Source organism: Undibacterium sp. 5I2 (assembly GCF_035019605.1).
GTDB lineage: Bacteria > Pseudomonadota > Gammaproteobacteria > Burkholderiales > Burkholderiaceae_D > Undibacterium.
This window is the reverse complement of the sequence record NZ_JASJVS010000029.1, coordinates 1-50,553: the sequence shown is the minus strand read 5'-3', so window position 1 is coordinate 50,553 and position 50,553 is coordinate 1. Positions and strand designations below refer to the sequence as shown.

The window sequence follows — 50,553 nt, the reverse complement described above, 5'->3', positions numbered from 1 at the left end:
CCGGGGTAAGACGCTTGCCTTGTTGCTATCTCGCTGCACTCGTCAGCGGGAGTCGGACTATAGCAAGCGCAGGCGGGCAGCGCAAGGGGGTGATGTAAATAATTTATCCTCGGCCTATCGTGGGAGTGCGTGCTTAACGGGTAAAATACGCTATTTACGCAGCAAGCAGCGGCTTTTCGGATAGACCTATATATATGTTACGCATTACTGATTTACAGTTACCACTTAATCACTCTGAGTCGGCGATTCAAGACGCCATCCTTTCACAGTTGTCGATGGACGCACAGGAGCTGGTGAGCTTTTCTGTTTTTCGCCGCAGCTATGATGCGCGCAAGAAAACCGCAATCGTGATGATTTATACCGTCGATTTAAGTACGACCGATGATGAAAAATTCCTGACCCGCTTCAAAGACAGAGCCAATCTGACGGTGACGCCCGATACCAGCTATCACTTTGTCGCCCACGCCGATAGCCGCGCCTTCGAACGTCCGGTGGTGGTCGGCTTCGGACCTTGCGGTCTGTTCGCTGCCCTGCTGCTGGCAGAAATGGGCTATTGCCCTATCGTGCTTGAGCGCGGTAAGAATGTACGGGAGCGGACTAAGGATACCTGGGGCCTGTGGCGTAATCGCGCCCTCAAGCCGGAATCGAATGTGCAATTCGGTGAAGGTGGTGCCGGCACTTTTTCCGACGGTAAGTTATACAGCCAAATTAAAGATCCCAAGCATTACGGCCGCAAGGTATTGACTGAGTTTGTGAAGGCTGGCGCGCCGGAAGAAATTCTGTATGTCAATAAACCACATATCGGCACTTTCCGTCTGGTTAAAATGATCGAACAGATGCGCCATCAGATCGAAGCCTTGGGTGGTGAAATTCGCTTTGAACAAAAAGTAAATGACATCGATATTCGCCATGGACAGGTACACGGTTTGCATGTCAATGAGGGCGAGTACATCGCCAGCCGCCATGTCGTGCTGGCGATCGGCCACAGTGCACGCGATACCTTCGAAATGCTGCATGCGCGTGGCGTGTATATAGAAGCGAAGCCATTTTCGGTGGGCTTTCGCATCGAGCACCCGCAATCGGTGATTGATCAGGCGCGTTTCGGCCCCAATGCCGGCAATGCTTTACTTGGTGCGGCAGACTATAAGCTGGTACATCATGCCAGCAATGGTCGTTCGGTTTACAGTTTTTGTATGTGCCCGGGCGGTACGGTGGTGGCGGCAGCCTCGGAGCCCGGTCGCCTGGTCACGAATGGCATGAGTCAGTATTCGCGCAATGAGCGCAATGCAAACAGTGCGATTGTGGTCGGTATCACGCCCGAGGATTATCCTGGCCATCCGCTGGCTGGTATCGCGTTTCAACGTGCGCTGGAAGAACGCGCGTATGCGATGGGCGGTGAAAATTACAATGCGCCGGGACAGTTGATTGGCGACTTCCTCAAAGGGCGCACATCGACCGAGCTCGGCGCGGTGACTCCTTCGTATCAGCCGGGCGTGACGCTGGTCGACTTGGCGGCGGCCTTGCCCGATTTTGCGATTGCCGCGATTCGCGAAGCCATCGTGGCTTTCGATAGAAAAATCAAAGGCTTTTCGATGAACGATGGGATGTTGACTGGCGTGGAAACGCGCACGTCTTCACCGATACGTATCAAACGCAAGGACGATGACCTGCAAAGCCTCAATACCAAAGGCCTCTACCCTGCCGGCGAAGGCGCCGGGTATGCCGGTGGGATTTTGTCAGCCGGCGTGGATGGCATTCGGGTGGCCGAAGCGGTGGCGCTCGATCTGGCGCGCGCGTAAGACTGCGCCGTCGTTGGCGCAGCAGGTTTAAAAAAAGCCGCGATGCAGATCGCGGCTTTTTTTGCGCCGGCAGTCTCAGTTAAGCAAGTCTTCCAAACCGGCGCTGAGTTCACTCAAGGGAGGCATCTGTTCCAGCATCAATTCAGGTTTGATACCTATTTTTTGCGCGACTTCGGTCGGAAAGGTTGCGGCGCATTCTTCCGGGGTGTAAGCACTTTCTTCGGCACGGGCACGCCAAGCTGCCAAATGGACGATGGCAGCGGGAATATCCAGACTGGCATGCTGCAAAGGTTCGGCGCAGGCTTCGATGGCAACCGAAAACGCTTCCGGAAAACGCCAGCGCTTGGCCAGCTCGGCACCGACATCGTAGAAATCGTATCCGAAGGAAGTTTTTTCCACATCACTGCGGCGGGCATCGAGCGGCCCGGCGATTTTATCTATCTGCAGCATCTGCTCCGGCATTCCGGCATGCATGACGAGTTGGCCAATCGCATGCATCAGACCAACGGTAAAGGCAAAATCTGAATTGCCGCGCACTTGTTTGGCCAGCCATTTGGAGACGACCGCAGTGTATAAGCTGTAACGCCAGAACCGTTTCAAATCGACCCCGGGCATGGATTTAAAACCACCAGTTAAACCGCTGCTGATGACCAGCGTGCGTACGGTCATAAAACCGAGCATGAGCACCGCATCATCGACCGTGCCGATACTGCGTGAAGCGTGATAATAGGAGGAGTTTGCCAGTCGCAGCAGTTTGGCGCTCAAGACTAAATCGGCCGAGAGCTTACGTGCGACTTCGTCAATCGAGACGCTGTCATTATTAAAGCTATCAATGACTTCTTGAACCACTTTGGGTATCGATGGCAAAGCATTTTGCTGCTGAAACAAAGTATCTATCTTCATGGGAAGCATCTCCGATAGGAAGGGGACAGCAAAAATGGATATGATAGAAGCACATCCGGCGCCAAGCTGCTCCGGAATCACAGGCATACCTGCTGTTAATGATGATACTCTGTTACGACTACGCGCCAGCTTTTTTCTGCAAAAAATCGTTAAAATTTGATTTATACGCAACTGTGCGGAGCGCAAGCTCCGCACAGTTGGCTGGTTCAACAACTAAATGGATCGTCGCAAAAGCCTGGCAGACGCTATTTACACCTAAAACACCGCATACCGCGTCTTTCCCGCATGCTTTTGGCGGGAACCCAGTGTCGTTTTTAACACTGAAAACATCATCATTTCTGGCATTTTCAGTTAAGCACGAACGCCGCTGGGTTCCTGCCAAAAGCGCGCAGGAATGACGTGGCCACCAGTTGGGGTAATGATACCGACTCAATACCCTTTTGCGACAGCCTCTGAAGGCCGGGGTTTCAAGCCCTAGTCAGATTTTTGATGATACGTTCAATCGTCTTTGACGCCGTCTATACCCAGCTCTTGAATTTTTCTCGTGATGGTATTGCGCCCGATTCCCAGACGGATCGCCGCATCATTTTTACGGCCATGCGTGAATTTCAGCGCCGCCTTGATCACGACAGCTTCGAAACTGCGCTCCAGTTGGACAATGACATCGGCTTGTCCATCAACCAACATGGCACTGGCGGTTTCTTCTAAGAGCGCGAGCCAGTTAGCGGCAGCTGGCAGCTTGCTTTGCACGGCTTGGGCTGGTGCCAGCACCTGCTCAGGCGCGCCAACGCTGCTTCTGATTTCGGCGTAAGCGTTGCCGGACACGGCCACCGGCAGCAAGTCGGGCGGTAAATCGAGAATTTCGACGGTTTGACCGGGTGCCATGACGGTAATCCAGTTACACAGGTTTTCGAGCTGCCTGACATTGCCGGGAAAATCCAGCCCGGCCAAAAACTGCAGGGCCGATTCCGACAGGCGCTTGGCATCGACACCGAGTTGCTTGGCACTTTGCGCCAGGAAAAATTTCGCCAGTAAAGGAATATCTTCGCGCCGCTCACGCAAGCTGGGCAAACGCAGGCGAATGACATTGAGACGGTGATACAAATCTTCGCGGAACAAGCCTTCGCGCACACGCGATTCGAGGTTTTGGTGGGTGGCCGCGATGACACGGACATTGGCTTTCATCGGCTGGTGACCGCCGACGCGGTAGAAGTGTCCGTCCGACAGCACGCGCAGTAAGCGGGTTTGTAAGTCAAACGGCATATCGCCGATTTCATCGAGAAACAGAGTACCGCCTTCGGCTTGCTCAAAGCGGCCACGTCGGGTGGTCTGGGCACCGGTAAAGGCACCACGCTCGTGACCGAACAGTTCGGATTCGAGCAAGTCTTTCGGAATCGCCGCGGTATTCAGCGCGATGAACGGTTGTGCCGTGCGCGGACTGTGCTTATGCAGGGCACGGGCAACCAATTCTTTACCACTGCCGGATTCGCCGGTGATGAGTACGGTGACATTCGATTGCGACAAGCGGCCGATGGCGCGAAACACATCCTGCATCGCCGGGGCCTGACCGAGTATTTCGGGGGTTTCGGAAATGGTTTGCTCGACACTCGATTCGCGCAAGCTTTCATCGAGCGCACGCCGTATCAGTTCGACCGCTTTATCGAGATCAAAGGGTTTGGCCAAGTATTCGAAGGCACCGCCCTGAAATGCAGCAACTGCCGAATCGAGATCGGAAAATGCGGTCATGATGATGACCGGCAGGCCAGGATGCTTGGCTTTGACGGTCTGTAGCAATTCCAAACCGGAAGCACCATGCATGCGTATATCGGAAACCAAGACTTGCGGCGTATCGGTTTGCAAGGCATTCATGGCGTCGCGTGCATTGGTAAAGCTTTTGGTGACGAGGTTTTCACGCGCCAAGGCTTTTTCAATTACCCAGCGTATTGAATCATCGTCGTCGACTATCCAGATTGGTTTCATAGTGTCTTATCTTCTGTTTTTACATCATTCATTCAATGACGGCGCTTGTGGCACCCTCCACTTTCCCACGCTTCTTTTAAGGCAGCGGGATCAGGATTCTGAAATCGGTCAAGCCGGGCCGGCTTTCGCATTCGATCACACCCATATGCTGGTCAACAAAGGTCTGCGCCAAAGTGAGGCCCAGTCCACTGCCACCATCGCGCCCCGAAACTAAAGGATAAAAAATGCGGTTGCGAATCTCAGGCGGAATTCCAGGTCCGTTATCAATGATATGCAAGTCTAATGCCAGCCTGTAACGCACCTTGGCCAGCGTGATCTGGCGCAGCACGCGCGTCTTGAAGGTGAGCGTGGCGTCGCCGTCGCGGATACGCTCAGCCAAGGCTTGCGCCGCATTGTGGGCGATATTGAGTACGGATTGGATCAATTGCTCTTTATCGCCGCGAAATTCCGGAATCGATAAGTCGTAATCGCGTTCGATTCTCAGGCCCTGCGGGAATTCTGCCACGATCAAGCTGCGCACCCGCTCGCATACTTCATGGATATTGACATCACCAACGATGTGCGGGCGCCGGTGCGGTGCCAACAAACGGTCGACCAAGGTTTGCAGGCGATCGGCTTCTTTGATGATGACTTGGGTATATTCGCGTAACTCTTTGAGCTGCCGCTCAGGCAATTCCATTTCCAACAATTGCGCCGCACCGCGTATGCCACCGAGTGGGTTTTTGATTTCATGCGCGAGATTACGGATCAATTCTTTATTGGCCTTGCTTTGATCGAGCATGCGTTCTTCACGATCAAGCTTCAATTGCTGTACATTTTCGCGTAACTCTATGAGTACTGGCACTTCTTCGCTGTCGAGCGCGGTGACGATGCTGTGCACGTGTAAGGCATCGCGACCGGGACGCTCGAGCGTCAGATCTTGGCGTTTATCGGCAAATTGGTGTTCACGAGCTTGCTGAAACACTTGCAAGAACTCTTCACAATTGGGGAATAAGTCAGTCAATTTTTGTTGGCTCAGGGCTTTGAGCGAGCTGTCGAGCAAGCTTTCGGCAGCGGCGTTGGCAAAGACTATTCCGCCTTCGGCATTGAGCACGAGGACGGCGGAGGTCAGCAGGTCGAGACCACTGAAGGAGGAATCAAGATTTTTCAATGTCATCACAAAAAAAAAGGAACCGCCTATGAAAAAAGGCCGCATACAGCGACCTTACGCAAACATCATGCCCACTAACAGCGCATGGCTATGCGCGCGGGACTGGTATTTCCTTACTACCTCAGTACTATTTTAAATTATTCAATTCACGCTGCAGCGCTTCGACGTTCTTTTCGGTGCGACTGACATTATCTTTCATCATAATGGTGCGTTCTTGGTATTTGGCGAAGTTACGTTCACTGCCGAGACGCTCGGGTTCGCCATTGTTGTAGTCTTTTTTGAGCCCTGTCAGCTTGAGCTGTTCAGCTTTAAGCTCGTCTTGCAGTATCTGTTTACGGTCTGAGTCGCGGGCTTTTTGCGTGCCTTCATCCACTTTAGGGAAGTCAGCCGGGCTGGAAGCCGATTTGGCCTGACTCTTTTTAATTGGCGGCGGTGCCGGCACGACGGTAATGCCAGGCAGATCGATACGACGACAGCCTTTAGTGGTACCGGTGTTTTTATATTCTTTCTTACCCGTATCGTCTACGCACAGAAACACTTCGGTCTGCGCATGTGCGATGCCTTCCATGGTGAGCAAAACAATAATGCCGGTCAATAATCGCTTCATATTCAATCAATAGTCAGAAACAGACTGCTAGTGTATGTCAAGCGGCGTCCGCACACAATTCAAGCTTACCAGCGGTAACAATTGCCGGGGTGTGTAGACGTAAAAAAAGCGGGGTTGCCCCCGCTTTTTTTAATTTCCTACTCTTACAGAGAGTAGTACATGTCGAATTCAACCGGATGGGTTGTCATGCGCATGCGTTGTACGTCTTGCATTTTCAATTCGATGTAAGCATCGATCATGCTGTCGCTGAAAACACCACCACGCGTCAAGAATTCGCGGTCATTGTTGAGCGATTCGAGCGCTTCTTCGAGGGAAGAACACACGGTCGGGATCAAGGCGTCTTCTTCTGGTGGCAAATGGTAAAGATCTTTCGTGGCAGCTTCGCCTGGATGGATCTTGTTTTGAACACCGTCAAGACCCGCCATCATCAGTGCGGAGAAGCACAGGTATGGGTTAGCCAGTGGATCTGGGAAGCGCGCTTCGACGCGACGACCTTTAGGGTTGGCAACGTAAGGAATACGGATGGAAGCCGAACGGTTACGTGCCGAGTAAGCCAATTTAACCGGTGCTTCATAGCCTGGAACCAAACGTTTGTACGAGTTGGTACCTGGATTGGTGATCGCATTGAGTGCTTTGGCATGCTTGATGATGCCGCCGATGTAATACAGTGCGAAGTCGGACAGACCGGCATAGCCGTCGCCAGCGAACAGATTTTTACCGTCTTTCCAGATCGATTGATGCACATGCATACCCGAACCGTTGTCGCCAACGATAGGCTTAGGCATGAACGTCGCTGTTTTACCATAGGTGTGAGCGACATTCCAGACTACATATTTCAGATTTTGTGTCCAGTCGGCGCGTTCTACCAGGGTCGAAAATTTAGTACCGATTTCATTTTGACCGGCACCAGCGACTTCATGGTGATGCACTTCGACAGGGATGCCGAGCGATTCGAGGATCAGGCACATTTCCGAACGCATGTCTTGGAAGCTGTCGACTGGTGGAACTGGGAAGTAACCGCCTTTGACCACCGGACGATGACCGGTGTTGCCGCCTTCGATTTTTTCGCCACTGCTCCACGATGCTTCATTGGAATCAATCTTGACGAAACAGCCAGACATATCGACTTTCCAACGGACGCCGTCGAAAATGAAGAATTCTGGTTCTGGACCGAAGTAAGCAGTGTCACCGATACCGGAGGATTTCAAATACGCTTCAGCGCGTTTGGCGATGGAACGTGGATCACGGTCGTAACCTTTGCCATCGGATGGCTCGATCACGTCACATTGCATGAACAATGTGGTTTCTTCCATGAATGGATCGATGTTGGCGGTATTCGGATCCGGCATCAACAACATATCGGAAGCTTCAATGCCTTTCCAGCCAGCGATGGAGGAACCGTCGAATGCGTGACCGGATTCGAATTTATCCATATCGAACTGAGAAACTGGAACAGTTACGTGCTGTTCTTTGCCTCGTGTATCAGCAAAGCGAAAATCAACGAATTTTACTTCGTTGTCTTTCGCCATTTTCAAGACTTCTGCGGCTGTCATTGCCATGTGAAACTCCTCAAGTAGCGCTAAAAATAAATTCGGAAATAAGTCATACCAAGGTAGGCGCAATAAACTACGCACCTGATAGGAAAAAAAGCCGAGCCCGGCCTCTGGCATCACGGTACCGCAAGCGCGCAGGAGAAAACCTGCGCTGCAGCACCGGCATGGATCTGAGGGCTGAACTCAATTAAGGATGATAGCAGAAACTATGCCACCTTCCGGTCTGCGCATAAACAAATACAGTTTTTGCTAAATCCTTGTTTTGCATACTGTTTCATGCAAGGATGATTGCACCACTGCATATTGGCAAGCACCACAGCAGAGCACCAAGATAGTGCAACTTTGCTCTTTGCGCATTTATTTGGTGCGAAAACAAATTTTATCTGGAAAAACTCCTTTTTTTGGTGCGCACCAATAAATCGATAGCCCATCCTCGAATTGGACATCTAAGTTTCCCCAAAGATACATAATTATATTAAAATTAATTTTTATGTGTTCATTGATCCACATCAGCTACTGTCTGAATAGGGTAATAATGAGATTGACTCGCATTTAGCTGTTAGCTATCGTTGAGACACTGTTCTGCATTGCCCTCAAAGATACACTGCCATGCGGTTTTATTGCAAATAGAACCATAAAAAACGTGGATTAAGTTCGTGTGACTTTCATCATTTCGCTTTCCCTACTCTTATCATGCCGCGATTCTTTCGTCAGTTTGTCACCAACCCGCTGTTTTGCGCCGCACTGGTTTTTTGCGGCGCATCGGCAGTTGGTCTGCACCTGATCGAGCAATTAAACCAAGCACGACAGAACGAAGCGCTGGCAAGCACCAATGAATTGGCCACCCTGCAGGCGCGCGCACTGGAACATAAGATCATGCAAGCCCTGTCGGCCACCTATGCGGTCGCGGCGCTGGTGCATGAACAACATGGTATGGTGACGAATTTCGAGAGCTTCGCCAGCCGGATCTTGGTTTATCAACCCGATATTTTGGCATTTTATCTGGCACCCGATGGCATTACGCGCGAAGTCGTACCGAGCGCTTGGCGCACGATCGGCTTGGGCATTAACCTGTTGACCGATCCGCTACGTGGAGCAGAAGCCCAACTGGCAAAAAATACCGGTCAATTGAGCCTGGCCGGCCCGTTCACGCTGTCACGCGGCGATGTCGGTGTGGTCGGACGCTTACCAGTGTTTTTGAACCTCGAACATGGCGAGAGAAAATTCTGGGGCCTGGTAACGGTGGTGATTTCAGTGCCTGAATTGTTGAAAAAAACCGGACTGGCTGCGCTCGCTGCGCGTGGTCATGAATATCAATTGTGGCGCAATAATCCCGGCACCGGCCTGCCTCAGATAATCGATCAAAGCAAAGCCTACCAAGCACAGTATATTGCGCGGCAAACCTTGAACCTGCCGAACAGTATCTGGACCTTGGATGTGATGAGTGCCGGCAGCAAGGCTGAGGGATGGGTACAGGCTGGGCAAATCGGCGCGGCACTGTTGTTCGCCTTGCTGCTGGCGGCCTTGGTAAGACTGGTGTTAGAGGCGCGCATACAGCAGCGCCGCATGGAAAAAACGATTACCGACCGCACCGCCGAGCTGGCGCTGCGCGAATCCGATCTGTGCCGGGCGCAAATGATTTCGCGTACCGGTAGCTGGATCAATTACGCCGGCAGTTTGGACATGGAATGTTCGGACGAAGCCCGTCGCATCTGGGGTATCACCGCCGGCACACGGATAAACCGCGATTTGGTGATCGATCAAATTCACCCACTGGACCGCGAACGCATCCTGCAGCTGTGGCAAGAAAGTTTGGCGGGCGAACGCTATGAGGTGGAATACAGACTGCTGATTGATGGTGAAATTCGCTGGGTCTTGTCGCAAGTAGAGCTGGACAGGGGTCGTGATGGTCTCATCGTGCGGCGCATCGGTGTATTGCAAGATATGACAGAACGTAAGCGTATCGAAGCCGATTTGCAAATTGCCGCCATTGCCTTCGAAGGCCAAGAGGGTATGGTGATTACCGACGAACATCGTACTATCTTACGCGTCAACCAGGCGTTTTCGCGCATGACCGGTTACTCACGCGAGGAAGCGCTGGGCCAGAGCACGCGCTTATTGAAGTCGGGAATGCATGGCAGCAGTTACTACCAAGACATGTCGACACAGCTGGACGAATACGGTTACTGGCAGGGAGAAATCTGGAACCGCCGTAAAAACGGTGAAATTTATCCGGAGTGGCTGACGATTACGGCAGTCAAAGCCAAGGATGGCAAGCCGATTCATTACGTCGCGGCGATGCAAGATATTACCCAGCGCAAAGCGACCGAAGCCAAGCTTGAACATCTGGCCTATCATGATCCATTAACTGGCCTGGCCAATCGACGCCTATTGCTCGATCGTTTACAGCATGGTTTGGCCAGCAATTCACGCAATCTGCGACATGGCGCGGTCTTGTTTCTCGATCTCGATAATTTCAAGACGATAAACGATATTCACGGTCATGCTACCGGCGACCTACTGCTGCAGCAGGTTGCTCTACGACTGGCGCAAAACATCAGCAAGGGTGATACGCTGGCGCGCATCGGTGGCGATGAGTTCGCCTTGATTCTGGAAAACCTCAGCGATCAAATCGGGCCGACCGCAATCATGGCCAAAACCAACGCCACCAATATACTCGAACAATTAAAACTGCCCTACTGGATTGATGGGCATGACTATCACACCAGCGCCAGCATAGGAATACAATTATTCAACGGCGACAGTAGCTCGGCTGAGGAATTACTCAAGCAAGTAGAAGTGGCGATGTATCAAGCCAAAGCCGAAGATGGCAGTCATGTGCGCTTCTTCGATCCGCACATGCTCAGCATGGTGACGGCGCGCGCGACCATGGAAGCGGATATGCGTTGCGGTTTGAGTGAGAACCAATTTATTTTGTATTATCAACCGCAAGTTAATAGCGCCGGCCATACCATCGGTGCTGAAGCACTGGTACGCTGGCAGCATCCGCACAAGGGCATGATTGCACCGGCCGATTTCATTCCCTTAGCGGAAGAATCGGGCTTGATCATCCCGCTTGGTACTTGGGTGTTGCAGGCGGCATGTAAAAAATTGCGGCTGTGGGAGAATGATCCGGCCACCGCTGAGCTGACGATGGCGGTCAATGTCAGCGCGCGCCAGTTCCGGCAAGCCGATTTTGTCGCGATCGTGCTGACGACGATACAGCAGACTGCGATCTCCGCTTGCAAGCTGAAACTCGAATTGACAGAAAGTTTATTGGTAGAAAATATAGAAGAGACGATACAGAAGATGAATCAGTTGAAATCGCACGGAGTGTGTTTTTCGCTCGACGATTTTGGTACCGGCTATTCTTCACTCAGTTATCTGAAACGTTTGCCGCTCGATCAATTGAAGATAGACCAGTCTTTCGTGCGCGATATCTTGCTTGACCCGAATGATGCAGCCATTACGCGTACTATCATCGGCTTGGGCAAGAGCCTGGGCTTGGCGGTGATTGCCGAGGGGGTCGAAACCGAAGCACAACGCGCATTCTTGCAAAGTCAGGATTGCCATGCTTTTCAGGGGTATTTATTTGGTCGACCAGCACCGGAACTGCCCGCTCAATCTAACACTGCGCCGTTTCAGGCATAATTTTTCAGTCTTGTTCTATTTTTTGCTTTGAAAGGAAGATCCCATGTCTGAAGCCTTACGAATACAATTAGCCCGCACCGAGGGCTTGCAACAAGCCCTGCCCTATGCCGGCGCCCTCACTCCAGCCGACGCTTGGAGCGTTTTGCGCGAAGATCCGCGCATCTTGCTGATTGACGTACGTACCGCCGCCGAACGTGATTGGGTAGGACGGGTAGACATCGAGCCGACGCAGCATTTTTCGGTGCAGTGGTCCTTATATCCAGGCGGTATGCCAAATCCTGATTTCATGCAGCAATTACAAGCAATTAGCGCGCAACGCGACACCGTGCTGTTATTCCTATGCCGCTCCGGCGTTCGTTCGCGCCATGCGGCGAAATTAGCTCACGAACATGGTTACAGCGCTTGTTTTGATATTCTGCAGGGCTTTGAGGGTGACAAAGATGCTGCCGGCCATAGAAAAACCATCGGTGGCTGGTGCGCGCACGACTTACCATGGTTGGGCGCATGATTTCACTGGCAGCAACGCAAACACTTCCCTCAGCGCGAATAATTTGCTAGAATAGCGAGCTTCGTCGCCGTTGCAGTAATGCGGTTATGAAAAAGGAGAGATGGATGAGTGGTTTAAGTCACACGCCTGGAAAGCGTGCGTAGGTTCATAGCCTACCCGGGGTTCGAATCCCCGTTTCTCCGCCAAGAATATAAAAATACCCGCTTTAGCGGGTATTTTTTTGTTCGGAGAAAAGGGAGCCAAGAGTTTGGCTCCCGCCGGGGATTCGAAGGGGCGCGCTTACCAGCGCGCCAGCGGCCCGCGCCAGTGTGGGCGAATCCCCGTTTCTCCGCCAAGAATATAAAAATACCCGCTTTAGCGGGTATTTTTTTGTTCGGAGAAAAGGGAGCCAAGAGTTTGGCTCCCGCCGGGGATTCGAAGGGGCGCGCTTACCAGCGCGCCAGCGGCCCGCGCCGGTGTGGGCGAATCCCCGTTTCTCCGCCAGTATTTATAAGGCTCTCCACGTGAGAGCCTTATTTTTTGCGCTATTCGAACCGATTGCGCCTTCAACAACATTGACGAGATCCTGCATCAGTAAATTGCAATGCTCTGTCTTCAACTATCGTCTTGCAGCAGCCTGATAGACCGCATTTCGCTCTCGTTTGCCGACCGCGACCACAATCACAATGAGTTCACTATCACGTACTTCATAAACAAGCCTATAGCCAACACTCCGCAATTTAATTTTATATCGATCTTTGTGACCGCTTAGTTTAGCGGACGGCATACGAGGATTTGCCAGGCGTTCGGTTAACTTTGCTTTAAACTGCTCTCGTGTGCTGCTATCGAGTTTGCGCCACTCTTTTAGTGCATCCTCTAGAAAACCAAGTTCAAAGGTCATCGAGCGTGACTTTAACGATAGATTGACCCTCACGAGCATCAGCAATGGCGTTTAGCTCCAAGTCTTCAAGCTTGTCCATTAATGCTTCATAGGCTTTCGCCGGCACGCAATAAAAAGCTGGTTCATTCCGATTAAGAATAGCCACCGGAAAACCATCACCGGCAGCAACCGTGCCCATGGGGTTTTTCTTGAGTTCTGAAACACTTGCTGATGTTTCGGCTAGTATAAGATGTGTCATACACTACCAATCGAGTCATTTAAAGCACCAATAATAGCACCAATAATAGCACCAATAACAGCTCTTTACAAACAATGACTAAGCACACAATTATTAAAAAAACTTGCGCTAATAAGCGATCGTCAAGCCAATCAAATCAAGCACTTACAAGCCTTCAAATGTTGATTCAATAGCGCATGGAAGAAGATGCAAGTCCTTTATTCATGCGACTTTCCCAAGGATTGGCGCACAGGTTCATAGCCTACCCGGTATGGGCGAATCCCCGTTTCTCCGCCAAGAATAGTTTCAGAACGCCCCGCACAGACCCTGAAAGTCTCTGCGGGGCTTTTGTTTGTGGGGTGTTTGCCTCTCCTTGCGTCTCTGCGCGAACCAATCTGTTTCGCCCTGTATCATCAAAAATCTGACTAGGTTTGGAAATCCCGGCCCTCAGAGGCTGTCGCAAAAGCCTGATGGACGCTTTTTATATCTGAAACACCGCATACCTCGTCATTCCCGCATGCTTTTGGCGGGAACCCAGTGTCGTTTTCAGCGCTGAAAACACGATCATATCTGGCATTTTCAGTTAACCGCGAACGCCGCTGGGTTCCCGCCAAAAGCGCGCGGGAATGACGTGGCCACCAGTTAGGGTAATGATACCAACTGAAAACCCTTTTTGCGACAACCTCTGAAGGCCGGGATTTCCAACCCTAGTCAGATTTTTGATGATCCGCCGAAAGCGCGCGGGAACAACGTATCTGCCGGTTCAGGTAGTGATGCTGAATAAATAGCCGTTAAAATACTCATCCGGTCTGGCTTATCGCCTCAATTGCCAATAAAGCAGCCGAATAGGAACTCAATTCCACCATGGAAGAATCGAACGCGGTCTGCGCTGCCGTCAGCTGTGTTGTCACGATAGTGACATCATTGAGAGCCAGTTGATACTGGTGAGAGGCGTGGGCATAAGCTTGCTGCGACAAGGCGACAATACCGCGACTGTTTTGCGCTCGGCTGACGAGCTGTGTTACGTGTCCGTTTTCCAGCTCGCTGAAGCTGTGCGCTTGCTGCAAATTTACTTGCGCTGCATAAGTCGTTTGCAGTGCGATTAACGTCAGTGCGATGGCTGGAGCGGCATCGGTGCTGGCTTTGGCGAACCGAGCAAGCAAGATATCGGGAAGCAAGGGATTCATTTGCTTCTGTTGATTAACGGTTTGTGCCAGCTTGTCGGTGAATGCGATCGAGAAAATCAGTTTCTTCACCAGGTCCGACAAGTCGGCCGCGAGCTTGCTGATTTCTGTATTGGCTTGCTTGGTTTGTTGTGTCACTAACGCCAGCGTCGTCGCCACTTGTTGTAAGGGTGTGATCGCGCCTTTGACACTGTCCCTGAGTTTCAAGTGTTTCGACTGCTGCTGGTCCGCCTCATTCAACAACTCTTGCGCTTGCTGCAACTTCGCATTCAGTACGCTCAGTATTGCTTGGTTTTGTGCTACTTGGAAAGTCGCTTGTTTTACTTGATTGGCGATCTCGACACTGAGTGAAGGGCACGCCGGTATAAATGGCCGACTCGGTGCCGACAGCAAGGGTAAAAATTGATTGAGGTATTGTTGATATGCGAGCGCCAAACTGGTCAGCACCAAGGCTACGTAAGGCTGACCGGGAATGATGGGACGAGCTAAAGCATCCACCGTTAGCAGCACAGTAGCCTTCCGTATTCCGGCATGCTCGCTCGAAATCAGCTTTAACAATCCGCTTTCAGTGCTGCCGGCATCGCTGGATTGCAAAAGCAATTGCGTCGCTTGAGTAAGCGTAAAATTAACGGACTCCTCTTGTGGCAGCAGAATTAAATAATCATGTGGATCGGCGTCAGGAATGACGATCTTCGATATAGCTGTTGTGGTAAAAGCAGAACCAGGACTAAGCCAAGAGGAGAATTCGATGGTAATTTTACGCTCTGAAATCAGCTCGACATGCACGCCGCGATCCAATTGTCGACGCGCATTTCGGTATGTGAGTTCAATGGCACTCAGGCTGCCATCGGCTTGCTTAAGATTCGCTTGCGCTTGGCGCTCCGGCGCGGTCGCATCATGGACTGCTTGCTGGTCCGATGCATATGCGATGTTCAATTCGTTCAATGCAGCTTGTGTGGCATCGAGTATCGTGTCGATGGTCGACTTGGCAGACACGGTCATCACCAAGCATGCCGCTGCCACGATTTCTGCCGTACTGGCAGCAGCATGCATCGCCTGATTGCTCAGCGTATGCGCTTGGTTTGCGACCTCATTCATGAGGCTATTGGCCTGCGCGCTGTGCGTGTAGACCGCAGTTTCAGATAGCGACGCCGTAGCGATACTGAGGATGGTACCCAAATCTGAGGCCAGCAACGTGATCGCTTCTGATGATGCCTGAACATCTGCAGCAACGGCAGCCGCATCCGGTACGGCGGCGGCGATCAGCGACGCGGCCATGCTTACGCCACTCTGTGACTGCGCCAACTGATTGGCCATGCTCTCTACATGCTCATGAAGAGGCTGCCAATTGCACAGTTCTGCTGCCGTGGCAGCGAGCTTGTCACGCGCACTTCCGGAGGCATCCTGCGCCGCGTAAAGCACAGATTGCGCGGCGCTGTGTGCCATTTGCTGCTCCTGTTGTTGCTGATACATATAGGCTAAGCTTTGGATTACAGTCTGTCGCAGAGTTTCGGTATAGGCGTTCATAGTTAGCGATGTAAAAAAACAGTTCTACGGGGCTGGCTGTTGTGGCGCATTGCAGGGTTCGCAAAATCCACGGGTCAAGGGCGCGACCCAGTCAGCTCGTCCATGTGCCAGAGCCAAGGCGGCAGCGGCCTCCCAGTCGTAGCTAACGGCCAGCAGTTCGGCTTGCCAAGTACCACTGCCATCGTCGACCACTGCATAACGCGCATGGGGTGCGCCATTTTCAATACGATGTGGATAAGGCCGGATATCGCGGTAGGCTGGCAAGCCGACGCTGCCGGGATTGACGATCAAGCGGCCATCATCGAGGCGCACGACCCGCGGCACATGCGTATGGCCGCACAATATCAGGCTGACATCATCGACACCGGCACGGGCCAAAATTTCTTCTTGGGTGGCGGCACGACAGCCGCTGCTGGTGACGGTTTCCAGAAAATAAGTCAGATCGCTGCTCGGTGTGCCGTGCACCATGAGCACACGATCAAATTGCAAGGTGAGAGGTAAGGATGCCAGCCAGGCCAATTGGTCGGCGCGCAGTGTCGCCCGAGCATACAGGTCGGAAGCACCGAGTCGGGTGGTCTCGCCCTCGAGAATTTGGCGCTCATGATTACCGCGGATGGTAGGGAAATTACGTGCCATCAGACGATCGGCAGTTGCACACGGTTGCAATGCGCCAGAAAGGATGTCACCGAGATTAACGGTCAGATCGACTTGTTGGCGGTCGATGTCAGCCAGTACCGCATCGAGCGCGGCCAGATTGCCATGGATATCGGAAATGACGGCGATTTTCATCGAGCTGACTTTCTATGCCGCTGTCCCAATTCTACCCGGAGGCAGCGCGTCTCAAACGCGACAATACCGGTAGCACGGCGATGACGAGCAAATATGTATGAAGCCACCGATGGTATAGGATGTTATGAAGACTGGCAACCGGGGAACGACGCACAAGATCTACCGCAAAGAAAGGCACGGATGAAAGCGCAGTGAAATTGGCCGGTACCAATCATACTGCGCTTCAATCCGCGCGATCCGAAGTCTACAGGGAGGTGCCACTTATCAAGCGCAGTAATACCATGATCACGGCAATGACGAGCAAAATATGTATGAAACCGCCGATGGTATACGACGTCACGAGACCGAGCAACCAGAGAACGATTAATACGACTGCGATCGTATAGAGCATCATGTTTTCCTGTTTCAAAAGATGTTTTCTGCCTGACGGGTGTCAGACATCATCGCGCTATTTCGAACGAATCTGATTGCCAATCACACCGCCGACGGCAGCGCCGCCGACTGTGCCAACCGGACTGCCACCGGTCAGCACGGCACCGACTACAGCACCGGCAGTAGCGCCGATGGCAGTGCGTTCATCGCGTCGCGACATGCCGGCGCAAGCTGCTATGCTAAGCAGCAGGCCGAGCACGACGACATACCGAATGAGGATGGTAATACTGTTCATGACCTGACTCCTGAAACAGATGGGAAAGCGCTGCGATTTATTTCAGGCGCATCGTATTATTTACGGCGACAACACCTTTGACACGGCGTGCCAATTGGACGGCAGTGATGATATTTTCTTCGGAGCCGACGATGCCGCTCAATTGCACGGTACCTTTCATGGTCTCTACCTTGATTTCAGTAACCTTGAGTGTGGCGTCATTGAGTATCGCTGCCTTGACGCCGGCCGTGATGGCAGTGTCGTCGACATACTGGCCAGTACTTTCGCCGGCAGGCATCGCCGAGCGATCGGCGGCGCCAGCCATCGGGGCGGTGCCACTGCTTTCACTGCCAGGCATCGCAGGAGCAGGTGTTGCGGGACCAGGCGAGGCCGAACGATCGGCAGCGCCGACTACAGGTGCTGCCACCTTGCCATCACTGTTAGGCGTAGCGGAACAGGCACCGATTGATGTCAACATCAGTGCAGCGATCAGGGTACCGGTGAATTGAGTTTTTTTCATTTTGAAATCCTTAGCTGGGTTGAATCGAAAAGCATCTTGGTTTTATGCGGCGCAGTGTGCTGGTCATGCTCAGTCTTGCCACTGCGACGTCGCCATCATGACGGATCGCCTGCTCTGCTTCTGTTCGCTGACGCACATACATTCGTACAATTACAAATCAACTGCAGCAGGCTGCCGATCCTCACAAGATTGTCGAGACTATCGAGCACAGTGTGTTACCGTGTAGTAGTCCGTTCGCGTCTACAGCGCGCAACGCCTTTTTTGTTCCGCCCGAAACTTGGCTATATCATGCCCACTGTCCCTGATCCGAATCAGAACCATTTGCTGGCTGCCTTACTGGAAGCGGAATACGATCGTCTGTCACCACACTTGGAATTGATCGCCTTGTTGGTTGGCGATGTGTTGTACGAATCGGGCGAAAAACTGCAGCATGTGTATTTTCCGACCACGGCCATTGTTTCGCTCCATTACTTGCTGGAAGACGGCGGCTCATCCGAAATCGCCGGAGTCGGGAATGAAGGCGTGCTCGGCATTTCCTTGTTCATGGGTGGTGACAGTACCCCGAGCCGTGCGGTGGTGCAAACCGGCGGTTATGCCTATCGCTTGCGCTCGCAATTGCTGCTCGATGAGTTTCACCGCGCCGATCTGGTGATGCGTTTGCTGCTGCGTTACACCCAGGCCTTACTCACGCAAATGTCGCAGACTTCGGTGTGCAACCGCCATCATTGCGTGGAACAACAATTGTGCCGCTGGTTATTGTTGACGCTCGATCGCGTATCGAATAATGAATTGACGATTACTCAGGAATTGATTGCCAATACATTAGGAGTAAGGCGCGAAGGCGTGACCGAAGCGGCTGGAAAATTACAGCAACTCGGCTATATCAGTTATCGCCGCGGCCATATCACGGTCATTGATCGGCACGGCTTGGAAGAAAAAGTTTGCGAATGCTACGGCGTAGTAAAAAAAGAGTTTGCGCGTCTATTATCAGATGTGCGCCAGCGCTGAAGCGCTTCACTGTTTGTAATAATCAGGTGATGATCGACTATGCTTACATTCCCACTCGCGGCCAGCGCGGCAATACTCTTGATGAGCGTCGTCGTGCTCGTGCTTTCAGCGGTGTTTTTCCGTTTGCGAAACCGCGCCGTGCAGCCCAATCGCTCGCCGCTGCTGAAAGCGGAGGCATTGCAAAATGCGATTTTTAACAGCGCCAATTTTTCTGTCATTGCCACCGATGCACAGGGCGTGATTCAAATTTTCAATGTCGGTGCCGAACATATGCTCGGCTACCAAGCCGCCGATATGATCAATCGAATTACCCCTTCGAGTATTTCCGATGAAGCTGAAGTGATCGCCCGCGCCGCTGCGCTGAGTCTGGAATTTCATACCAGTATCACACCCGGTTTTGCAGCCTTGGTATTCAAGGCTTCGCGCGAAATTGAAGATATTTACGAGCTGACATATATTCGTAGTGACGGCAGCCGCTTTCCTGCCATCGTTTCAGTGACGGCATTGCGGGATGAGGCGGAACGGGTGATCGGCTATCTGCTGATCGGCACCGACAATACCGCACGCAAGCGGGTCGAAGCAGCGCAAGCCTTGCTCGATCAACGTTTGCGCGACCAGCAGTTTTATACGCGCTCGCTGATCGAATCGAATATCGATGCCATCATGACTACCGACCCACTCGGTATCATCAGCGATGTCAATCAACAGATGGAAGCGCTGACCGGCTGCACGCGCGACGAATTGATCGGCGAACCGTTCAAAAATTATTTCACTGACCAAGCCCGCGCCGAAGCGGCGATCACCAGAGCGCTGGATGAAGGAAAGGTGACGAACTATGAACTGACGGCTTACCACAAGGATGGCCGACAAACGGTGGTTTCTTATAATGCCACGACGTTTCACGATCGTGAGCAACGTTTGCAAGGGGTATTTGCCGCTGCCCGTGACGTGACCGAGCGCAAACAATTTGAACATACGCTGCAAGAAAACAATGTCGAGCTTGAGCTCGCCAAGGCCGCGGCCGAAAAGGCGAACCGCGCCAAATCGGAGTTCCTCTCGAGTATGAGCCATGAGTTGCGCACGCCGCTCAATGCCATCCTCGGGTTTGCCCAATTGATCGAGTCAGGCGAGCCGGTGCCGACGCCGACACAGAAAATTTCCATCGATCAGATTTTGCAATCGGGTTGGTATTTACTGCGCCTGATAAATGAAATTCTTGATTTGGCACTGATCGAGTCGGGCAAGGTTTCTTTGTCACAGGAATCGATGTCGATGAGCGAGGTATTTGAAGATTGTCGCGCGATGATGGAACCACAGGCCGATCAGCGACGAATTCAGATGACTTTTCCTGGTGCCGACCGGGTGTTTTACGTATATGCCGATCGCACGCGCGTGAAACAAGTATTGATTAATCTGCTCTCGAATGCCATCAAGTACAACCGCGAGAATGGTGCCGTGATCATTCAATGTCAAACGACGGCCGAAAAACGTATCCGCGTGACGGTGCAGGATACCGGCAGCGGTCTGAGTCCGAAACAACTGAGCCGACTATTCCAGCCCTTCAATCGACTTGGCCGCGAAGCCGGCACCGAAGAAGGCACCGGCATCGGTTTGGTGGTGACGCGTCAACTGGTCGAACTGATGGGCGGCAGCATGGGGGTGGAAAGCACGCTCGGTTCCGGCTGCAGCTTTTGGTTTGAGTTACTCGCCTCCGATGCGCCGACCTTGATGTACGATCATGCGCTACCGGACGCCGATACGGCGGTAGCGCTGAGCAGCGACACCTCGGCAGCACAACGCAGCCTGTTGTATGTGGAAGATAATCCGGCCAATATGGCCTTGATCAAACAGCTGCTGCTACGCCGCCGGGATTTGAAATTACTGACGGCAATTGATGCCGACATAGGCTTACAGCTGGCGCGCTCGCTGCAACCGGCTGTGATACTGATGGATATCAATTTGCCCGGTTTGAGTGGCTATGGGGCCCTGAAAATTTTACAAAATGATCCGGCTACTGCGCATATTCCGGTAATGGCCTTATCAGCCAATGCGGTACCGCGCGACATCGCCAAAGGGCTGGATGCCGGATTTTTCCGCTACCTGACCAAGCCTATCAAGGTCCATGAATTCATGGATGCACTCGAGCTTGCATTACAACATGCCGCACTCCACCCACGCGAGGGCGCGCCGCACGATGCGCCGTGAAATGTTTAGACACTTCATTCCATTGATCTGATCTGCAGAGAAAGAAATTCATGCTTGACGCTACTACTATTCTCCATGCCCGCATCTTGATTGTCGATGATCAGCATGCCAATGTCTTACTACTTGAGCAAATGCTGCGCGCGCGCGGCTACACCAACATCGCCAGCACGATGGATCCGCGCAGCGTCTGTGCGCTGCACGCGGAACAACAGTTTGATTTGATTTTGCTCGATCTGCAAATGCCGCTGATGGATGGCTTCGAAGTGATGGATGAATTACGCCAAATCGACCACAGCAGTTACCTGCCGGTATTGGTGATCACGGCGCAACCTGATCACAAATTACGCGCACTGCAAGCTGGGGCACGCGATTTTGTCAGCAAACCTTTTGATGTCATCGAGGTGCAAACACGCATACATAATATGTTGGAAGTGCGTCTGCTGTATCGCCGCTTGGAAAATCATAAGCAATTGCTCGAGCAAGCGGTGGCCGAACGGACTGAAGAATTACGTATCAGCGAGGCCCGCTTCAAAAGTTTTACTGAACTCTCATCCGATTGGTACTGGGAGCAGGATAAGCATGGGCAATTCACCAGCTTGTCGGGTACTGCAGTGGAGATTCTGGGTCTCGAGGGCGGTGGCGCAGGATGGAATACCGCCGAACACGCGCAATTACTGCAGAATATAGCGAACCGTCAGCCGTTTCTCGATTTCATTTGTCATCGCACCCAGCCCGATGGCGATATCCAAACGATGCAAGTCAGCGGCGAACCGGTGTTTGACCAAGCGGCGCGCTTCATCGGCTATCGTGGCGTTGGCATGGATATCACACCGCGGCGCGTGCTGTCGGGTTTCTCAGCAGCAGACTTTTTGGCCGACTGAGGCGACGTCAAGCGCCGCAGCGGCGCGCTCAAGCGCGCCGCTTCCCTACTCTATTTACTCAGCGTTTCGAGCAAACGCACAGTCAAATACAGGCGCGGCTCGACGCTATTGAGATCAGCCCACTCTTCGGAAGAATGGATGCGGTCACCGACAATACCCATGCCATCCAAGACCACGGGCTTGTCACTGCCGGGATGGTAGGCGAAGCCGGCATCGGTTCCATAACGCATGGAAACCGGTTGAATATGTTTGCCGAGTTCTTGATAAATATCATTGCTTAATGCCGCCAATTTATCGCTGGCCGGGTTTTTACTGAAAGGCGGACGGCGATTTTCGACCTTAACGGTAACGCTGGTATCAGGGATGAATTTAGTTTGAATCAGACGATTGGCATCTTGCTGAACCCGATTGAGTTCGCTCAGTTCAGACATGCGCATATCGGCAATCGCGCTGGCCTTATCAGGAATAATATTGACGCGCTCACCAGTCTGCAGTACCGTCCAGTTCACGGTGGTGCCTTTTTTGGCATTACCCAGCTCGGTCAACTGCATGATCTGATGGGACAATTCGACCACGGCATTACGCCCTTTTTCCGGCGCCGAACCAGCATGCGAGGCCAGGCCTTTGACATCTAAGTGTACATAGGCGATGCCATTGGTGGCGACGGTGACTTGGTCGGACTCGGGCGGTTCATAGACCAAGACGTAATCCTGATCGGCCGAGATTTTTTGAATCGCGACGCGCGACCCGAGTGAGCTTTTTTCTTCGTCCGGGTTAAACAGCACGGTCAAGGTTTTATAGCCGGAAAAGCCGCGTTGGCGTTCAATTTCCAAGGCATACAAGATCAACAGCGCGCCGCCTTTGGCATCCGCTACGCCCGGACCAAAAGCCCGGTTGTCGACGATAGAAAATGGCCGCTTAGCCGCTTCGCCGATGCCGAACACGGTATCATAATGAATCATCAGCAAGATGTTTTTTGTGCCACTGCCGTGCAAGCTACCAAGCACCAGTTTGCCAGCCGCCGGAGGCGCATCAACAATACTGACTTCAGCACCGATGGCTTTCAGTTTATCGGCCAGAAAGGCAGCAACCTTGTTCAAGCCCTTGGCATCATCGGTACCCGAGTCGAGATTGACCAAGCTTTCCAAGTCTTTGACAAAGCGGCTTTGTTGACTTTTTGCCGCGCTCACGAGCGGCAAATCGAGCGCCGCCATACTGAGCGGACAAATTGACGCAAGCAGTGTAAAACAGAGGGTAGACAAGCCGTATTTTTTCATCAGTCAATTCCTGAATTAGTCGGTAAATTTGCGTAGCAGTGAAAGTGTTATACCATTAAAAAATCGGCTTTGCCTTGATTTGTAGCTAAGCAACACCGCTATCGGCCAAAAATGCCTTTCATACTGATAATTTTGCAGTTGGTCGCAAGCCGCTGGTGCGCGCTGCACCTGTCTTTTAAGATGAGTCATCAGCAGTCCTTGATCCCCATAACCGGAGCCTTATCATGAAAATTGTACCCCGCACCATTCTCTTTGTTGCTCTCTTCTGCTTGCTTGTGGTCGGTCTGACTTTGTGTTTTGACCAAAATACGAGCATCGTGATCAACGACCAGCAAATCGGCGGCGTAGCCGGCTTCGGCATGTCTTTGCTGGCGATGTCAGCCATGGGGCTGGCATTATTGGCCGCCGCCGTGTGTACCGGTTTAGTGCTGGCCGGTATGTCTTTGCTACTGACGCTGTTGTTCGGCGCGCTGCTGCTGATGTTATTGTTTGCGCTTGCCCCTTTGTTATTGACGGTTTTATTCCCGGTTATATTGGTGTGCGCGCTGGTGTGGTTGATACGGCGCGGTAAGCAAGCTCAACGCAGCAGCGACTCACAAGCATTTTGACTCAGGTGCGGCGGTCGAACTGGTACATCGCCCAAGTCTTGGCGGTGTGGTCTAACGGCTTTTTTCAGAAAGATCAGCAGCTTCCGGTCCATAGAGTTCAACAATTTCTCGGTGACGACTGATAACTTCTGTAAACACTCGATTGACCTCTGTTCGAAATGCTTTGTTTGCGCGACTGATAATTCCGCGCGACTCGGTCCCAAGAGAGGGGAACCAATCCTCCGTAACTGGCAGTACGGCGACGCGACGAGTGTCAAGACAAAAAGGCTTTTGTTGCATTGTAGCGGCTAAATCTGGCGGTACAACAATTACACCGAACGCCACTGGAGTACCCGGGTTCCAAGCTACCGATGTGGTATAGACAGTCAGAACTTGATTGTTTTGACTCGACTCAGCCACATAGACAAGGTGCGGATGATCGTTCGGACCGGGCATGCGATGATTTTCACGGAAAGGAAATCGGCACCAAACAAATGACCCAATTGGCAAAATTGGTTTTGTCATTATTTATGAACCATTCCATCCAGTCAAAATGTCTATGTTCCTTTGGCGTTGAGCAATCTCCTCTGGTGTATCGTCTTCATCCGCATCAATAATCATACGTTCAGTCAACGGCTCAGCGATAAAAACAGTTATTGGCAGGTTATTATTAAGACAAGTAATTTCTTGCTCAGCGTATTTCTGGTTCGCTTGAATGTCCTTGCGGATTAAGGCTTCAATATAGTTAGTAAGGGTGCGCTTATCCTTCGCGGCAAAAACCCTCGCCCCCTCTAGAATTTCCTTATCTAGCCTGATAGTCATTGATTGGCGCATGCTATTCTCGATCAGTCAGTATAGTGATAGCGTACTGCACATAGCTGCGTTTATCAATAGATACGGTGTTAAGGAAGCGCAGCAGCGACTCACAAGCATTTTGACTCAGGTGCGGCGCGCTAACTGGTACAATCGTTGACCTTTTTTCTTATGGCTGCTTGCAATGAAATCTCCCGAACTGCGCAAAGAATTATCTGAACTGGCTCTGCATAAGCGCGGGATACGTATTAATCTGCAATTGCCGCTGATTGAAAGTGAAGATGAAATTGTTTTGCGCAGTAGCGCCGAAGTCAGGCAGCGGCTGATCGCTTTGGAACTGCTGCGCGCTGCACCCTCCGGCAATGATGAGGCTTTGCGCTTTCTGCTGTGGGCGGCCGGTGTGCAGCCACACATAGGCATGCCGGATGGAAAACATGTCGCAGCCGACTTGGCTTCGGCTATCGCGCTCGACGGCGCGACGCTGGCCCAGTGTGACATCAAGCTGCGCACCAAGTCGGTCTTGCTGGATTGGGCTGATTTGTTATACCGGCTGCACTGGGCGGTACGGCATGCGCAGATCACCGCACGAGCGGTGCCAGGCCGCTTGGACGCGCAGGCAGTGCACGCTTGGCATCAGGCGGTGAACTGGCTGATACGCTATGAAGACGAAGATAACTGGGATTTAGTCAGCACCGACACGGCTGGCTGATCTGAAACGCCGAGTCCACCCGCAAATAATTGCAAACAAATTTTAAATTTACTTGGAAGCGTAAAAACAAAGCACTACAATGCCAATTATTAACGACATTACCTTGGGGCAATATCATGCTATCTCGTACTGCTGCACCCTTGCTATTGCTTTCATTGCTTGCTGTCGGTGCCACTAGTTTCCATTTCGCCCATGCCGATGATGTTGACGAGGGCACGGCGTTATATGATCAAGCAGATTTTCCTGCGGCAGCGGAGAGTTTTGCGGTAGCCGCCAAGGATGGCGACGCGGAAGCCCAAGTCAGTTTGGGCTTGATGTATCTCAAGGGTGAAGGCTTGGCGAGCGACGAGACCAAGGCGCTGGCGCTGTTCGAGCAGGCGGCGGCACAGGATAATGTGCGCGGCGAAGTAAATTTGGCACGTATGTATGCCAAAGGCAAAGGCGTGGTGTCAGATTACAAAACGGCAGTGAAATGGTTTCAACGCGCGGCCGATCAGGGTTATGCCGATGCGCAGTACAGTTTGGGCGTGTTGTATGTTACCGGTAACGGCGTGCCACTCAATTATGCCAAGGCACAGAGCTTGTTCGAACATGCGGCCGAACAGGATGACACCAGCGCTCAGTATCAGCTCGGTCTGATGTATTGGCATGGTAAAGGCGTGCCGGTTAACTTAGTGGAAGCCTACAAGTGGCTGACGCTGGCAAAAGATTATGATGATGCCGCACTGTATCGCAGTTATGTAGCGCAGCGCATGAGCGAAGCACAAATCGCCGAAGCCGAGGAACAGGCCGATCAGTGGCAAGTTGAGGCAAAAACCTGAACGGCTGAGCAGACGCGCACAGCCACACGAAGCCGCTGCCGCCTGAGGGTTGGCACAGCGGCTTTTTTCTTTATTGGCGAATTTTTTCTACTGCATGCAATTCTTGCGAGCGATCTTTGCTTTGATCTGCCTGGACGAAGCCATTAGTGGTTGGCACTTGCAATTCGACCGTAGAGAGCGTGGCGATGCGCGCGCTGCCGGTGTTCATCTGCAGTGACAACACATGACCGCCGCTGGCATGGTCGGTCGCCAGATAATGCCAATGGTATCCGGGAATATTGAAACCTTTGGAAAAGGCTGGGCTACGAAAGCCGATCAACTGGCCACGGGTGGCCCCAAGTTGAAACACAGACTGGGTTTTGACAACTTCGGCCAAGGGACGGTATGGTTGACTTTGCGGATAAATGGCACGGGTGCTGAGCGCAGCAAAATCGCCGTCGATGCGAATGGCATAGAAGGCATTTTTGTTGGGTAAGCCAGCATCGATGGCGGCTTCCAGTTCGGCCAAGCTATGCGCCGCTGCCAGTGTGACTGCCGGACCCGGATTAAAATCAGTCATGATGGCCAGCGGCGAGCGTTCCTGCGGACCGGCGATGTTGACTTTACCATCACCGCGGACTTGATAAAACACCCCTTCACTGACGATCATTTCACCATCCACACGGTTATACGTACCGAGCCCGAAATTGCCGTGACGGCTAAGCTCTGCCACACTCATGTCACCGTCGTAGGCACCGGCCAGCAGCGCATCGATGGTCGAGTATTGAAACAGGCGTGCCTCGGCGGCGCATGCAGGGGTAAGCGCATGAAGCAAAGCGAGTGTCATTGCGGCAGCGGTGGAAGATAAAAATTTCATGCAGTGGTCCGATTAAAAAAAGATGAGTTAACAACAATGTGATTAATTTTTTCACATTATGTTGTTCATGCCAATATTTGGCAAGCTCAGATTCTTATAGCGCCAAGATGGCCGCCAACAAGGGTGCGCAAGCATCGGCCACACGATTGATACTGTGCTCGCGCAAGGCAGCCAGGTCTGGCGTGACTTCCGATTGCAAACCGGCCCAAGCCAGGAGTGCAGCGCAGGCCTCGGGGTGATCGAACAAGCCATGCAGGTAGGTACCAAGCAGTAAATCGTCGGCCGAGCGCACGCCCTCGGCTTGCGCGTCGATATGAAACGCGGGTAAGCTGCCTGGCGTGCCAGTACTACGTCCCATATGAATTTCATACGCCTCGACGCGCGCACCGGCCGCTCCGAATGCGCAGTAGCCGCTGACTTGCTGCAGGCGCTTTTCGCGCGTCAGTTCGGTATGCACATCAAGCAGACCGAAACCGGGCGTGACACCAGCCTCCCCTTCCACTCCATGTGGATCGGCGACTGTCAGCCCGAGCATTTGGTAACCGCCACAAATGCCGATGACTTTACCGCCGTAACGCAGATGCTTGGCCAGAATATGTTGCCAGCCATGCTGTCGCAAAAAGTCCAAGTCGGCGCGGGTATTTTTACTGCCCGGTAAGATGATCAGATCGGCCGCGGGTACCGCGGCACCGGGTGCGATGAATTGCAGATCGACATCGGGATGGGCGCGCAAGGCATCAAAATCAGTGTGATTGGCGATACGCGGCAGTACCGGCACGATGACGCGAAAGCGTCCATTGCTGCTTTGCCCGGTGATGATCGCATCTTCGGCATCGAGTTGTAAGCCGTGCAGATACGGCAGCACCGCTAACACCGGCTTGCCGGTTTGTGCTTCGAGCCAGCTTAAGCCTGGCGTGAGTAAGCTGATGTCACCACGAAAGCGGTTGATGACGAAGCCGACGATGCGTTTTTGTTCGGAGGCGGACAGACAGGCCAAGGTGCCGATGAAGTGGGCGAACACGCCGCCGCGATCGATGTCGGCCACCAGAATCACCGGACAATCGACCGCTTCGGCAAAACCCATGTTAGCAATGTCGCGCTCACGCAGATTGACTTCCGCCGGGCTGCCGGCCCCTTCGACGATGATGGCTTGGTATTGTTGCTGCAGGCGCTGATACGATTCCAATACCGCGCCCATGGCAATGCTTTTGTATTGATGATAATCGCGCGCATCCATGTCGGCACGTACCTGACCATGGATGATAATTTGGGCACCGGTGTCGGAACTCGGTTTGAGCAATACCGGGTTCATATCGGTGTGAGCGAGCAGACCGGCGGCTTGCGCTTGTAAGGCTTGCGCCCGACCGATTTCACCGCCATCAACCGTGACGGCGCTGTTGAGCGCCATATTTTGCGGCTTGAGCGGTACCACCGCCACGCCTTGGCGCTGTAACAGTCGGCACAGCGCGGCGACGACGGTGGTTTTACCGGCATCCGAGGTAGTCCCTTGGACCATCAATGTAGAGATATGCATGGAACTGCCTGTAGGTAAAATTTATGGAGCGGCGACTTGCCAAGCGCCGCCGCTGGCTTTGACCAGTAATACGGCTGAGAGCATTTGTTGGCCGCGGATTTGCACCAATTGTCGCTGATTCGCTAATAAGCTTTGCTGCGCCGTGATGACATCGAGGTAGCTGGCAATGCCACCGGTATAGCGCGCATCGGTCAGTGCCAATACGCGCGCAGCGCTGCTCACGCTGCTTTGCGTATACTCGGCCGCGCGCGCCAGGGCGACACCGCCGGCGGCGGCATCGGCCAGTTCTTGCAATGCACTCAAAACACTGCGCCGGTAGGTGGCTACTGCAGCGGCATGGGCGGCCCGCGCGGCGGCGATACCGGCTTGCGTTTTACCGCCGTCAAACACGGTTTGCGTGAGTGCCGCACCGAGCGACCATAACAGACTCGGCGCGCTCAACAAATTCGCCCATTGATTGCTGTTCCAGCCTGCATTGGCCTGCAACATCAAGGTCGGGAACGCGGCGGCACGCGCCACACCGATGTTGGCATTGGCATAGGCGACGCCACGCTGAGCCGAGGCGATATCGGGACGGCGCTGCAAAATTTCAGCCGCCAATGCCTGCGGCAGGGCTGGCGGCAGCATGGCGCTGCCAGCCGGTGCCAAACGGAACTCAGCGGCGGCTTGGCCACTGAGACTGGCGATAGCATGAAGAAATTGTTGGCTTTGCTTTTGCACTAATTCGAATTGACTGCGATTGGCAGCGAGTACCGTTTCTTGCTGTGCCAAGTCGAGACCGGAAACCAATCCCAGGGCATGACGGTCATGCATGAAGCGCACCGCGCGCTGCTGTAAGTTGATGGCCTCGCTGAGCACCTGCATTTCCGCTTCGAGCGCACGCAAACTGAAGTAATCACCGGCTAATTCGGCCAGCAAAATCAGGCGGGTGTTTTCCAGCTCGCTGCGCGCTTGTTCTGCCAAGGCATCGGCACCAGCGATATTGCTCTCGACCCGACCAAACAAATCGGCTTCATAACTGACGGCAAAACCGAGCTGCTGATTGTTTTGTACGGTCGACTGGTTGCTCGCGGTATAACTGGCCACGGGCCGGTCGGCCGAGCTTTTTTGCCGCGCACTGCCGGCTTGCAGCGCTATTTGCGGAAACAGGCCGGCACTCACCACTTGGGCCTGCGCGCGTGCTTGCTGCAAACGTGCCACGGCGACTTGCAGGCCAGGGTTATTCGCAATCAGTGACTGCGCTAAGGCATCGAGCTGCGGGTCGCCGAACATGCGCCACCAATTGCCTTTATCGGTGGCGTCAAGCGCTTGCGCCGACTGAAACAAACTCTGCATAGGACTACTCTCGCTCGCCGCAGTCGCTGCACTAGCCACACTTGGTGTGCTCGCTGCGCGTGGCACATTGCTACAGGCAGCCAACAGCATGGCAGCGAGCAGCGTACTGGCGGCGCGCTTCATGAAGCCGCCTTCGCTGTGCGCGCCGCTTTTTCAGCCGGCGCTTCCTTGTGAGGCTTGCTGCCCTTGTCGCTGCGCGCGGCTTGATCGATGAACGGGGTGGCCACCACCACATCCTGTTCGGCCAAGGAATCGGGTGGATTCATGAGCAACTGATCAGTGACATCGATGCCACGAATAATTTCCAACGCGTTTCCGAGGTCGCGGCCGATGCTGACGGTTTGCAAACGGATCTGTCCTTTGGCATCGACGATGGCCACGCGTGTCCCTTCCGGACGAAACAGCAGCACATTCGATGGCACGGTTAAGCTTACGCCGCCGGCCGCGGGAGTCAGCGCCACCTCCACATAGGCGCCGGCCAGCAGTGCGTGATCGGTATTCGCCAAGGCAATTTCAATTTGCATGCTGCGGCTGGCGACATCGATGGCACCGGCGGTGCGCACCACCGTGCCATCAAACACTTGCTCGGGTAATTCTTTCTGGCTGATGCTGACATGGTCGCCGGTTTTGACACGCTGGGCATAGGCTTGCGGCAGATAGACGTAGACGCGTAATTGGCTGGTCTGGGCCAGCGTGAACAAGGCGCGCGCGGCACCGGTATTACCGGCATCGACCAAATCGCCGACTTCAATATTGCGATGGGTAATCACACCGGCAAACGGTGCGACGATGCGTTTGAAGGCCTGCTGCTTTTGCAAACGCTCGACATTGGCTTGGGCCGCAGCGAGGTTGGCTTTGGCTTGGGCAGAGGCGCTGTTGCGTTCATTGAGTTCTTGCGCGGTCACGGCGTCTTTTTGGCGTAAAGCTTCCCAACGCGCCAGCGAACTGGCGGCCAGATCAAAACTGGCGCTGGCTTGTGCGCGTGCAGCCACGGCTTGCGCCAGTTGCAGATCGATTTCCGGCGTATCCAAGTCGGCCAATAACTCACCTGCCGCCACTTGACTGCCGATATCTTTATAGCGATGCAGTACATAACCACTGCTGCGCGCGTAAATCGGCGCTTCGGTTTGACCGAGCAAGGTGCCGGGTAAAGTCAGCACGACTTTGCCGCCGGCCGCTTTGGCATGCACCGTTTGCACATACAGTTTGCCCTGCGCGGCATTGCTGCTGGCCAGGTCGCGTGCCCGCACGACGCGCAAACCCAAGGTGGCAAGCGCACCCAACAGCATTGCCAACAAAACCAAAGCCGCAATCAAACGGGCGCGCCGTAATATTTGTGTGCGCTGCGGGTGGGTCGCGTGATCCGGGGCGGCATGCATGCCGAGTGCGAGGTGAGATTTTTCAGACATATCAAGACTTCCCTTACTGAACAGCTGGCAATGATGATGCCGGCGCAGACCGTGATCGCCGCCCAGCGAGATACTTATGGATACCGGCGAATACCACCGGTACGAAAAACAGGGTTGAGATCGTGGCAAACAGCAAACCACCGATGACGGCCCGACCGAGCGGCGCATTTTGTTCCGCGCCTTCGCCGAAACCAATCGCCATCGGCACCATGCCGATGATCATCGCCAGCGCCGTCATCAGCACCGGCCGGATGCGGGTGGCACCGGCTTCGAGCGCAGCCGACAGCGGCGGCGCCCCTTGGTCCATACATTGGCGCGCGAATGAGACCATCAAAATACTGTTGGCCGTCGCTACCCCCATGGTCATGATGGCACCGGTCAAGGCCGGTACACTCAAGGGGGTATGACTGAGGAAGAGCATCCAGACGATACCGGCTAAGGCTGCCGGTAAGGCGCTGATGATGATCAAAGGATCGATCCAAGACTGGAAATTGACGACAATGAGCAGATACACCAAGATAATTGCCATCACCAAGCCAAGACCCAGACCCAAGAATGAACTTCTCATGGTTTCGACTTGGCCGCGCACGGTAATGCTGGCACCACGTGGCAGCTCCTTGCGTGCCGCCTCGACCAATTGCTCAAGCTCGCCAGCCACGCCGGCCAAATCGCGTCCTTCGACGCTGACATATAAGTCGATCACCGGCTTGATGTTGTAGCGCGAAACTACCGCCAATTGCGAAGCCGGACGCACTTGCACCAAATTGCCGAGCAATTGGGTGGACATGCTGCCGTCGCTTGCGGCGGCTTGGCCGGCGACTTGAGCAGCAGATTTGATCGGCGTGCGTAACAAACTATCAAGGTCGCCGTTACGGTATTGTGGCGTTTGAATCGCCACGCTGTAGACCACACCGTTGACTGGATTAAACCAAAATGCCGGCGCAGTTTGAAAACTGCCGGACAAGGATACCAACAGATTTTGCGCGATATCGACCGGATTGAGGCCCAACTGTTTGATCTGAATGCGATCGGTTTCCAGTGCCAAGGTCGGCAAATCGTTTTTTTGATGAATATGTACATCGACGGTGCCGGGAATACGGCTGACTTGCTTCATCAGGCGGCTGGCGATTTGATAGTTGCCTTTGACATCGGCACCGGCGATTTGAATGTCGATGGCCGCTGGCAAACCGAAATTCAGAATCTGAGTGACGATATCGGCCGGCTGAAAATAAAATTCCACGCCAGGGAAACGACGCGGCAATTCTTGTCGCAACCGTTGCACATACTGTGACGCCGGGCCATGCTCAGGCTTGAGCGACATCAGAATTTCGCCATCCATCGCGCCTATCGTACCGCCGGTGCCATACGATAAATTAATACCGCTGTAGGGTAAGCCGAGGTTATCGAGTATGGTGTCGAGCTCAGCAGCCGGAATAATACTGCGGATGACTTTTTCCACTTCATCGGCAATGCGCGCAGTTTCTTCGATACGGGTGCCGGTGGGCGCCCGCATATGTAAACGGATTTGGCCGGAATCGACGCTAGGGAAGAAATCGCGCCCAAGTGTGGCGACGAGTGCGCAAGAGGCAATGCAAAAGGCCAGAAAGACCCCAGCGAAAACTTTGCGATGTGTCAGCAAGCTGGCGAGAATGATGATGTAGCCACCACGGAATTGTTCAAAACCGGCATCGAAGCGACGATACACGCGCTGTAACAGACTCGGTGCAGCAGCAGCGTCGCTGTGAGCCTGCCCCATCATCATCAACACCAAGGTCGGCACCAAGGTGCGCGAGAGGATATACGAAGCCAGCATGGCGAACACTACCGCCTCGGCCAAGGGTACGAACAGAAAGCGCGCCACCCCGGTGAGGAAAAACATCGGCACGAAGACGATACAGATACACAAAGTGGAAACCAGCGCCGGTACCGCGATTTCACCGGCACCGTCGAGTATCGCAGTTTCCAGTGGCACGCCCAGATGTAAATGGCGCTCGATGTTTTCTATCGTCACAGTGGCATCGTCGACCAAGATGCCGACTGCCAGTGCCAAACCGCCTAAGGTCATGATGTTGATGGTTTCGCCCAGCGCATACAAAGCCAAAATCGAGGATAAAATCGACAGCGGTATCGAGATAGCGATGATCAGGGTGCTGCGCCAGTTACCGAGAAACAGTAAGATCATCAGCGCTGTCAAACAGGCCGCAATCAGCGCCTCATGAATCACGCCACTGATCGCCGCTTTGACGAATACCGATTGATCGAACAGGGTGGAGATTTTCAAATCCTTGGGTAAGCCGAGCGCGACCTCAGGTAAGATCGATTTAATGTTGCTGACAATCTTCAGCGTCGACGAAGCCCCATTTTTCAGTACCGACAGCAACGCACCGCGCTGGCCGTCTTGACGAACGATATTGGTTTGCGGCGAAAAGCCATCGCGCACATGGGCGACTTCGGATAAATACGTGGTGCTGCCGTTTTTAGCTGACACCGGAATTTGGTTGAGGCCGGCAATGGTGTCGGGCGAACCGTTCATGCTGACATTAAATTCAGTGGCACCGATTTTCGCCGTGCCCGATGGCAGTGCCAAATTCTGTGCATTGACCGCGTTGACCACATCGGTCGGCGTCAGACCTTTGGCCAGCAGTGCCTGATTGTCGAGATCGACTGAGACGACGCGCATTTTACCGCCGTAGGGGTAGGGAATCGCCGCACCGGGCACGGTGATCAGTTGCGGACGCAGAAAATTGATAGCGGTATCGCCAAGCGCCTGTTCAGTCATAGTCGGACTCGACAAACCGAGCTGCACCACCGGAATGCTGGAGGCGGAATATTTGATGATCAAGGGCGGCGTCATCCCAGCCGGTAATTGCCGCAATTGCGCTTGTTCGATCGCCACGACTTGGGCAATCGCCGTCTGGATATTCACTTCCGGTTGAAAAAATATCTTGATGATGGCAATCCCGGCCAAGGATTGCGATTCGATGTGTTCGATGTCATTGACCGTAGTGGTCAAACTGCGCTCGGAGGTAGCGGTAACACGTTGTCCCATTTCTTGCGCCGACAAACCGCCGTAATTCCAAATAATGCTGATGACTGGGATATTGATATCGGGGAAAATATCGGTTGCCATCTTGGTCAGCACCAACGGCGTCGACAACAAGATAAGCAGCGCCATCACGATGAACGTGTACGGGCGGCGAAGGGCAATCTGAACTATCCACATGGGGGCAACCTGAAAACGGAGTAGTAACACTGCCTACAAAAACAGCGGCAGCGTTGCCGCAGCTTTGACAGAGGCAAGCAAGCGCAGTCGGCATGATTGCGAAAGCCGGCAAAAATATTGCCATCAATCAAAAATCAGCGCTCCCGGATTGTAACGGAAAATCCCAATTCTTAGGGTCTGTTGTGTACATCACTACCTAAGGAAGCACCGCCAACAGCGCGCTAAGTCAGCAGTTCTGCGCTTGCCAATCGGCGATCAGCGCATGTATCGCCAGCAAACCATGTTCGATAGCGGCCGGCCCGGGAGAGAGAATATCGGCCGATTTGATTTCGAATACGCAAGCATTCCTGAGCGCCGGAATCGCTGACCAACCGGGACGGGCGGCAAGCGCAGCGGGCTGAAACTTTTTGCCACACCAAGAGCCGATAATGATGTCAGGCGCGCGCCGCACCACTTCGAGCGGATCGGCGATGATGCGCTGTTTGGCGCTGTGGTGGACGGCGAGATCGGCAAACACATCGGTGCCGCCGGCGAGCTCAATCAAGTCAGACACCCAGCCGATGCCGGCCATGAGCGGCTCATTCCATTCTTCAAAATAGATTTTCGGGCGGCGCGTCCAGGCGCTGCTTTGTTGCTCGACCATGGAAATTTTGGCACGTAAAGCAGCACATAGTTGCTGCCCTTCGATGCGTTTATCCAGCAAGCATGCCAAGCTGCTGATCATACGAAAAATTCCGGCGACGTCGCGCTGATTATAGGCATGCACTTCGACGCCGGCTGCGACCAATTCGGCGCACACCGCCGCCTGCATATTCGAGTAAGCGATGACCAAATCCGGTTGTACCGCCAAAATGCGCTCAATTTTTGCGGAAGAAAAACCACTGATCTTGGGTTTTTCCGCGCGTGCCCGCACCGGTCGCGTGGTATATCCGGAAATTCCGACGACTAAATCCTCGAGCCCGAGCGCATACATCACTTCCACTGCTTCGGTCGATAAACAGGCGATTCTTTGATAGGGAGACATTTATTTTACTCCGGCCAGCGGGTGGCGAATGTGTTCGAGGACTTCGCAGATGGCGCGCGCGCCGGCCAGTATCCGCGGCCCCGGACGGTTCAAGAGATCGCCATCGAGCGTGACCAGATGCTGATTTTTATTGGCGGCTAAACTGGGGAAAGCTTTCCATTGTTGCAAGCCATTATTATGTTGACTCGTGCTTTCGGCATCGATGATCAGATCCGGATTACTTTTCAAGACGGCTTCGACGTCAACCAAGGGCGCGATCGCCGGCAAACGTCCGAACACATTCTCAGCGCCGCACAAACGCATGGCATCGCTGGCGATATGACTGTCATTGAGGGTGTAGAGCGGTTTCGCCCAGACTTGGTAGAAAATCTTCAGCGGCGCGCTCGGCGGCTTGGTCTGCGCATACTTTACTTTGAGCGCTTGCAGTTGACTGCGAAAATCTGCCGCGGCAGCCTGCGCCGTCGTCTCGGTACCGCTCAAGCGCCCGAGTTTGATGAGGGTATCGGGAATCTGCTCAAGTCGCTGCGGTTCGCTGAAAAACAAGGGAATCCCGGCTTCGCGCAGCGCCTGCATTTGCCGGTCGAAGGCACCATGGGTCCAGACCACCAACAGATCAGGTTTCAAGGCCAGCACACGTTCCATGTCAATCTGCCGCAAATCACCGATGCGCGGAATGGCTTTGGCCGCTTCCGGATAATCACTGTATTTAACCGTCGCCACGATCTGCGAACCGGCACCGGCGGCGAACAAAAGCTCGGTAACATGCGGTGCCAAGCTGATGATGCGGCGCGCCGGCACTTTCAAATTGACAGTATTGCCGAGATCATCGGTAACGCTGAGCGCGGCGGCAGTGGCGCTGAACGCCATCAAACACAGGGTGCCGCACAGGCGCAGCGTCGACTTGGAAAACCACTCAGTGGGCATGCTGACTCCATTCGTTCAAAGCAAGACTCAAGCGTTCCCAACCGGCGGCCGTGCCCGGCAAGCCGAAGCGCAAACCATGTGGGCGCTGCGCGCCAGCGGCAAACCAGCGCAACCAAATTCCGCGCTCGGCCATGAAACGCCACAGCAGTTCGGTGCGGCCTGCGAGATCGCGGTCGCTGACCCACTGAAACAAGTCGGTTCCACTGCTGGCAAAGCCATGGGCATGCAACAGCGCGCGCAAGCCTTGGCCAGCATCCGCCAGGGTTTGCCGCATCTCGCTCTGCCAGACGCGGTCACTGAGGGCAGCACAGGCGATCTGCTGGGCCGGTCCGTTGAGGGTCCAAGGCCCCAACCAAGCGGCGAGCCGATGCAGCAGCTTTGCTTCTGCGGCGACGAAGCCGACCCGAATGCCGGCCAGACCAAAAAACTTACCGACTGAGCGCAGCACGATCAAGCCGGCTACACCGCTATGCGGGCACACACTCAGGGCCGGCATGGTATCGCCAAATGCTTCATCGACCACCAGCCAGCCACCGCGTTGCGCCAATCGGGCCGCCCAAGCCAGCAACTGGGCCGGGGCCACGCTGGCACCGGTAGGATTATTCGGATTGCACAGCACCACGACATCGGCCTGATCGATCGCCGCCTCCAACTCAGAATAAGCAATTTCGCTCACGGCATGACCGGCGCAACGCCATTGATGCGCGTGTTCGGCATATGATGGTGCCGCCACTACCACGCGTGCGATCGCGCGCAAACGGGGCAAGGCCTGAATCGCCGCTTGGCTACCGGCCACTGCCAACATGCGTGGTGCACGGTAACAGGCGCAGGCGGCATCGAGCAGTGCCTTCGAGGTTTCCGGCAAGCGGTGCCAAACATCGGCAGCCAGTGGCGGCACCGGATAATAATGCGGATTGATACCGGTAGAGAGATCAAGCCATTGTTCCAGCGGGCGGCCGAAATTACCTACGGCATCGTGCAAATTACCGCCATGTTCAAGTAAAGTTTCACGCATAGTTGATTCCTACAGTAAATAGCACGCGGCCGAGGGCCAGCAAGCTGAGCGCGCCGCACCACAAATACAGCACTGCGCGCACTAACTGCCAGGCGCGCGTGATGTCCGCTGCCAGCGCTGCCCTGCCCTGACCGAGCGGCGGCCGAATTTCATCGATACCGTCATAACGCGCGCGACCACCGAGTTGCACACCGAGTGCGCCGGCACCGGCGGCCATCACCGGCCCGGCATTCGGGCTATCCCAAGCCGGGGCTTGACGCCGCCAACACTGCAAGGCCAGCTTGGTATCACCGAGCACAGCATAACTCAGTGCCGTCAGCCGGGCCGGTACCCAATTGAGCACATCGTCACTGCGCGCCGCCACACAACCGAAGCGCAGCCAGCGCTCGGACCGATAACCCCACATGGCATCGAGGGTATTCGTCAAACGATGCAGCACTGCGCCTGCACCGCCGAGTAACAGAAACCAAAATACACTGGCAAATACGGCATCGGCACCGTTTTCCAACAGCGATTCAACACTGGCCTTGGCCAAACTGGCCGCATCGGCATGGCCGGTATCGCGGCTGACGATATACGAAGTCAGACGCCGTGCGGTGGCTAAATCATCTTGTTCGAGCGCGGCTTGGATCGGTAAATTATGTTCCTTCAAGCTGCGCAAGCCAAGACAAAAATACAGCAACAAGGCATGTGCAAGCACGGCCAAGAAAACACTATAACGCGCCAAGGCCCAGAGCGCGGCTTGCAGCGCCAGCACCGGCGGCAGCACCAACAGCGCCCAGGCGCAGGCCCCGCGCCAGCGTCCGGCAGCCGGTCGATTCCAGCGCTGTTCCAAGCGCTGCGCCAAGCTACCGAAACCAACCAAGGGATGCCAACGCCGGACTTCTCCAAAGCAGGAATCAAGCAGCAGGCCGAGCAACAGCGCGGCCAACACCAGCATTCCACTGAGCATCAGCATTGCTGCCCTTTGAGTAACAGCGGTAAGCCGGCCGCCACCCAGACCACTTGTTCGCATTCGGCCGCCAGCGCCTGATTGAGCCGCCCCGCTTCATCGACGAACCAGCGCGACAACGCCCCCATCGGCACGATACCCATCCCCACTTCATTCGACACCAGAATCACCTCGCCGGCCGCCGCCGACAAGGCACTGAGCAAGGCGGCGCGTTGTTCGAGGAATAGCGGCGGCGAATTGATGCTGCCGATATCAGGAAATTCAGTGGCATTCGAGAGCACGCAATTCGACAACCACAGCGTCAGACAATCGATCAGCAAAATATGCCGTGGCGAGCTGTAGCGACGAATCGCCGTGCCCAATTCCAGCGGCTGCTCCAGCGTGATCCAGCCTGCCGGCCGACGTTGCCGGTGATGCGCGATGCGGCTTTGCATTTCGCTGTCGCTGTCGCCGGCGGCGGCGGTGGCGATGTAAATCACTTGACGGCCACCATCCGCACTCAATTTCGCAGCCAATTTTTCTGCATAGGCGCTCTTCCCGGAACGCGCTCCACCGAAGATCAAATGACATCTCATGCGGCCACCGTGAACAACTGTGCCGCGACGGCCGGGGCCGAGCGAAAGTAAGCATGAAAATACGAAGCGCGCAGCGTGCCGACGGCATAGATTGCTTCGCCGGCATCGTCACTACGCTGGCGACGTGTATGGGTCAACGGTAGCAAATCGGTGTCGCAACGCGAGTAATGAAACGTATGCCCGCGCAGTTGCTCTTGCTCGAATTGCCATGCTTGCCCGCCGAGGCCGGCCAAGCGGCTTTGCATATGTATTTTTCCAGGCAACAAGCCGGCCATCGGCCAGCACTGCCCCTGCAGATCGGTCAAACTCTCGGCCAGCGCCATCATACCGCCGCATTCGGCCCAAATCGGCAGACCGGCTGCGTGGGCCGCGCGCACGGATGCTTGCCAGCGCGGTGCACGACTGAGCTCGGCCGCGTGCAATTCAGGATAACCGCCCGGTAAATAAAGGGCATCGGCCGCAGCCGGAATCGCGGCATCGTTCAAGGGCGAAAAAAACAGTAACTCGGCACCGAGTTCGCGCAGACAGGCGAGATTATCGGGATACAGAAATGCAAAGGCGGCGTCATGTGCGATGGCGATGCGTCGTCCCGCCAGCAGTGCCGGCAAGGCTGACATCGCGGGGGCCGTGAAACTGACCGAAGGCAGCGCTTCCCACGCCGCCAGATCGAGATCGAGTTCGGCGGCTAAACTGTCGAGCAAGGCATCGAGCTGCGCCACTTCATCAGGCAAGACCAAACCGAGATGCCGCTCCGGCAAACTGACGCTTTGCCCGCGCAAGCTGCCCAATAAAGGAATATCGCGCATCGCGCTGGCGACCATGGCGGCATGCCCGGGCGAAGCGATGCGATTGGCGATCACTCCGGCCAGCACGACCGGTCCGAAATCACGCAAACCCAGCGCCACTGCACCGACTGTTTGGGCCATGGCAGCCGCATCGAGAACGGCCAGTACCGGCACACCAAAGGCTTGCGCCAAATCGGCCGAAGATGGCGCGCCGTCATACAGACCCATCACCCCTTCGATCAAAATCACATCAGCCTGTGCCGCCGCCTGCGCTAACTTGGCCTGACAAGTGGCGGCACCGACCATCCACAAATCGAGATTATCGACCGCGCCCCCGCAGGCCCGCGCCAGCAACATCGGGTCGATGAAGTCGGGGCCACTCTTGAAAATGCGTACGCGCTTTCCAGCTTGCACCAGCTTACGTGCCAGCGCCGCCGTCACGGTGGTTTTACCCTGTCCGGAAGCGATCGCGCTGATTAATACCGCCTTGGCAATATGGCTTACCATTCGACCCCCGCCTGCGCGACAATCCCCTCTTGGAAGGCATGTTTGAGCGGCTGCATTTCGCTGACCGTATCGGCGATGGCGATCAATTCCGGCAAAGCACCTCGCCCAGTCACCACCACATGCTGCATCTCCGGACGCGCATCGAGGTCGGCCATCACGGTCGCGAGATCTAAGTAATGGTATTTGAGGGCGATATTCAATTCATCGAGTACCACCAAACCGATTTCCGGATCACTGAGAAATTTTTTCGCTTGTTCCCAGGCCAAGGCCGCTTTTTCCATGTCGCGTTCACGATTCTGTGTCACCCAGGTATAGCCTTCACCCATCGCATGAAAGGACACTTCATCAGGAAAACGTCGCAAAAAAATCTCTTCTCCAGTGGCCAGCGCCCCTTTGATGAACTGTACCACGCCAACCTTCATGCCATGACCAAGCGCACGCATGACCATGCCGAAGGCACTCGAACTTTTACCCTTGCCATTGCCGGTATGGATGATCAGCACGCCGGTAGTACGCTGGGCTTGCTCGATTTTTTCATCCATCAAGGCTTTCTTGCGTTCCATACGGCGTTGATGGCGGCTATTGATATCGGCCTCTGCCGTAACTGGGAGTGTTGTGCTCATGTGGATTCCTTGGCAATTTGTTTAGGTAGAAAAATGGTCTGCCCTTGATGCTTGAAGCTGTCGATCTCGTGGCCTAAGCAAGCGCTCAATGGCTCGGCGCGCAGCACTTCAGCCGCGCAGCCGGCTTGCCAGCTGCCATCGCCATGCAACAGCAAGGCATGGGTGGCGATACGATGAGCGAGATTGAGATCATGGCTGACCATCACGACGGTTTTATTTTGTTGTCTGCATTGATCTGAAAACAGCTGCATGACACTGACCTGATGCGCCAGATCGAGCGCAGTGGCCGGTTCGTCGAGCAGCATTAATTGAGCATCCTGCGCCAGCACGGCAGCAATCGCCACCCGTTGACGCTCGCCGCCCGAAAGACTACGCACATCGCGCTCGGCCAATTCGGCCACATCGAGCTGCGCCAATGCCGCGTGCGCACATTGCAGATCTTGCTCCGATTCCCAGTACTGCTGGCCCTGATACGGATGGCGCGCCGTGAGCACACTGTCGATCACGCGGTAGGCAAAGGCATCGCTGCGCGCTTGCGGTAAAAATGCACGTGCCTGTGCCAGCGCCAGCAAAGGCCAATCCTTCACATTCTTTTGCTGCAAGAAGATACTGCCAGCTTGTGGCTGGCGCAATCCAGCCAGGGTGCGCAGCAAGCTGCTTTTGCCGGCACCATTGCGACCGATAATGCACCAGCACTCGCCGGCAGCAAGAGTCAAATTCAATTGTTCCACCAAAATGCGCGCGCCTATCTGCAGGCTGAGTCCACGAACTTCCATCAATGCCTCCGCATCTGATGTAACTGTAATAAAAACAAGGGCACACCGATGAGCGCGGTAATCACTCCGACCGGTAATTGTTGCGGTGCCAAGGCGGTACGCGCAATGGTATCGGCCAACACCAGAAAGCTGCCGCCGGCCAGAGTGGCGGCCGGAATCAGCAGGCGATGATCCGGGCCGAGTAAAAAGCGGCAGGCATGCGGCATAATGAGGCCAACGAAGCCAATGCTACCAGCGGTACTGACGGCACTGGCCGTTAACAAGGCCGAACAAAAAAACAAGCGCTGGCGCAGCGCGCCGACATCTACCCCGAGCGTGGCGGCATTATCAGCATGCAGGGCGGCGACATTCATCGCGCGCGCATTGCGTAACGAAAACAGCAACACGCCGCCCAAGACTAGCCACGGCATCGTGCGGCTTTGGGTATTCGACAAATCCCCTATCATCCAGAACACCATGCCGCGCAAGCGACTGTCGGGAGCGATCGAGAGCATCAGGGTAATCAAGGCACCACAACCGGCCGCGACAATCACCCCGGTCAATAATAAAATCGGGGCACTGCCATCGCTGCTGCCGCTGCCGCGAAAATCGCGATACGCGAGTAAAAACAATAAGGCCGCAACACCCAGGGCACCACCGAACGCAGCCAGATCAATCATCCAGAAACTGCCATAAAATAAGATCATTGCCAGTGCCGCCACCGCAGCACCACCGGAAATACCGAGCACATACGGATCGGCCAAAGGATTACGCAACAAGGCTTGCATCATCACGCCGGACAAGGCCAGCGTGGCACCGACCACGAAGGCGGTCAGCGCGCGCCCCATGCGTAAATCGAGCAAGCTGGCAGCCAGCGAAGTCGGCGGCCCTTGCAATAATTCCAGCAAAGCATGCCAGAGCTCGGCCACACTCAGGGTAACTGAGCCGGTCAGGCAGGCCAACAACACAGCCAGCACCGAGATGACTAACAGTGCCGGCAACATCCACTGCCTGCGCCGCAGAAGAGAGAAATAAGACATGGATAGGCCTGTGGTAAGCAATCGTTACGGCACGAAACCACTAAGAAAGCGGCTTCGTGCAAGCTGAGTCGGTTTATTTAAAACCGTAGTTCAAACCGACATACACATTGGAGCCGGCAGTGCCATAATTTTTAGCCAGCTCATACTCTTTATTGAGCACATTATTCCAGCGCCCGAGCAGCGAGAGATTCTTCGCCAAATCATAACTGACATACAGATTCAGCAGACTATAGCCGCCCAACACTTTGGTATTGGCTGTATCATCAAATCGTTTGGAAGCAAATACCGTTTCCATACCGATTTTCGCTTTCGGCAAAGCGTAATCGAGCGCCACACTGGCATGCTGCTTGGAGCGACGCGCCAATTGCAAACCACTGACATCATCACGCGGATTCTGCACATCGAGAGAACCGCGCAAGCGCCAATCGGCGTAACGCGTGCTGCCTCCCAAGCTCAAACCCGACATAGTGGCACTGCCGACGTTATACGAACAGCCATATGGGTGTTGCTGCACCGGGCAGTTATTGGTAAATACCAGTAAATCCTTGGCTTTATTCTGGAAATACACCACGCTCAACTGGCTATCGCCAAGCTCATAGTAAGCACCAACTTCAGCGTTTTTTGCTTGCTCAGGCTTGAGCGTCGCAATGCCGTAACCGGGATAAAACAAATCATTAAAGGTCGGCGCACGGAAGCTGGTACCGTAACTGGCATTGATGCGCCAAGCATCGTTGAGGCGATAGCCGTAAGCCAGACTGCCGGTGGTGTTACTGCCATAATCAGAATTTTGATCACGCCGCAGGCTGGCACTGAGCAGATGGGCATCTTGCTTCATCAAATACGCAGCCGCCAGCGAGTTGGTACGACGTTTACGATTCAGCGCGTCGTCACTGCCGTTGACTTTTTCTTCGCGGGTTTCCGCAATCACTTGCAGCGAATTTTTACCGAAGCGCAGCGTATTTTGAAAACTCAACAGATTTTGATGGCTATCGATTTGGCTCTGGCCATACGAGGCATCGGTCACACTGTAATCGCCCGATTGCGCAAACTGCAGCATACTGCTCCAGTCCTCACTGAATTTAGCCTTGCCATAGACGGCCACGGTTTGCAGTTTTTCGATATTGCGATCATCGTACGAAGGACCGGAATCGAACTGAGTATTGAGGCGACTTTGCATGAAATTCATGCCCAGCTCATAGCCGCGGCTGAGTTCCCAATTCACATTACCGGTAGCGCTTTCCAATTTGTAGCCATCTTTATCGGCATTATAGGAATACTTACCTGCACTGGGCTTGGTGGCAGAAAAGCCGGTATTGTTTTCGTGTACTGCACTCAAGGCATAGCTGAAATGACTGTCCGCGGCCCCCGATATCCCAGCTTGAAACTTACGCAGACCATAACTGCCGGCACCGACGGCGACGCTGGTGCTGGCCGCGCCGCGGCCTTTTTTGGTAAAAATCTGGATCACGCCACTCATGGCATCGGCACCGTACAGGCTAGACAAAGGGCCATAGATGATTTCAATGTGATCGATCTCACTCAAGGCCAGCGTCGCCCAAGTGGCACCGCCGGCAGTGGTAGAGCCGATACGTACGCCATCGACCAACACCAGATTTTGCGGATTACTGCCACCGCGCATAAATACGCTGGCATTCGCGCCAGAGCCACCATTGCTGGCGATTTCTATTCCGCGTTGCATACGCAGTAAATCGGTGACGCTGGCCGCGCCTGAGAGCGCAATCTGCTCAGCCGAGATCACCACATTATCGGCCAACACATCTTGGGCGGCTTGCGGCTGGCGGCTGGCGGTGACGATGACGTCGGAAGCAGAAGCAGAAGCTTCGGCAGCGGCTGAGGCGTTCGCAGCAGGAAATGCAGCGGCCAAGGCCACAACCAGGGCGAGGGGGTGAAAAACTTGATTCATTTGATTGCTCATGGATAGAAAATGCCGCCAACGTCCCCGCAGGCAGCATAGAAAAAGCGATGTATCACGAGAATCAAGGGTGGGCCAGGGCCATGCCGACAGTGCGGTCATGGCGTGCGTTACCAACGAAACTCCCCGTTCGCATCACTTCACGTATCCTGGCCGGTATCCGGGCTGACAAGTATCACCATCTGACCTTCCCATGCACTTAAGCACAGTGGTTATAGCAAAATGGCTGGCAGCATAACGACACTGCGACTTGTACACCGTTGCGGGGGCAGCACACTGTTGCCATGGCATCGTGTTTCCCGTTTAACTGCAGATATGAGCATATCTGCGAGCACCAAAACCCCGCCATTCTATAGGCTAGCGCCTTCATGAGCAAGAAAAGCGCAGATTTTCACGCTCACGCGTGGTTGTAGACTTGGGCTTTGGAAATCCACGCCTGAAACAATTCCTCATGTAATGACGACATCTCACTCAATTGCACGCCGATGCGATAATGGTCATTACTTAACACGACATGCCGGATCATCCCCATACAGCCGACATGAAAAATTTTTCCCGGTTCGTCGATACCAGGAATATCCAGCATCATCGGATAGCTGCGCATGCTCACCAGATTCTGCGGCGATTGCAGCAAAATCCCTCCGCTGGAAATATTCATCGTACGGCACAGTATCAAACGACCATCGGGCAATTTGATGCCGGATCGCCAACTGACATTGATACGCGGTGTTTTTCGGAGTTCCAGCATGGATCGATACTGCCTGACAGAGTGAGAAAAAACCCCATGCTACAGGAAAATCTCCAGCTCCGTAAATGAGGCAAATGGATAAGTTTCTTGCAAGTCGCAAACCCGTTGCGCCAATTGCACATCCGACTTGCCTGGCTGCCATGCGGCGAGTATGCGGATCACGCCGCCGTGCGTGACTAATACCGCACTATCGACTGCGTAGGCATGCAAATCGTTCAAGAAGGCGCGCAGCCGCGCCACCATTTGAGACAAATTTTCCCGTCCGCCCGGGGCATAAGCAACGGTATCCGCCGCCCACGCATCGATCTCCGCGCGCGCAATCTGATCCCAGGACTGCATTTCCCAGCTGCCGAAATCGAGCTCGAGCAAGCGTGCGTCGTAACTGGGCATAGGACTGAGCAATTGCGCCAACTGCCGGCAGCGTTGCGCCGGACTACTGAAAATCGGCCGCTTCTCAAGGTTTGCGCGATGCCACTGCGCCGCCACGGCCAAGCAATCGGCCTGCGCTACCGCCACCTCACTGCGACCATAACAAATTCCACTCGGCAGCAACGGCGCGGTGTGACGAATCAGTTGTAATTGCATATCAGTGCGCCCAGTGCGCTAACAAGCCCAGGTAACAGGCGACTTCACTCAATTGCTGAACAGCGCCCAAGCAGTCGCCCGTGTAACCGCCGATTTTTTTGACAAACAAGCGCGCCAACAATACCGTCGCCAGCAACATCAATAACAAGACCGGCGCTAAACGGGTCAACAATAACGGTTGCCACAGCAAGATCAGACTGAGCGGCAGCAGCACGCTCAGGCAAGCAATGCCGAATTCATTGGAACTCATGTGCTGCGCCAATGGCTTGGCCTTTCCTTCCAGGCGCGCATACTCCAGACAGAAAATCAGGCTGCACGACAGCAGGCGCGACAGGGGATGAGCAATCAGCAAGGCCGGCACCACCAATACGGTCGGCAAGCTCACCAGCAGCACGAATTTACACAGCAACATCAACGCCGCGCCCATGGCACCATACGCCCCGACGCGCGAATCGCGCATGATGTCGAGCACCCGTTGCGCATTGAGCCCGCCGCCGAAGCCATCGCAGACATCGGCAAAGCCATCTTCGTGAAACGCACCGGTGAGTAAAATTCCAGCGATCATCGACAGCAGCACCGCGACCGCCGCCGGCCACACCAGCGAGGCCACACTGTAGACGCTGGCGGTCACCACACCGACCACCCAGCCGACGGCCGGGAAGTAGCGTGAAGCTTGCTGTAACCAAGCCGCATCAAAGCCCACCCATGCAGGAATCGGCAGCCGCGTAAAAAACTGCAAGGCCACGAAAAACAAGCGCAATTGATGTACGCTGTGACGTTTCATCGATTCCAAGGAAGCGCGCGCCACTCAGCTATGACTTTGCTGGCTGACATCGGCCGAAGCAAAGGTCGCCATCTGATTAAGAAAATTCACCGCCGCTGCCAGCATCGGATACACCAAGGCGGCACCGGTGCCCTCACCTAAGCGCAAATCAAGTTGCAATACCGGTTTGACATCCAAGGCCAGCAACATGCGCGCGTGCCCGCTTTCATCAGATTGATGCGAAAACACGCAGTAATCAAGAATCGCCGGATGCAAACGCGCCGCCACCAGCAAAGCGCTGCTGACGATGAAACCATCGATAAGCAAAACCATGCGGCGCTCGGCGGCCGCACACATGGCCCCGACCATGGTGGCGATTTCAAAGCCGCCGAAACAAGCCAACAGCGCCAGCGGTTCACTGAGCTCGGCATGCAAGGCGCAGGCAGCCGTGATGACGCGCTCTTTGTGCGCAATGCCATCGGCCGACAAACCGGTGCCGGCACCGACGCACTCGGCAACCGGCACGCCGGTAAGACGGTGCATCAGCGCCGCCGCGGCCGTGGTGTTACCGATACCCATTTCACCGAAACCGAGCACATTGCCGGGCAAATCGGCAACCAGCGCACGCCCATTCGCTAAGGCAGCAGCACATTGTTCCATCGTCATCGCCGCTTGTTGGGCGAAATTTTTGGTGCCGGGCGCAATCTTCCGGTCGAGCAAATCAGCACGCAATCCGAAATCATGATTCACACCGGCGTCGACAATCTGCAAAGCCAAACCATTCTGACGCGCGAAAACATTGATCGCCGCACCACCTGCCAGAAAATTTTCCACCATCTGCCAAGTCACATCCTGCGGATAGGCCGAGACACCTTCAGCCACCACGCCATGGTCACCGGCAAACACGATGATCGATGGCGCTTCCAAACGCGGCGTGACGGTTTGCTGTATCAAGCCGATTTGCGCGGCCAATTGCTCGAGCCTACCGAGGCTGCCCAGCGGTTTGGTTTTTTGGTTGATGGCCGCGGCCAGCGCCGCTTCCAGCGTGCCGTTGGCGGTCGGGGAAATCGAAGGCATCATGCGACTTTCAATAATAAAAACGGTTAACCAACACCACCGACCAGGTAGCGACGGCGATCAAGAGACTCAGCAGTACCGCAGCGCTGCCGAAATCTTTGGCATTCTTGGACAGCGAATGACGTTCGAGCGAGACGCGGTCAACCACCGCTTCGATGGCCGAATTGAGTAATTCGATGATCAAGATCAGCAGCAACACCGCGACCATCATCAATTTTTCAAAACCCGAAACCGGCAAAAACAAGGCCGTCACGATACCAACGATCACCAACACCAGTTCTTGGCGAAACGCGTGCTCGTTCTTCCACGCTGCGCGAAAACCATCGATCGAGTAAAAAAAGGCCGAAAAAATCCGGCGGAAACCGCTTTTGCTTTTGAATTCGCTGACAGCTTGTTCCTGATCGAGCATGGTTTATCCTTAAACGTCAAAATTTTTCAGGGGAAATATCAGGGAAGTATGGAGTCACTCCGCACTTCCCAAGTACCCGCGCGGAATTTTACCTGACAAAGTCGCGATTTCATCTGGCAATCTGCAAGGAAAATCAGACTTTTCATGAATACTTATCCGGCGCGAGAAAATGTTGCGACGCAACTAAAAGCCATGATAACGACACAAAATTTCAACAAAATTACATCATTTTGCCGCACTCTGTTGCCAACAGCAGGTATTTTGAATCTGAATCAATGACGAACTTTTCACATTATGGTATAAGCGAACTACTGCAATGCATCAAAGATCCTATGAAAACCGCCGCTCCCGCCACTGAAAAAACCTCGATCCAGGTAATAGAACGCCTGGTTTCTCTGCTCGACGCACTGTCGCGCTATCCAGACCCGGTCAGCCTGAAGGAATTGGCCATCGTAACCGGTTTACATCCATCGACGGCGCACAGGATTTTGAACGACTTGGTCACCACCCGCTTCGTCGACCGTGCCGAAACCGGCTACTACCAACTCGGCATGCGTTTGCTCGAGCTCGGTAATATCGTTAAGGGGCGCTTGAATGTGCGCGAGGCGGCGCTGGAATTCATGCGCACTTTACATCGCCAAACCAATCAAACCATCAATCTCTCGGTTCGTCAGGGCGATGAAATTGTCTACATCGACCGCGCCTATTCAGAACGCTCGGGCATGCAAGTGGTGCGCGCCATCGGTGGCCGCGCGCCGCTGCATCTGACCTCGACCGGCAAATTATTTCTCTCGCTCGACGAACCCAAGGCCATCCGCGCCTATGCCACGCGCACCGGTTTGGCCGGCCATAATAAAAATTCGATTACCGCATTGGCGAAATTAGAGCAAGAACTGGCCGAAGTACGCGCCCACGGCTACGCACGCGACAATGAAGAACTCGAACTTGGCGTGCGCTGCATGGCCGCCGGCATACACGATGACAGCGGCAAAATGATCGCCGGCCTGTCGATCTCGGCACCAGCCGACCGCTTACAGGAAGATTGGTTGGCCGACTTGATGGAAACCGCGATCCATATTTCGCGCGCGCTCGGCTATCGTGCGCCAGGCGCGATCGATTGAAGCGCTGCGGTCTACCACTGGGCAATGGCATCATCATCAAGCGCTTCGATCCGGCATGGCACGGCGTCGAGGTGGGTGATGCTGCTCAAGCGAACGGCCATCAAATCGCCGCACCAAAACGCTCGAGCCGCGGCAGGTAGTAGCGCTGCCCATCGAGTGAAAACATCAAGCGCTTAACCTGACCGGTGATCAATTCTCGTTTGACCAAGCCGATATAGCGCGAATCTTTGCTGTTATCGCGATTATCACCGAGCATCAGATACTGCCCCGGCGGCACCGTGAGCGGTCCGAACGAGCGCAGCGCTGGGCGTTCGGGCATGACGATGATACGGTGCTGCATGCTGCCCAAACTTTCTTGCCAGACCAATTGTTCTCCTGCGTATTCGTGCTGCGGCGTCAAATGATCGCGTGCCGGTGTCGCCACGCTTTGGTAGTGCGCCACCTCGCCGTTGATGCTTAATTTTTCTTCGCGCATTTCCACCACATCGCCGGGCAAGGCCACCAGCCGCTTGACCAGCCGCGTCCCATCTTCCGGCGAAGAAAAGGTAACGACATCACCGCGCTGCGGATCGGCCAGATGGGTGAGGACGATATCACTGAGCGGCAATTTGACATCATAAGCCAAGCGATCACAAATCACCCGATCCCCCTCCAGCAGGGTCGGATACATGGAACTCGAAGGCACCACATAGAAATCGGCCAAGGCACTGCGAACCAAGACCATGCCAAGCACGAAAGCCAAAAAACCCTTGTTTTGCGCAAACAACTTCTTCATCTTGAACGCTGCTGACATGCTGTCTCCTCGAGTTTGATTGAATGGGCGAACGCAATCGCGGTGCTTGCCGAACAGCGCTCGCTTACTCGGACCAATTGTTGTCAATTAAGTTCCGACCGGTGCACAAATATTTGCCAGCGAAAAAAGACAGCGCACTTCAGTGGTGCGCTGGCCGGAATAGAGATCGTGTTCTTCTATTTTACTTAATCTGTGCTGCTCATTGACCACTCCATGCGCAGAAGGACGTTTTCATTTCACATAAAAAAGTCCCCTTGATCGACGTCCCCGCTCTGAAGAGGCTGTCGCAAAAGGGTAGTGAGTCGGTATCATTACCCTGACTGGTGGCCACGTCATTCCTGCGCGCTTTTGG

At 54.3% G+C, this 50,553-nt stretch carries 47 protein-coding genes, 1 tRNA gene and 1 riboswitch; of the genes, 12 read left to right on the top strand and 36 right to left on the bottom strand.

Going from position 1 to position 50,553, the window contains the following annotated elements; all coding sequences use genetic code 11:
* The first annotated feature begins 194 nt into the window (after window positions 1-194).
* Window positions 195-1,799 (top strand): NAD(P)/FAD-dependent oxidoreductase, encoded by a 1,605-nt coding sequence (locus tag QN359_RS11805; RefSeq protein WP_322247534.1) that lies wholly within the window; start codon window positions 195-197, stop codon window positions 1,797-1,799.
* A 75-nt stretch (window positions 1,800-1,874) separates the two neighbouring features.
* Here QN359_RS11805 and QN359_RS11800 read toward each other — a convergent pair whose 3' ends face one another.
* Window positions 1,875-2,702, bottom strand: coding sequence for an HDOD domain-containing protein (locus tag QN359_RS11800; RefSeq protein ID WP_322247533.1), 828 nt, complete (start codon window positions 2,700-2,702; stop codon window positions 1,875-1,877).
* A 98-nt stretch (window positions 2,703-2,800) separates the two neighbouring features.
* On the opposite strand from QN359_RS11800, the gene QN359_RS11795 reads away from it, so the two are divergent.
* A complete protein-coding gene (locus tag QN359_RS11795) occupies window positions 2,801-3,100 on the top strand; it encodes a hypothetical protein (RefSeq protein ID WP_322247532.1) in 300 nt (99 codons plus the stop codon).
* Between the two features lie 100 nt (window positions 3,101-3,200).
* Here QN359_RS11795 and ntrC read toward each other — a convergent pair whose 3' ends face one another.
* From ntrC to glnA, 4 genes are all read right to left on the bottom strand, one after another.
* Entirely contained in the window at window positions 3,201-4,682 is a 1,482-nt protein-coding gene (gene ntrC / locus QN359_RS11790; RefSeq protein ID WP_322247531.1) for a nitrogen regulation protein NR(I), read from the bottom strand.
* Between the two features lie 76 nt (window positions 4,683-4,758).
* Window positions 4,759-5,838, bottom strand: coding sequence for a nitrogen regulation protein NR(II) (gene glnL / locus QN359_RS11785; protein WP_322247530.1), 1,080 nt, complete (start codon window positions 5,836-5,838; stop codon window positions 4,759-4,761).
* 121 nt (window positions 5,839-5,959) lie between these two features.
* Window positions 5,960-6,439 (bottom strand): DUF4124 domain-containing protein, encoded by a 480-nt coding sequence (locus QN359_RS11780; RefSeq protein ID WP_322247529.1) that lies wholly within the window; start codon window positions 6,437-6,439, stop codon window positions 5,960-5,962.
* Window positions 6,440-6,582: 143 nt separating this feature from the next.
* Window positions 6,583-7,998 carry a type I glutamate--ammonia ligase gene (glnA, locus tag QN359_RS11775; protein ID WP_322247528.1) on the bottom strand — a complete coding sequence of 472 codons (1,416 nt, stop codon included), beginning with the start codon at window positions 7,996-7,998 and terminating at the stop codon, window positions 6,583-6,585.
* A 687-nt stretch (window positions 7,999-8,685) separates the two neighbouring features.
* Here glnA and QN359_RS11770 point away from each other — a divergent pair.
* The 3 genes from QN359_RS11770 (at window position 8,686) to QN359_RS11760 (ending at window position 12,336) form a co-directional block, all read left to right on the top strand.
* Entirely contained in the window at window positions 8,686-11,643 is a 2,958-nt protein-coding gene (locus QN359_RS11770) for an EAL domain-containing protein (RefSeq protein WP_322247527.1), read from the top strand.
* Between the two features lie 43 nt (window positions 11,644-11,686).
* On the top strand, window positions 11,687-12,151 hold the full coding sequence (locus tag QN359_RS11765) for a rhodanese-like domain-containing protein (RefSeq protein WP_322247526.1): 465 nt from the start codon (window positions 11,687-11,689) through the stop codon (window positions 12,149-12,151).
* Window positions 12,152-12,245: 94 nt separating this feature from the next.
* Window positions 12,246-12,336 (top strand) — tRNA-Ser (locus tag QN359_RS11760).
* 413 nt (window positions 12,337-12,749) lie between these two features.
* Here QN359_RS11760 and QN359_RS11755 read toward each other — a convergent pair.
* The 7 genes from QN359_RS11755 to QN359_RS11725 form a co-directional block, all read right to left on the bottom strand.
* On the bottom strand, window positions 12,750-13,031 hold the full coding sequence (locus QN359_RS11755) for a type II toxin-antitoxin system RelE/ParE family toxin (RefSeq protein ID WP_322247525.1): 282 nt from the start codon (window positions 13,029-13,031) through the stop codon (window positions 12,750-12,752).
* Window positions 13,021-13,269, bottom strand: a complete 249-nt coding sequence (locus QN359_RS11750) for a type II toxin-antitoxin system Phd/YefM family antitoxin (protein ID WP_322247524.1) — start codon at window positions 13,267-13,269, stop codon at window positions 13,021-13,023. Before QN359_RS11750 ends, QN359_RS11755 begins: the two co-directional genes overlap by 11 nt.
* A gap of 779 nt (window positions 13,270-14,048) precedes the next feature.
* On the bottom strand, window positions 14,049-15,959 hold the full coding sequence (locus QN359_RS11745; RefSeq protein ID WP_322247523.1) for a hypothetical protein: 1,911 nt from the start codon (window positions 15,957-15,959) through the stop codon (window positions 14,049-14,051).
* A 24-nt stretch (window positions 15,960-15,983) separates the two neighbouring features.
* Window positions 15,984-16,748 carry a metallophosphoesterase family protein gene (locus QN359_RS11740; protein ID WP_322247522.1) on the bottom strand — a complete coding sequence of 255 codons (765 nt, stop codon included), beginning with the start codon at window positions 16,746-16,748 and terminating at the stop codon, window positions 15,984-15,986.
* A 244-nt stretch (window positions 16,749-16,992) separates the two neighbouring features.
* On the bottom strand, window positions 16,993-17,139 hold the full coding sequence (locus QN359_RS11735; protein WP_322247521.1) for a lmo0937 family membrane protein: 147 nt from the start codon (window positions 17,137-17,139) through the stop codon (window positions 16,993-16,995).
* A gap of 57 nt (window positions 17,140-17,196) precedes the next feature.
* Window positions 17,197-17,415 (bottom strand): glycine zipper 2TM domain-containing protein, encoded by a 219-nt coding sequence (locus tag QN359_RS11730; RefSeq protein ID WP_322247520.1) that lies wholly within the window; start codon window positions 17,413-17,415, stop codon window positions 17,197-17,199.
* 37 nt (window positions 17,416-17,452) lie between these two features.
* Window positions 17,453-17,914 carry a BON domain-containing protein gene (locus QN359_RS11725; RefSeq protein ID WP_322247519.1) on the bottom strand — a complete coding sequence of 154 codons (462 nt, stop codon included), beginning with the start codon at window positions 17,912-17,914 and terminating at the stop codon, window positions 17,453-17,455.
* A 288-nt stretch (window positions 17,915-18,202) separates the two neighbouring features.
* Here QN359_RS11725 and QN359_RS11720 point away from each other — a divergent pair, with 288 nt between their 5' ends.
* The 3 genes from QN359_RS11720 to QN359_RS11710 are packed head-to-tail and all read left to right on the top strand — an operon-like array spanning window position 18,203 to window position 22,008.
* Window positions 18,203-18,922 carry a Crp/Fnr family transcriptional regulator gene (locus tag QN359_RS11720; protein WP_322247518.1) on the top strand — a complete coding sequence of 240 codons (720 nt, stop codon included), beginning with the start codon at window positions 18,203-18,205 and terminating at the stop codon, window positions 18,920-18,922.
* A 39-nt stretch (window positions 18,923-18,961) separates the two neighbouring features.
* Window positions 18,962-21,127: a PAS domain S-box protein gene (locus QN359_RS11715; RefSeq protein WP_322247517.1), complete on the top strand. Its 2,166-nt coding sequence runs from the start codon at window positions 18,962-18,964 to the stop codon at window positions 21,125-21,127.
* A gap of 50 nt (window positions 21,128-21,177) precedes the next feature.
* Window positions 21,178-22,008, top strand: coding sequence for a response regulator (locus tag QN359_RS11710; RefSeq protein ID WP_322247516.1), 831 nt, complete (start codon window positions 21,178-21,180; stop codon window positions 22,006-22,008).
* Window positions 22,009-22,058: 50 nt separating this feature from the next.
* Here the strand turns inward: QN359_RS11710 and QN359_RS11705 are convergent, their stop codons facing one another.
* Window positions 22,059-23,285, bottom strand: a complete 1,227-nt coding sequence (locus QN359_RS11705) for a glutamate carboxypeptidase (protein WP_322247515.1) — start codon at window positions 23,283-23,285, stop codon at window positions 22,059-22,061.
* Between the two features lie 224 nt (window positions 23,286-23,509).
* Between QN359_RS11705 and QN359_RS11700 the strand changes: the two genes are divergently transcribed.
* Window positions 23,510-23,893 carry a hypothetical protein gene (locus QN359_RS11700; RefSeq protein WP_322247514.1) on the top strand — a complete coding sequence of 128 codons (384 nt, stop codon included), beginning with the start codon at window positions 23,510-23,512 and terminating at the stop codon, window positions 23,891-23,893.
* 51 nt (window positions 23,894-23,944) lie between these two features.
* Here the strand turns inward: QN359_RS11700 and QN359_RS11695 are convergent, their stop codons facing one another.
* Window positions 23,945-24,397 (bottom strand): hypothetical protein, encoded by a 453-nt coding sequence (locus QN359_RS11695; protein WP_322247513.1) that lies wholly within the window; start codon window positions 24,395-24,397, stop codon window positions 23,945-23,947.
* Between the two features lie 3 nt (window positions 24,398-24,400).
* On the bottom strand, window positions 24,401-24,706 hold the full coding sequence (locus tag QN359_RS11690; protein ID WP_322247512.1) for a hypothetical protein: 306 nt from the start codon (window positions 24,704-24,706) through the stop codon (window positions 24,401-24,403).
* Between the two features lie 163 nt (window positions 24,707-24,869).
* On the opposite strand from QN359_RS11690, the gene QN359_RS11685 reads away from it, so the two are divergent.
* Window positions 24,870-25,394 carry a DUF4272 domain-containing protein gene (locus QN359_RS11685; protein ID WP_322247511.1) on the top strand — a complete coding sequence of 175 codons (525 nt, stop codon included), beginning with the start codon at window positions 24,870-24,872 and terminating at the stop codon, window positions 25,392-25,394.
* Between the two features lie 116 nt (window positions 25,395-25,510).
* Complete coding sequence (locus QN359_RS11680) at window positions 25,511-26,215, top strand: tetratricopeptide repeat protein (protein ID WP_322247510.1); 705 nt, start codon at window positions 25,511-25,513, stop codon at window positions 26,213-26,215.
* A gap of 70 nt (window positions 26,216-26,285) precedes the next feature.
* Here the strand turns inward: QN359_RS11680 and budA are convergent, their stop codons facing one another.
* The 20 genes from budA to QN359_RS11580 all read right to left on the bottom strand — a co-directional run bounded on the left by budA (window position 26,286) and on the right by QN359_RS11580 (window position 48,287).
* Complete coding sequence (budA, locus tag QN359_RS11675; protein ID WP_322247509.1) at window positions 26,286-27,071, bottom strand: acetolactate decarboxylase; 786 nt, start codon at window positions 27,069-27,071, stop codon at window positions 26,286-26,288.
* A 94-nt stretch (window positions 27,072-27,165) separates the two neighbouring features.
* On the bottom strand, window positions 27,166-28,587 hold the full coding sequence (locus QN359_RS11670; RefSeq protein ID WP_322251098.1) for a cobyric acid synthase: 1,422 nt from the start codon (window positions 28,585-28,587) through the stop codon (window positions 27,166-27,168).
* Window positions 28,588-28,626: 39 nt separating this feature from the next.
* Window positions 28,627-30,063, bottom strand: coding sequence for an efflux transporter outer membrane subunit (locus QN359_RS11665; protein ID WP_322247508.1), 1,437 nt, complete (start codon window positions 30,061-30,063; stop codon window positions 28,627-28,629).
* Window positions 30,060-31,349, bottom strand: a complete 1,290-nt coding sequence (locus QN359_RS11660; protein WP_322247507.1) for an efflux RND transporter periplasmic adaptor subunit — start codon at window positions 31,347-31,349, stop codon at window positions 30,060-30,062. Before QN359_RS11660 ends, QN359_RS11665 begins: the two co-directional genes overlap by 4 nt.
* Window positions 31,350-31,362: 13 nt before the next feature.
* Window positions 31,363-34,572, bottom strand: coding sequence for an efflux RND transporter permease subunit (locus tag QN359_RS11655; RefSeq protein ID WP_322247506.1), 3,210 nt, complete (start codon window positions 34,570-34,572; stop codon window positions 31,363-31,365).
* Window positions 34,573-34,798: 226 nt separating this feature from the next.
* A complete protein-coding gene (locus QN359_RS11650) occupies window positions 34,799-35,596 on the bottom strand; it encodes an ABC transporter substrate-binding protein (protein WP_322247505.1) in 798 nt (265 codons plus the stop codon).
* Window positions 35,597-36,520, bottom strand: coding sequence for a cobalamin-binding protein (locus tag QN359_RS11645; RefSeq protein ID WP_322247504.1), 924 nt, complete (start codon window positions 36,518-36,520; stop codon window positions 35,597-35,599). It lies immediately after the preceding gene.
* Window positions 36,510-37,535, bottom strand: a complete 1,026-nt coding sequence (gene cobD, locus QN359_RS11640) for a threonine-phosphate decarboxylase CobD (protein ID WP_322247503.1) — start codon at window positions 37,533-37,535, stop codon at window positions 36,510-36,512. Before cobD ends, QN359_RS11645 begins: the two co-directional genes overlap by 11 nt.
* Entirely contained in the window at window positions 37,528-38,487 is a 960-nt protein-coding gene (gene cbiB, locus QN359_RS11635; RefSeq protein ID WP_322251097.1) for an adenosylcobinamide-phosphate synthase CbiB, read from the bottom strand. Before cbiB ends, cobD begins: the two co-directional genes overlap by 8 nt.
* Window positions 38,487-39,062, bottom strand: coding sequence for a bifunctional adenosylcobinamide kinase/adenosylcobinamide-phosphate guanylyltransferase (gene cobU / locus QN359_RS11630; RefSeq protein ID WP_322247502.1), 576 nt, complete (start codon window positions 39,060-39,062; stop codon window positions 38,487-38,489). The genes cbiB and cobU overlap by 1 nt, the downstream gene beginning before the upstream one ends.
* Window positions 39,059-40,354 carry a cobyrinate a,c-diamide synthase gene (locus tag QN359_RS11625; protein WP_322247501.1) on the bottom strand — a complete coding sequence of 432 codons (1,296 nt, stop codon included), beginning with the start codon at window positions 40,352-40,354 and terminating at the stop codon, window positions 39,059-39,061. The genes cobU and QN359_RS11625 overlap by 4 nt, the downstream gene beginning before the upstream one ends.
* Window positions 40,348-40,977 carry a cob(I)yrinic acid a,c-diamide adenosyltransferase gene (gene cobO, locus QN359_RS11620; RefSeq protein WP_322247500.1) on the bottom strand — a complete coding sequence of 210 codons (630 nt, stop codon included), beginning with the start codon at window positions 40,975-40,977 and terminating at the stop codon, window positions 40,348-40,350. Before cobO ends, QN359_RS11625 begins: the two co-directional genes overlap by 7 nt.
* On the bottom strand, window positions 40,974-41,753 hold the full coding sequence (locus QN359_RS11615) for an ABC transporter ATP-binding protein (RefSeq protein WP_322247499.1): 780 nt from the start codon (window positions 41,751-41,753) through the stop codon (window positions 40,974-40,976). The genes cobO and QN359_RS11615 overlap by 4 nt, the downstream gene beginning before the upstream one ends.
* Window positions 41,753-42,772: an iron ABC transporter permease gene (locus tag QN359_RS11610; RefSeq protein WP_322247498.1), complete on the bottom strand. Its 1,020-nt coding sequence runs from the start codon at window positions 42,770-42,772 to the stop codon at window positions 41,753-41,755. Before QN359_RS11610 ends, QN359_RS11615 begins: the two co-directional genes overlap by 1 nt.
* Window positions 42,773-42,845: 73 nt before the next feature.
* The gene (locus QN359_RS11605) at window positions 42,846-44,696 is read right to left on the bottom strand and encodes a TonB-dependent receptor plug domain-containing protein (RefSeq protein ID WP_322247497.1); all 1,851 of its coding nucleotides are present in this window, start codon (window positions 44,694-44,696) and stop codon (window positions 42,846-42,848) included.
* A 142-nt stretch (window positions 44,697-44,838) separates the two neighbouring features.
* A riboswitch (cobalamin riboswitch) is annotated at window positions 44,839-45,059 on the bottom strand.
* Between the two features lie 43 nt (window positions 45,060-45,102).
* Window positions 45,103-45,453 carry a PilZ domain-containing protein gene (locus QN359_RS11600; protein ID WP_322247496.1) on the bottom strand — a complete coding sequence of 117 codons (351 nt, stop codon included), beginning with the start codon at window positions 45,451-45,453 and terminating at the stop codon, window positions 45,103-45,105.
* Between the two features lie 39 nt (window positions 45,454-45,492).
* Window positions 45,493-46,038, bottom strand: a complete 546-nt coding sequence (locus tag QN359_RS11595) for a histidine phosphatase family protein (RefSeq protein WP_322247495.1) — start codon at window positions 46,036-46,038, stop codon at window positions 45,493-45,495.
* Between the two features lies 1 nt (window position 46,039).
* Window positions 46,040-46,822, bottom strand: coding sequence for an adenosylcobinamide-GDP ribazoletransferase (locus QN359_RS11590; protein ID WP_322247494.1), 783 nt, complete (start codon window positions 46,820-46,822; stop codon window positions 46,040-46,042).
* Window positions 46,823-46,846: 24 nt separating this feature from the next.
* Window positions 46,847-47,881 (bottom strand): nicotinate-nucleotide--dimethylbenzimidazole phosphoribosyltransferase, encoded by a 1,035-nt coding sequence (cobT, locus tag QN359_RS11585; RefSeq protein WP_322247493.1) that lies wholly within the window; start codon window positions 47,879-47,881, stop codon window positions 46,847-46,849.
* Window positions 47,882-47,888: 7 nt separating this feature from the next.
* On the bottom strand, window positions 47,889-48,287 hold the full coding sequence (locus QN359_RS11580) for a diacylglycerol kinase (RefSeq protein ID WP_322247492.1): 399 nt from the start codon (window positions 48,285-48,287) through the stop codon (window positions 47,889-47,891).
* A gap of 332 nt (window positions 48,288-48,619) precedes the next feature.
* Here QN359_RS11580 and QN359_RS11575 point away from each other — a divergent pair, with 332 nt between their 5' ends.
* Window positions 48,620-49,408, top strand: a complete 789-nt coding sequence (locus tag QN359_RS11575; protein ID WP_322247491.1) for an IclR family transcriptional regulator — start codon at window positions 48,620-48,622, stop codon at window positions 49,406-49,408.
* 100 nt (window positions 49,409-49,508) lie between these two features.
* Here QN359_RS11575 and lepB read toward each other — a convergent pair whose 3' ends face one another.
* Window positions 49,509-50,201: a signal peptidase I gene (gene lepB, locus QN359_RS11570; RefSeq protein WP_322247490.1), complete on the bottom strand. Its 693-nt coding sequence runs from the start codon at window positions 50,199-50,201 to the stop codon at window positions 49,509-49,511.
* Between the last annotated feature and the right edge of the window lie 352 nt (window positions 50,202-50,553).

Bases quoted from the DNA above. Each gene is read 5' to 3' on its own strand.
- QN359_RS11805 (WP_322247534.1), top strand. From the start codon at position 195: ATGTTACGCATTACTGATTTACAGTTACCACTTAATCACTCTGAGTCG.
- QN359_RS11800 (WP_322247533.1), bottom strand. From the start codon at position 2,702: ATGAAGATAGATACTTTGTTTCAGCAGCAAAATGCTTTGCCATCGATA.
- QN359_RS11795 (WP_322247532.1), top strand. From the start codon at position 2,801: ATGATGATACTCTGTTACGACTACGCGCCAGCTTTTTTCTGCAAAAAA.
- ntrC (WP_322247531.1), bottom strand. From the start codon at position 4,682: ATGAAACCAATCTGGATAGTCGACGACGATGATTCAATACGCTGGGTA.
- glnL (WP_322247530.1), bottom strand. From the start codon at position 5,838: ATGACATTGAAAAATCTTGATTCCTCCTTCAGTGGTCTCGACCTGCTG.
- QN359_RS11780 (WP_322247529.1), bottom strand. From the start codon at position 6,439: ATGAAGCGATTATTGACCGGCATTATTGTTTTGCTCACCATGGAAGGC.
- glnA (WP_322247528.1), bottom strand. From the start codon at position 7,998: ATGGCAATGACAGCCGCAGAAGTCTTGAAAATGGCGAAAGACAACGAA.
- QN359_RS11770 (WP_322247527.1), top strand. From the start codon at position 8,686: ATGCCGCGATTCTTTCGTCAGTTTGTCACCAACCCGCTGTTTTGCGCC.
- QN359_RS11765 (WP_322247526.1), top strand. From the start codon at position 11,687: ATGTCTGAAGCCTTACGAATACAATTAGCCCGCACCGAGGGCTTGCAA.
- QN359_RS11755 (WP_322247525.1), bottom strand. From the start codon at position 13,031: ATGACCTTTGAACTTGGTTTTCTAGAGGATGCACTAAAAGAGTGGCGC.
- QN359_RS11750 (WP_322247524.1), bottom strand. From the start codon at position 13,269: ATGACACATCTTATACTAGCCGAAACATCAGCAAGTGTTTCAGAACTC.
- QN359_RS11745 (WP_322247523.1), bottom strand. From the start codon at position 15,959: ATGAACGCCTATACCGAAACTCTGCGACAGACTGTAATCCAAAGCTTA.
- QN359_RS11740 (WP_322247522.1), bottom strand. From the start codon at position 16,748: ATGAAAATCGCCGTCATTTCCGATATCCATGGCAATCTGGCCGCGCTC.
- QN359_RS11735 (WP_322247521.1), bottom strand. From the start codon at position 17,139: ATGCTCTATACGATCGCAGTCGTATTAATCGTTCTCTGGTTGCTCGGT.
- QN359_RS11730 (WP_322247520.1), bottom strand. From the start codon at position 17,415: ATGAACAGTATTACCATCCTCATTCGGTATGTCGTCGTGCTCGGCCTG.
- QN359_RS11725 (WP_322247519.1), bottom strand. From the start codon at position 17,914: ATGAAAAAAACTCAATTCACCGGTACCCTGATCGCTGCACTGATGTTG.
- QN359_RS11720 (WP_322247518.1), top strand. From the start codon at position 18,203: ATGCCCACTGTCCCTGATCCGAATCAGAACCATTTGCTGGCTGCCTTA.
- QN359_RS11715 (WP_322247517.1), top strand. From the start codon at position 18,962: ATGCTTACATTCCCACTCGCGGCCAGCGCGGCAATACTCTTGATGAGC.
- QN359_RS11710 (WP_322247516.1), top strand. From the start codon at position 21,178: ATGCTTGACGCTACTACTATTCTCCATGCCCGCATCTTGATTGTCGAT.
- QN359_RS11705 (WP_322247515.1), bottom strand. From the start codon at position 23,285: ATGAAAAAATACGGCTTGTCTACCCTCTGTTTTACACTGCTTGCGTCA.
- QN359_RS11700 (WP_322247514.1), top strand. From the start codon at position 23,510: ATGAAAATTGTACCCCGCACCATTCTCTTTGTTGCTCTCTTCTGCTTG.
- QN359_RS11695 (WP_322247513.1), bottom strand. From the start codon at position 24,397: ATGACAAAACCAATTTTGCCAATTGGGTCATTTGTTTGGTGCCGATTT.
- QN359_RS11690 (WP_322247512.1), bottom strand. From the start codon at position 24,706: ATGCGCCAATCAATGACTATCAGGCTAGATAAGGAAATTCTAGAGGGG.
- QN359_RS11685 (WP_322247511.1), top strand. From the start codon at position 24,870: ATGAAATCTCCCGAACTGCGCAAAGAATTATCTGAACTGGCTCTGCAT.
- QN359_RS11680 (WP_322247510.1), top strand. From the start codon at position 25,511: ATGCTATCTCGTACTGCTGCACCCTTGCTATTGCTTTCATTGCTTGCT.
- budA (WP_322247509.1), bottom strand. From the start codon at position 27,071: ATGAAATTTTTATCTTCCACCGCTGCCGCAATGACACTCGCTTTGCTT.
- QN359_RS11670 (WP_322251098.1), bottom strand. From the start codon at position 28,587: ATGGTCCAAGGGACTACCTCGGATGCCGGTAAAACCACCGTCGTCGCC.
- QN359_RS11665 (WP_322247508.1), bottom strand. From the start codon at position 30,063: ATGAAGCGCGCCGCCAGTACGCTGCTCGCTGCCATGCTGTTGGCTGCC.
- QN359_RS11660 (WP_322247507.1), bottom strand. From the start codon at position 31,349: ATGTCTGAAAAATCTCACCTCGCACTCGGCATGCATGCCGCCCCGGAT.
- QN359_RS11655 (WP_322247506.1), bottom strand. From the start codon at position 34,572: ATGTGGATAGTTCAGATTGCCCTTCGCCGCCCGTACACGTTCATCGTG.
- QN359_RS11650 (WP_322247505.1), bottom strand. From the start codon at position 35,596: ATGTCTCCCTATCAAAGAATCGCCTGTTTATCGACCGAAGCAGTGGAA.
- QN359_RS11645 (WP_322247504.1), bottom strand. From the start codon at position 36,520: ATGCCCACTGAGTGGTTTTCCAAGTCGACGCTGCGCCTGTGCGGCACC.
- cobD (WP_322247503.1), bottom strand. From the start codon at position 37,535: ATGCGTGAAACTTTACTTGAACATGGCGGTAATTTGCACGATGCCGTA.
- cbiB (WP_322251097.1), bottom strand. From the start codon at position 38,487: ATGCTCAGTGGAATGCTGGTGTTGGCCGCGCTGTTGCTCGGCCTGCTG.
- cobU (WP_322247502.1), bottom strand. From the start codon at position 39,062: ATGAGATGTCATTTGATCTTCGGTGGAGCGCGTTCCGGGAAGAGCGCC.
- QN359_RS11625 (WP_322247501.1), bottom strand. From the start codon at position 40,354: ATGGTAAGCCATATTGCCAAGGCGGTATTAATCAGCGCGATCGCTTCC.
- cobO (WP_322247500.1), bottom strand. From the start codon at position 40,977: ATGAGCACAACACTCCCAGTTACGGCAGAGGCCGATATCAATAGCCGC.
- QN359_RS11615 (WP_322247499.1), bottom strand. From the start codon at position 41,753: ATGGAAGTTCGTGGACTCAGCCTGCAGATAGGCGCGCGCATTTTGGTG.
- QN359_RS11610 (WP_322247498.1), bottom strand. From the start codon at position 42,772: ATGTCTTATTTCTCTCTTCTGCGGCGCAGGCAGTGGATGTTGCCGGCA.
- QN359_RS11605 (WP_322247497.1), bottom strand. From the start codon at position 44,696: ATGAATCAAGTTTTTCACCCCCTCGCCCTGGTTGTGGCCTTGGCCGCT.
- QN359_RS11600 (WP_322247496.1), bottom strand. From the start codon at position 45,453: ATGCTGGAACTCCGAAAAACACCGCGTATCAATGTCAGTTGGCGATCC.
- QN359_RS11595 (WP_322247495.1), bottom strand. From the start codon at position 46,038: ATGCAATTACAACTGATTCGTCACACCGCGCCGTTGCTGCCGAGTGGA.
- QN359_RS11590 (WP_322247494.1), bottom strand. From the start codon at position 46,822: ATGAAACGTCACAGCGTACATCAATTGCGCTTGTTTTTCGTGGCCTTG.
- cobT (WP_322247493.1), bottom strand. From the start codon at position 47,881: ATGATGCCTTCGATTTCCCCGACCGCCAACGGCACGCTGGAAGCGGCG.
- QN359_RS11580 (WP_322247492.1), bottom strand. From the start codon at position 48,287: ATGCTCGATCAGGAACAAGCTGTCAGCGAATTCAAAAGCAAAAGCGGT.
- QN359_RS11575 (WP_322247491.1), top strand. From the start codon at position 48,620: ATGAAAACCGCCGCTCCCGCCACTGAAAAAACCTCGATCCAGGTAATA.
- lepB (WP_322247490.1), bottom strand. From the start codon at position 50,201: ATGTCAGCAGCGTTCAAGATGAAGAAGTTGTTTGCGCAAAACAAGGGT.